The organism is Streptomyces rubrogriseus (assembly GCF_027947575.1).
GTDB classification, from domain to species: Bacteria; Actinomycetota; Actinomycetes; order Streptomycetales; family Streptomycetaceae; genus Streptomyces; species Streptomyces rubrogriseus.
In genome coordinates, this window is record NZ_CP116256.1 from 8,180,967 (window position 1) to 8,238,637 (window position 57,671).

Consider the following 57,671-nt stretch of genomic DNA (forward strand, 5'->3'; position numbering starts at 1 on the left):
CATTCCCTCAGATACCCAACAGCGTGCCCGACACCCTTGCCTTCCCTCACTCGTGTTCCACGCCGAAGCAGTACTGACGAGAAGATCAGGATCAAGTGTGCCGAGTAGTCAACGTTCCACCCATGAGCAACCGTGCAGGACATTTGCCTGCAGTCGGCTATGTGCTCCTTAGAAAGGAGGTGATCCAGCCGCACCTTCCGGTACGGCTACCTTGTTACGACTTCGTCCCAATCGCCAGTCCCACCTTCGACAGCTCCCTCCCACAAGGGGTTGGGCCACCGGCTTCGGGTGTTACCGACTTTCGTGACGTGACGGGCGGTGTGTACAAGGCCCGGGAACGTATTCACCGCAGCAATGCTGATCTGCGATTACTAGCGACTCCGACTTCATGGGGTCGAGTTGCAGACCCCAATCCGAACTGAGACCGGCTTTTTGAGATTCGCTCCACCTTGCGGTATCGCAGCTCATTGTACCGGCCATTGTAGCACGTGTGCAGCCCAAGACATAAGGGGCATGATGACTTGACGTCGTCCCCACCTTCCTCCGAGTTGACCCCGGCGGTCTCCCGTGAGTCCCCAACACCCCGAAGGGCTTGCTGGCAACACGGGACAAGGGTTGCGCTCGTTGCGGGACTTAACCCAACATCTCACGACACGAGCTGACGACAGCCATGCACCACCTGTACACCGACCACAAGGGGGGCACCATCTCTGATGCTTTCCGGTGTATGTCAAGCCTTGGTAAGGTTCTTCGCGTTGCGTCGAATTAAGCCACATGCTCCGCCGCTTGTGCGGGCCCCCGTCAATTCCTTTGAGTTTTAGCCTTGCGGCCGTACTCCCCAGGCGGGGCACTTAATGCGTTAGCTGCGGCACGGACAACGTGGAATGTTGCCCACACCTAGTGCCCACCGTTTACGGCGTGGACTACCAGGGTATCTAATCCTGTTCGCTCCCCACGCTTTCGCTCCTCAGCGTCAGTATCGGCCCAGAGATCCGCCTTCGCCACCGGTGTTCCTCCTGATATCTGCGCATTTCACCGCTACACCAGGAATTCCGATCTCCCCTACCGAACTCTAGCCTGCCCGTATCGACTGCAGACCCGGGGTTAAGCCCCGGGCTTTCACAACCGACGTGACAAGCCGCCTACGAGCTCTTTACGCCCAATAATTCCGGACAACGCTTGCGCCCTACGTATTACCGCGGCTGCTGGCACGTAGTTAGCCGGCGCTTCTTCTGCAGGTACCGTCACTTTCGCTTCTTCCCTGCTGAAAGAGGTTTACAACCCGAAGGCCGTCATCCCTCACGCGGCGTCGCTGCATCAGGCTTTCGCCCATTGTGCAATATTCCCCACTGCTGCCTCCCGTAGGAGTCTGGGCCGTGTCTCAGTCCCAGTGTGGCCGGTCGCCCTCTCAGGCCGGCTACCCGTCGTCGCCTTGGTGAGCCATTACCTCACCAACAAGCTGATAGGCCGCGGGCTCATCCTGCACCGCCGGAGCTTTCGAACCTCGCAGATGCCTGCGAGGGTCAGTATCCGGTATTAGACCCCGTTTCCAGGGCTTGTCCCAGAGTGCAGGGCAGATTGCCCACGTGTTACTCACCCGTTCGCCACTAATCCCCACCGAAGTGGTTCATCGTTCGACTTGCATGTGTTAAGCACGCCGCCAGCGTTCGTCCTGAGCCAGGATCAAACTCTCCGTGAATGTTTACCCGTAATCGGGTGACACCACGAGAGCGGAACAGTCGGAGGAATAATCCGACCGTTCACAGCGTCCTCGCTGTTGTGTTACTTCAAAGGAACCTCAACCCGATCAGGAATCCGATCAGGTCGGGGTATCAACATATCTGGCGTTGACTTTTGGCACGCTGTTGAGTTCTCAAGGAACGGACGCTTCCTTTGTACTCACCCTCTCGGGCTTTCCTCCGGGCGCTTCCCTTCGGTCTTGCGTTTCCGACTCTATCAGATCTTTCCGATCCGATTTCCTCGGTGCTTTCCAGGTTCCCGCTCTCGCGTTTCCCTTTCCGGCGGTTCCGACTCTATCAGATCCTTTCGGCCCTGATTCCCCGTCAGAGGGGGTTGTCTTCCCGGCTGTTGGGCCGTTCCGACGTCTCAAACCTTAGCGGACCCTCTCGGCGATTCCCAATCGGGGTCGATCGGGGCGACGAGAGCCCTGCGGAATTGAATTCGGGCGCGCCGAAGTTATTCCCACTTGGGGGTCGTGCTGGTGGTTTGATTGCCGCTGCTGCGGCGGGAGGTGCTGCCGCAGAACCGTTACGGTCCCGTGGCAACCCGAAGAACCTTACGGATCCCGCAGGGGACTGTCAAGCATCGCTGTCAAGATCTTTAATCGAGGTCGCTGAGCCGACCGCCGGCGTCCGGCTGTGCGTGCTCCACCCTGCGCAGGAGGCGGGTCAGCACGTCACCGAGCGCGGTGCGGTCGTCGGCGGAGAGGTCCTGGAGCAGGTCCTCCTCGAAGACCGTGGCGAGGCGCATGGCCGCCAGCCACTTCTCGCGCCCCTCCGCCGTGATCGCGACGATCACGCGCACCCGGTTGTTCTCGTCGCGCTCCCGGGTGACCAGGCCCTCCGTCACCATGCGGTCGATCCGGTGCGTCATCGCGGCGGGCGTGAGGCCGAGGCGCTTGGCGAGGTCGCCGGGGCCGAGCCGGTAGGGGGCGCCGGAGAGCACGAGGGCCTTCAGCACCTCCCAGTCCGTGTTGCCGATGCCCAGCTCGGCGGTCTGGCGGCCGTACGCGACGTTCATACGGCGGTTGAGGCGGGAGAGCGCCGAGACGATCTTCTCGACCTGGGGGTCGAGGTCCTGGAACTCGCGCTGGTAGGCGGCGATCTGCTCTTCGAGTGTCGGCTCGCCGGCGCCGGAGGTGTCGCCCATGGCCGCAGTATGGCACGCGGCTCCTTTGCTTTGAAGTCCTTCGGTATGTACTCTTTACCTTCGAACTTTAGCTTCTAAGTCTTCAGCTCTAACGGCTGAAGCGGACGATCAGAGAGATCAAGAGAGGGTGAACGTGACCAGGGCAATGGGCGCGGCGATGCGCCGGATCCACGTGGGCAACGCACTCAGCGCGTTCGGACTCGGCTTCACGGTCCCCTACCTGTACGTCTATGTGGCGCAGGTACGGGGACTGGGTTCTGTCACGGCGGGCCTCGTGCTCGCCGTCTTCGCCGTGGCCGCGCTGATCGTGCTGCCGTTCGCCGGGCGGGCCATCGTCCGCCGTGGTCCGCTGCCGGTGCTGCTGGTCGCCCTGGTCACCGCCGCGCTCGGCGCGCTGAGCCTCGGGCTGTCGGCCTCGGCCGGCACCGTGCTGCTGTCCGCCGCCGCGCTGGGGGCCGGGCAGGCCGTGATGCAGCCCGCGCTCGCGACGATGATCGTGGACTGCTCGACGACGGAGACCCGGTCGCGTGCCTTCGCGATGCAGTTCTTCCTGCAGAACCTGGGGCTCGGCGTCGGCGGACTCATCGGCGGTCACCTGGTCGACACCACGAGCCCGTCGTCCTTCACGCTGCTGTTCGCCATCGAGGCGGCGATGTTCCTGGTGCTGGTGGCCGTCATGGCGACGGTGCGGGTCCCGCGCGCGCCGCGGATCGAGGGGGCGCCGGGACAGGCCGGCGGCGGAAGCTGGAAGCAGCTCCTGGGCAACCGCGCCATGGTGCAGCTGTGCGTCCTGGGCTTCGTGCTGTTCTTCGCCTGCTACGGGCAGTTCGAGTCGGGGCTGAGCGCGTACGGCGTCGAGGCGGCCGGGATCTCCACGTCCGCGCTGGGGACCGCGCTGGCGGCGAACACGCTGATGATCGTGATCGCGCAGTTCGCGGTGCTGAAGTTCGTGGAGCGGCGCAAGCGGTCCCGGGTCATCGCGTCCGTGGGGCTGATCTGGGCCGTGGCGTGGGCCGTGGCCGGGTACGCCGGGCTGGGGCACGGCAGCCAGACGATGGCCACGGCCGCCTTCATCTCGACGTACGCGCTGTTCGGGCTGGGTGAGGCGATGCTGTCGCCGACGCTGGCGCCGCTGGTGGCGGACCTGGCGCCGACCGGTCTCGCCGGGCAGTACAACTCCGCCTTCGCCCTGGTGAAGCAGCTCGCGCTGGCGATCGGTCCGGCGGTCGGCGGGCCGCTCGGGGCGTCGCTGCACGCGCCGTACATCGTGGCGTTCCTGTTGTTCTCGCTGGGCATCACGGTGCTGGCGGTGCGGCTGGGGCGGCAGCTCACCGATGTACAGAACCAGCCGTCGCTGGCCAGGAGCCGGGTGGTCACGCAGGGCGGGGCGCCGGCCGACGCCGTGGTGGCCGCGGAGGCGTGAGCGGGCCGGGCCGGTAGCGGCGGGGCCGGGGTTCGTACCCGCTCCGCCGTCGGCTCAGGGCTTCTGCAGGACGAACTCGCACCAGACCGCCTTGCCGCCGCCCGGGGTGCGTCTGGACCCCCAGTTGGAGGCGATCGTCGCGACGATGGCGATGCCCCGGCCGGACTCGTCCCCCGGCTCCGCGCGGCGGCGTCGGGGCAGGTGGTCGTCGCCGTCGGTCACCTCGATGATCAGGCGGCGGTCGGTACGGCGCAGCCGCAGCCGCATCGGCGGGGTGCCGTGCTGGAGGGAGTTGGCGACCAGTTCGCTGGTGGCCAGGACGCCGAGGTCGTGCAGCTCGGCGGGGAAGCGCCAGCTGGTGAGGACGCCGGAGGCGAAGGCACGCGCGCGCGGGGCCGCTTCCACGCCGCCGAGCAGTTCCAGGGCGGCGTTGCGGAACAGCTCCGCCTCGGCGCCCTTGCGGGCGGGGTGCTGGAGGACCAGGACGGCGACGTCGTCGTCGTGGTCCGGGGTGACGCCCGCCGAGCGGACCAGCCGGTCGCAGACCACCTGGGGCGTGCCGGTGGCGCCGGACAGGGCGCGCTCCAGGGCGGCGATGCCCTCGTCGAGGTCCTCGTCACGGCGTTCGACCAGGCCGTCGGTGTAGAGGACGGCCGTGGAGCCGGGGGGCAGGGCGATCGAGCCGGACGCGTGGATCCAGCCACCGGTGCCGAGCGGCGGGCCGGTGGGTTCGTCGGCGCGCTGGACGGTGCCGTCCTCGTCGCGGACCAGGATGGGGAGGTGGCCGGCGGACGCGTAGACCAGCCGGCCCTCGTTCGGGTCGTGGATGGCGTAGACGCAGGTGGCGATCTGGTTGGCGTCGATCTCTGCGGCGAGGCCGTCCAGGAGCTGGAGCACCTCGTGCGGGGGCAGGTCGAGGCGGGCGTAGGCCCTCACCGCCGTGCGGAGCTGACCCATGACGGCCGCCGCGCGGACGCCTCGGCCCATGACGTCGCCGATGACCAGGGCGGTGCGGCCGCCGCCGAGGGTGATCACGTCGTACCAGTCGCCGCCGACCGCGGCCTCGGTGCCGCCGGGGTGGTAGGTGGCGGCCACGCGCAGGTCGTCGGGCTCCTCCAGCTCCTGCGGGAGGAGGGAGCGCTGGAGGGTGACGGCGGTCTCGCGCTGGCTGCGTTCGCTCGCGCGCAGGCGGCCGGCGGCTTCGGCGTGGTCGGTGACGTCGGTCGCGAAGACGAGCACTCCGCGGCCGTCGCCGTTGTGTCCGGCGGTGACCGGGGTGCAGGTGAAGGTGTAGGAGCGGCCGTCCGGGGCCTTGCGGGACTTGAGGGTGCGGGGCCTGCCGCTGCGCTGGACCTGGTCCAGGAGCGGGAAGAGGCCCGGCTCGTCCAGCTCGGGGAGGGCTTCGCGGGCGCGGGCGCCGAGGTCGCGGATGCCGAAGGCGGCGACGTAGGCGTCGTTGACGTAGGCGAGGCGGTGTTCGGGGCCGTGCAGGAGGGCGACGAGGGCCGGGACGCGGCCGAGGACGTCGCGGACGGGCAGTTCGTCGACGCTGGGGACGTCGGCGGCGAGCGGGGCCTCGTCGGCCAGCTGTTCGGCGCGGGCGGCGGGTACGGAGCCGTCCGCCCGCCGGTCCGGGGAGAGGGCCGTGTCGGTCCGCGCGGCGGCGCGGCGCTGTGTTCCGGGGAGTCGGGCGCTCCAGCGCGTGAAGTTCACGAATCCTTGCCTCGTGTAGTTGTCGGCGGCCGGGGACCGGGGCGGGCCGGGGCGGCCCGGGCCCCGGGGGCCGCGCTGGGGCGAGCGGCGGCGCGCCCGCGGTGGTGGACCAGTCTGGCAGGGTGCCCGCCTGGCCGACATCCGTCAGACGCCCCAGTGGCCGGGGGAGTTCCTGGGTCCGGTCAGGACGACCCCTTCGGGTTGTGCGGGGGCTCCTGAGAAGGCTTTCCACCGGCCGCGAGTTCGAACTCCGCCCGCGGATGTTCGAGTGAGCCCAGGGAGACGATCTCCCGTTTGAAGAGCCCGGCGATCACCCATTCGGCCAGTACGCGCGCCTTCCGGTTGACGGTGGGGACGCGGCTGAGGTGGTAGGCGCGGTGCATGAACCACGCGGGGTAGCCCTTGAGCTTGCGTCCGTAGACGTGTGCGACGCCCTTGTGGAAGCCGAGGGAGGCGACGGAGCCCGCGTACCGGTGCGCGTACGTGTCGAGGGGCTCGCCGCGCAGGGCGTGGGTGACGTTGTCGCCGAGGACCCTGGCCTGGCGGACGGCGTGCTGGGCGTTGGGGGCGCAGGTCCGGCCGGGTTCCGCCGCGGTGACGTCGGGGACGGCGGCGGCGTCACCGGCCGCCCACGCGTGCGGGGCGCCGTCGACCGACAGGTGGGCGGTGCAGGCGAGCCGGCCGCGGTCGTCGAGGGGCAGGTCGGTGGCGGCGAGGACGGGGTGCGGCTTGACGCCGGCCGTCCAGACGACCGTACGGGTGGGGAAGCGGGAGCCGTCGCTGAGGACGGCGACGCGGTCGGCGCAGGACTCGAGGCGGGTGTCCAGGCGTACGTCGATGTTGCGGCGGCGCAGTTCGGTGACCGTGTAGCGGCCCAGTTCCTCGCCGACCTCGGGCAGGACGCGGCCCGAGGCCTCGACGAGGATCCACTTCATGTCCTCGGGGGTGACGTTGTGGTAGTACCGCGCGGCGTAGCGGGCCATGTCCTCCAGCTCGCCGAGGGCCTCCACGCCCGCGTAGCCGCCGCCGACGAAGACGAAGGTGAGGGCGGCGTCGCGGATGGCGGGGTCGCGGGTGGAGGAGGCGATGTCCATCTGTTCGAGGACGTGGTTGCGCAGGCCGATGGCCTCCTCGACGGTCTTGAAACCGACGCCGTGGTCGGCGAGTCCGGGGACGGGCAGGGTGCGCGAGACGGAGCCGGGGGCGAGGACGAGTTCGTCGTAGGTCAGCCGGCGGGCGCCCGTCTTGGCCTCGTCGGTGGCGAGGGTGGTGACGGTGGCGGTGCGGGTCGTGTGGTCGATGGACCGGGCCTCGCCGACGACGACGTCGCACTGGCCGAGGACGCGGCGCAGGGGCACGACGACGTGCCGGGGGGAGATGGAACCGGCCGCCGCCTCGGGGAGGAACGGCTGATAGGTCATGTAGGCGTCGGGCGTGACGACCGTGATCTCGGCCTCGCCCCGCCGCAGTTCGCCCTTGAGATTCCGTTGCAGCCGCAGGGCCGTGTACATCCCGACGTAGCCACCGCCGACAACGAGAATGCGCGCACGTTCCTTCACCATCCCATGACGCACCCGGCGCTTGCGTTTGTCCACAGGCTCGTCAATTTGTGTGACCGGAGATCGTCGGGGCGCCCAGCCGCGGGAATCGACGTCGCACGGCGTGATCACGCAGGTCAGCGTGGGTGAGTGGGGGCTCGGAGGGCGGCACATTCGGGGCGGGTGCGAGCCGTGCTCCGATCGGGGGGCGCTCCGTGCGGAACGTGCCCCTTCTGAATTGACTCCCGCTCAACTATGTTCTTTCCCACGGTGTGCAGGGGGATGTGCTCATGGGGTCCGCGACGGGCGGGCCGCGCAACCGGGCCCGTTCCACGCACTCCGGCTTTCGATGGCGGGGAGTGTCTCCGGGGGGAGACGTCATTACCGGGGGATTGTCTATGCATGTTCAGGATTCTCATTGGTCGTCCGCGTCGGCCGTCGCGCCCGGCGGTGCGATGAGTACGGCGGCGGGCGGCGCACGCGGGGACGCGGCACGGAGCGCGCCCTTGCGCGTGGACGCCCAGCGCAATCTGGAGCACGTGCTGCGCGCCGCGCGGGAGGTGTTCGGCGAGCTGGGGTACGGCGCGCCGATGGAGGACGTGGCGCGGCGCGCGCGGGTCGGTGTCGGCACGGTGTACCGGCGCTTTCCGAGCAAGGACGTGCTGGTGCGCCGGATAGCCGAGGAGGAGACGGCACGGCTGACCGACCAGGCCCGCACGGCGCTCGGACAGGAGGACGAGCCGTGGTCGGCCCTGTCCCGCTTCCTGCGGACGTCGGTTGCCTCGGGCGCCGGCCGGCTGCTGCCGCCGCAGGTGCTGCGGGTCGGGGTGTCGGACGACGCCGGGGCCGACGGTGGCGTGGGCGGTTCCGGTGGAGCGGCCGCCGGTGATCCGCGGGTGCCGCAGCAGCGGATACAGCCGGGCACCGGCGAGCTGCGGCTGGTGTCCGAGGAGTCCGCCGCGGCCAGGGCGTCGGCCGCCGCCGTCGGAGGTACCGTCTCGGACGCCGCGGGCCCTGTCGCCACCTCTGCCACAGGACCTGCGGCAGGAGCTGTGGCAGGTTCCCTCGCGGGTTCTGTCGCGGGTTCCGTGGTCGGCGACGACGGTGCCGCGGCGCTGCTGGAGGTCGTGGGCCGGCTCGTGGAGCGGGCGCGCACGGCGGGTGAGCTGCGGCCCGACGTGTCGGTGTCGGACGTGCTGCTGGTCATAGCCACGGCGGCGCCCTCGCTGCCGGACCCGGCCCAGCAGGCGGCGGCCTCGACCCGGCTGCTGGACATCCTGCTGGAGGGGCTGCGGTCGCGGCCGGTGTGAGACGCGGCGACGCCGTCGGGGCCCGTATCTCCTTCCCCGAACGGCTGAGCGTTATCACCGCGGCGCGTGAAGTCCGCACAGACGAGTGACGACCGGCACAGGGGGGTCCTGAACAAAAGCCAATATGGCACGCTGACCCGGTGTTCGGACTGGCTGGGCAGGTTGGCGGGGGCTTTCCGCGATGAGTGTTGACGGGCGGGACGGTTCACTCGGTGACGGCGAGAGCGGTCCCGGTGACGTCGGGACCGGCGCGGGCCGGGGCGGCCGCACCGGGGACGGTGACGCCCGGGCGGGCGGCTCGCCGCAGGTGCCGGGCCAGGGCGGTCCGCCCCGTGCCGGGCGGGACGCCGCGCCCGTGGCGGACGGCGGCCGGGGCCTGGCCCGGGACGGCGGCCGCGAGGGTACCGGCGAGGACGAGCGCCCCGCGGGGACCGGCGTTCCGGCCCAGCGCGAGCTGCACGAGGACAGCGTCCTGCCGCCGCCGCGCGACCTGTACGACGACGGCATCCTGCCGCCGCCGCGCGAGCTTCCGGCGTCCGACGCCGAGCTGATCGGGCGGATGCGCTCGGGCGACGACACGGCCTACGAGGAGCTGTACCGGCGCCACGCGGACGCGGTACGCCGGTATGCGCGCACCTGCTGCCGGGACGCCCACACCGCGGACGACCTCACCGCCGAGGTGTTCGCCCGCATGCTCCAGGCGGTGCGCGGCGGTTCGGGGCCCGAGCACGCCGTACGCGCCTACCTGCTCACCGCGGTCCGGCGGGTCGCCGCCGGCTGGACCCGGTCGGCCGGGCGGGAGCAACTCGTCGAGGACTTCGCGGTGTTCGCCGCGCAGGCCGCGCACACCGCGAAGGTGCCGGACGACGACACCCTGGAGCTGGGCGCCGACGTCCGCGCCATGCACGAGGCCGAGCAGTCGATGGCCATGCGGGCGTTCCGGTCGCTGCCGGAGCGGTGGCAGGCCGTGCTGTGGCACACCGAGGTCGAGGACGAGTCGCCGAGCGAGGTGGCCATGCTCTTCGGGCTGGACGCCAACGGCACCCGTGTCCTGGCCAGCCGCGCCCGCGAGGGGCTCAAGCAGGCCTACCTCCAGGCCCACGTCAGCGATGCCCTCGCCACCGACGAGGAGTGCGCCCGCTACGCCGACCAGCTCGGCACGTACGCCCGCGGCAGGCTGCGCGTCCGGGCCGAACGCGGGCTGCGCAAGCACCTGGAGGAGTGCGCGAGGTGCCGGCTGGCGGCGACCCAGATCAAGGAGGTCGCGAGCGGCATTCCCGCCGTGGTGCCCGTCGCGGTCATCGGCTGGTTCGGTGTCGCCGGGTACGCGAAGGCCGCGGGGCTCATCGCCGGGGGCGCGGGCGCGGGTGCGGCGGGAGCCGCGGGCGCGGCGGCCGCGGCGAGCGGCGGTACGTCCGGCGGAGCGGGCGCCGGGGCCGGTGCGGCGGCCTCCGAGGGGCTGGGCGCGCCGGTGAAGGCGGGGATCGCGGCCGGTGTGGTCGCGGTGGCCGCAGCCGCGGCGCTGGCCCTGGCCCTCATCGGCGACGACACCCCGGACAAGGAGCCGCCGAAGGCCGCCCCGCCCGCCTCCTCACCGGTGGCGCAGCCCGCCCCGGACACCCCCACGCCCTCGACCCGACCGCCCCGGCCACCCGAACCGGTGGCGGCCCCAAGCCCACCCCCACCCCCACCCCGACACCGAAGCCCACCCCGAAACCGACCCCCACCCCCACCCCGACTCCCCCGCCGAAGCCGAAGCCGGAGCCGACCCCCACCCCGACACCTCCCCCGTCCCCTCCGTCCTCACCGCCACCCGTCCCGACCGTCTACCAGTGGAGCGAGCTGGCGTACGACGTGAGCGGCGACGGCACCGGTCCCGAGATGCGGCTGGCCGGAAGCAGCTGGGTGTGGCAGCGCTCCGACCTGTCGGTCGACGACGTGTCGTACGCACACGGCGTCACCGTCAACGGACGCTCCTCGGTCACCATCGACCTCAACCGCGAGTGCTCGGCCTACGACGCGCTGGCCGGCGTCGACGACCTGACGATGAAGCTGGGCAAGGTCCACTTCTCGGTGTACGCGGACGACGTCCGGCTGTGGAACTCGGGGATGGTCAAAGGCGGGGACCCCGCGGTACCGGTCCACGTGGACATCACCGGACGCGAGACGCTGCGGCTGGTGACCGAGCCGCACAGCCACTTCGACTCGTTGGCGCTCGCGGACTGGGCCCAGTCCCGCTTCACCTGCGCGTAGGAGCCTGCGGAACCGGCCGCCGCACCGCCGTCTCCAGCTCGCCGACGACGTCCCCGGGCGTGAGGCCGGCGCCCGCGGCCACTTCGGCGGCGTACCGCTTCGGGCCGAGGACACCGCGGGCGGCGGCCTCGGCCCGCTCGGCGTGTGCCCGGTCCGGCATGGGGCGCGGGCGGTCGCCGCGCCAGTGTCCGGCCGCGCCCAGCAGCCGCACCGCACGGGCCTGGTCGCCGAGGTCGCTCAGCAGTCCGGCCGCGCTGTCCACCAGCGTCGCGAGGACCAGCTCGGCGCACCGCTCCTCGACGGCCGTCCGCAGGGTGCCCGTCAGCACCGGCAAGGCGGCGCCCGGGCCCGACTCGCCCGCCGTCACGAGCGCGTCCACCAGCCCCAGCATCGCGAGGAACTGCGGCGGCGGCGTGCCGCGCAGGCACTCCTCGCGGCCCGCCTCCCACAGGACGCGGGCCCGCGCGAACTCCTCGTCGACCACCGCGAGCCCGGCCCGCAGCATCAGGACGAAGGCCTTGGAGTCCACCACGCCGTACCGGTCGGCCGCGGCTCCGGCCTCGTCGAGTACCCCGAGCGCCGTGCCGTGGTCCCCCTCGCGGTAGGCGATCTCGGCGAGCCGGGCGATGAGGAACGGCGCCTCCGCGAAGGCCCCCACCTCCTCGGCGAGCCGCAGTGCCTCCGCGTACTCGGCCCTGGCCTCCTCGTAGCGGCCGCGCACCATGGCGGCCTCGCCGAAGGCGCTGCACACCTGGGCCTCCACGAGGCGGTCGCCGACCCGACGGCTGAGCACACGCATCTCCGCCAGGTCGGCGTCGATGCCCGCCGGCGTGCCCGAGATGTCGACCACCGCATGCGTACGGAACATGAGACTGGCGGCGATCTCCCACTCGCCGCCGTAGGCACGGCAGTTGGCGACGGAGGCGTCCATGGAGGCCTGGACGTCGCCGGAGTCGCTGACGAAGAACTCGGTCAGCGGCCAGATGAGACCGGGCACCCGGGCCGCTTCGGGGCCGCCCGCCGCGAAGTGGTCCCGCACCCGCCGGACGTAGCGCCGCATGCGCTCGTCCAGCAGCCCCTCCCTCGGCGCGGTCTCGAAGGTGAGGAGGATGTGCATCATCCGCACCTGCATGCGCGACGCGTGCAGCGGATGCGTCGGACCGCCCCCGCTGCCGTCCAGGAGCGCGCCGACGTGGTCGGCGGCAGCGGTACGCCGTGCGAGGACGTCCGCCCCCGGCGCCCGCCCGCCGCCCTCCACGTCCAGGGCGGTTCCGAGGCGCAGCACCCGGTCCAGCCACCTGACGCCTTCGTGCCGGTAGTTGCGCAGCCACCAGAACCAGCCCATGGCGAGCGCGAGGGCCGCGGCCTCCGGCTCGTCGCCCGCGGTGAGGGAGCGGTCGAGGGCCGCGCGGATGTTGTCGTGCTCGGTCTCCAGGCGGGAGATGTACGGCAGTTGCCCGGCCGAGCGCAGCTGCGGGTCGGCTTCCCGGGCCAGGGCGCGCGCCCACGCGCGGTGGGCGCGTTCGGCGGCGTCGCGCAGCCCGGGCGTCTCAGCGGCGCGTTCCCCGGCGTACTCGTGAATGGTCTCCAGCAGGCGGTAGCGCATGGCGGAGCCGTCGGCGCCCGGGCCGGCGACGACGAGGGACTTGTCGACGAGGGCCCCGAGGAGGTCCGCGGCGGGCCCGGTGCCCACGGCCTCCGCGGCCGCCAGGTCCCAGCCGCCCGCGAAGACCGACAGTTCGCGCAGCAACGTGCGTTCCGCCTCGTCGAGGAGGTCCCAGGACCAGTCGACGACCGCGCGCAGCGTCTGCTGGCGGGGCAGGACGGTACGGCTGCCCGAGGTGAGCAGGCGGAAGCGGTCGTCGAGCCGGTCGGCGATCTCCCGCGGGGTGAGCAGCCGCAGCCGGGCGGCCGCCAGCTCGATGGCCAGCGGCAGTCCGTCGAGGCGTCGGCAGATCTCGGCGACCGCCTCCTCGTCGCGCAGGACCGTGTCCGCGTCGGGGCGCACGGCGCCGGCGCGCGCGGTGAACAGGCGCTGCGCCTGCTCCTGGGTGAGCGGCTCGACCGGTCGCACCGACTCGCCGGGCACGCCCAGGGGTTCCCGGCTGGTGGCGAGGACGGTGAGGCCCGGACACCGGGTCAGCAGGGTCTCGACGAGCCGGGCCGCCGCGCCGATGACGTGTTCGCAGTTGTCGAGGACCAGGAGTTGGCTGCGCGGGGCGCAGTACTCGACGAGCAGGGCGACGGGGTCGTCCTGCACGGCCGGCCGGTCGCCGGTCAGCAGCACGGTCTCGCGCAGCCCGAGGGCGTTGACGACCGCGCCGGGCACCGCCTCCGGCCGGTCGAGCGGGGCCAGCTCGACGAGCCATGCCTGCTCGAGCCCGGCGGCGGCCTCCTCGGCGAGGCGGGTCTTTCCGGATCCGCCGGGTCCGGTGAGGGTGACGAGGCGGGCCCCGGGCAGTTCGGAACGGAGGGCGTCGAGTTCGAGTTCCCGCCCCACGAAGGTGGTCAGCCGAGGCCTGATGTTGCCCTTGCGGCCGCCGGAGGGGGCCCGCTCGGCTGCCGGGGTGGGCCGCCGAGCGCCGCCGGTGCCGAGCAGTTCGGCGTGCAGGGCGCGCAGCCCGGGGCCGGGTTCGGTGCCGAGGCCCTCGGCGAGGGTGCGGCGGGCGCTCTCGTAGGCGGCCAGGGCGTCGGCGTCGCGACCGGAGGCGCGCAGGGCGGCGATGAGGAGGGCGTGCAGCGGTTCGTCGTAGGGGTGCGCGGTGGTCAGTTCGCGCAGCCGCGGTACGGCGTCGTGGGCGTCACCGAGCCGCAGACCGGCCTCGATACGGGCGCGGGTCGCCTCCAGGCGCAGGGCGTCGGGTCCGGCGGCGTGCCCGGGGAGGTCGGCCAGGGCGGGGCCGCGCCAGAGGGCGAGCGCCTCGTCCAGCTGCCGGGCGGCGGTCGCGGCGTCGCCGTGCGCGAGGGCGGTGGTGCCTCCCCGTACGAGGCTCTCGAAGACGAACAGGTCCACGTCGTCGCGGGTCGTCGCGAGCCGGTACCCGCCGGGGGCGGAGGCGACGGCCTCTTTGCCGACGGTACGGCGGAGGCGGCCGACCAGGGCCTGGAGGGCGGCGGGGGCGTCCAGCGGGGGGTCGTCCTCGGCCCAGACCTCGTCGATCAGCGTGGCGGGGGTGACGACGTCGCCGGGGCGCAGGGCGAGGGCGGTGAGCAGCGCGCGCAGGCGGGGACCGCCGGGGTTGACGACGGTGCCGTGGTCCTCCGTCTGGGTGACGCCCAGGATTCTGTACCGCACGGAGTCATTGTCCCCGCACCGGTGCGGTGCGGGCACCCGGCGCCGGCGCGATCAGTGGCCCTGGGTGATCCTGGCACCCGGCGTGGGTGCGGGCACGAGGAGAAGCGCGGCCCGGCGTTGCGGGAGGCCCCCCACTCTCTGCTTCGCTCGAGCGGGGGGCCTCCACCGCCCACCCGTGCCGCCTGGGGGCACCTCCCAGGCCGTTCAGGCACTGGGGGAGGCACGACTGCCCGCGGCTGCGGCGCCGCGGGCACCCGCCTCAGACCCGTCGCACGACCGCCCCGGCCCCGCCCAGCGCCCCCGCTGCGGCGCGATGCCCGCGGGTACCGCGCGTTGGCGGGCCGGGGTGCCGGTCCAGCAGGTGCCGCGGCGGGCCAGCAGGCGGCCGAGCCACAGCTCCAGCGAGACGAGGTCGGCCAGTCCGTCCAGCGGCAGCGGCTCACCCGCGGCCGCCGCCCGCACCGCCTTGCGCACGACCCGCGCCTCCACGAGCCCCGCCTCCGCGAGCAGCGGCCGGTCGAAGAGCCCCAGCAGGGAGTCCGCGGCGACCCGCAGCCCCGTCCGCGCCGTGGAGGCCGCCAGCGCCTGCGTGGGCGCCCCCCACCCGCTCGGCAGCTCGCTCACCCCCGCCCCCTCCAGCACCGTCCGCAGAATCGCCGCCCGCGCCCCCGGCTGCACCCGCAGCGCCTCCGGCAGGGCCCGGCAGGCCCGGACGACCTGGTTGTCCAGGAACGGCGTGTGCAGCCGCTGGAAGCGGATCTCCGCGGCCTGCTCCAGCACCCGCACCTCCGCCGCCTGCCGAGCCAGCGCCGCCCGCGCGCGGAAGTCCCCCGGACGCTGCCCCGGCCCCACCCCCGACCGCTGCGAGGACGTCTGAAGGCGAACCGATACTTCAGCCAGCGCCTCTCCGGTCAGCCACCGCGCCGCCGGCCCCGCCCCGGCCCAGGTCAGCGCGGCCAGAGAGGCGTCCATCGCCCCGTCGCCCGGCGGATCGAACCGTCTGCGCAGCAACCGCTCGGCGAGCACCTCGAGCCCGCTCCGGTACGGCGTGCGCGCCAGCCGCCGCGCCGCCCCGTACACACGCGCGGGGACCAGGACCGACCCGTCGGCCTTGGCCAGTGCGGCGACCGGCCGGACCAGATGGCGCCGCTTGCGGTCCATGAGCAGGTCGGCGAGGCGCGCCGGATGCGCGTCCAGCACCTGCCGGGCCCCGTACCCGGTGAAGTGGTCCGCGCTGCCCGCCGCCAGCCGCGCCCGGTGCCGCGCCGCGGCGACCAGGGACGAGCCCGGTTCGTCGGTCAGCGGCCCGTCCAGCGCGGCGTACGGCAGCATGTCCTCGCCGCCGGTGACCACCACGTGGTGCAGCCGCGGGTTGGCCGCGAGCGCCCCCGCCCGCGCCAGCTCGGGCTCCTGTCCGCCGACGGCGAGGTCGTTGAAGGTGACGGCCAGCAGCCGCTCCCCCGCCCCGGTCCCGTGCCCGAGCACGGTCCCCGGCATCCCAGGCAGCCCGGCCGCCAGCAGTGCCAGCGTGCCCGAGGCCGGCCCGCCGGACAGGTCGGCCCCGATCCCCGGCACCGGCATCCCCCGCGCCGCCCGCCGCTCCGCGGGCCCCATGCCCGGGACGGGCCCGGGGTCGATGCCGTCCCCGGGGACGTGCCGCGGCGCGGCGAGCCGGGTGCGCACCGCGTCCACCAGGGCGTCCCGCACGCCGTCCACCGCACGGTCGGGGTCGGCCGAGGGCGCCGCGACGGCGAGCGAGGCCACCGGTTCGTACCCGGCGATCTCCCGCGCCCCGGCGCGCAGGATCAGCGCGTGCCCCGGCGGAACACGCTTCACGCCGTCGTACGGGGTGGAATCGTCCAGCGCGGCCGGCACGTCGGGCGTGGCGAGCAGCGCGGCGAGGTGGCCGAAGTCGAGGTTGGCCTCGACGAGGTCGGCCAGCGGCAGTGCGGCGGTCGCGTAGGCGGTGCCGGACGCCCAGGGGGTGTGGAAGACCGGCCGCGCGCCCGCGAGGTCGCCGCAGACGGTGATCCGCCGCCCCACCTGGACGACGGCCGTGTAGCTGCCGGGCCACGCCGTCAGATGCCGCAGCGCGCCCCCGCGCGCGGCGAACAGCGCGACCCGCAGCTGCTCGTCGCTCGCACCGCAGATGCCGAGCACGGCGATCCGGGTCTGCGCGTCGGCGGCGACGACGCGCACCTCGTCGGGACGCCAGTCGCCCACCGCCCAGAGGGGATCGGGGTCGCCCCACAACGGCTGGGCGCCCACGGGCTGCACGGTCTCTCCGTCGTAGCCGGTGGCACCGGCGGAGCCGGCCGCGCCGGCGATGCCCGCTGCTCCTGCTCCCACGGCGGCGCTGCTCCACCCCACCAACCACCGCATCGACGCCTCCACAGGCTGGGGACAACCAGTGCACGGTACGAACTGGTTCCCCATGCTGCCATGAAGGGCGCGCCACAGAGCGTCGGCGGAGCCGCGTGTGCTCCGCGAGTGCGCCCCGCGGAGACTCACGCGAGAACGCCGGGACATCGCCGCGGGACCGTCACCTCCCGTTCTCCCGCGGCGAAGACGACGCGAATGCGCCCCCGCGACGCGCCCTTTGGCTCCCCAACGCGCCCTCAACTCCCATGGTGAGGGCGGTTGTACCCCGAAATCACCAGCGGTGATTTTCAGCCAAATCGGCGTCACGCGGCCACACTCGAACACGCTCCGTACAAACTCCGCGCACCGTCCGTCAGTTCACCGGCGGCGCGCAGTCCGGGGGACGGGACTCGTCCCCCGGACCGGTCCGCCGCCCGCGGGGATGTAGGCGGCGGCGTCCCCCAGCCCACTGGATCCAGTACAGCGGGCCGACCCACGCACCGCCCATGGAATCGCTCCCGCCGTGGCCGGAGAAGAGCGCACGCACGGGCGCACGGCCACACATCAGGAGCACGCGGCAACGGACCGTACATACACCGCACTTGAGTACGGACCACAATCCCGCCATCCGGAACAATGCCTCTTAACGCCTGGGATGCGGCGAACTACGCTGGGTTTACGAATGCCGCGTGGTTATGCCAGCGCGGCAGCCGTCTGTGTCGAGGGGTGGCGCATGTCCAGGGAGCAACGCGGGCCGAACGAGAAGCTCGGCGCCGTTCTCGCCCTCGCGGGAATCAGCAACGCAGGACTCGCCCGGCGCGTCAACGACCTCGGCGCCCAACGCGGGTTGACACTTCGCTACGACAAGACGTCGGTGGCGCGCTGGGTGTCGAAGGGCATGGTGCCCCAGGGCGCCGCGCCGCACCTCATCGCGGCGGCCATAGGCCAGAAGCTCGGCCGCCCGGTGCCGCTCCACGAGATCGGTCTGGCGGACGCGGATCCCGCCCCCGAGGTGGGCCTCGCCTTCCCGCGGGACGTCGGCCAGGCGGTCAGGTCCGCCACCGAGCTGTACCGTCTCGACCTCGCCGGCCGCCGCACCGGCGGCGGCATCTGGCAGTCGCTCGCCGGTTCGTTCGCGGTGAGCGCTTACGCGACGCCCGCCTCCCGATGGCTGATAACCCCGGCCGACAGCTCGGTGGCGCGCGAGGTGAGCCCGGCGGAGGGCTCCGGCGCACCGCTCAAAGTCGGCCACAGTGATGTGCAGAAACTGCGCGAGGCCGCCGAGGACGCCCGGCGCTGGGACTCCAAGTACGGCGGCGGCGACTGGCGCTCCTCGATGGTCCCCGAGTGCTTACGCGTCGAGGCGGCTCCGCTCCTCCTCGGCTCCTACTCCGACGAGGTCGGCCGCGCCCTGTTCGGCGCCTCGGCCGAGCTGACCCGGCTGGCCGGCTGGATGGCCTTCGACACCGGCCAGCAGGAGGCGGCCCAGCGGTACTACATCCAGGCCCTGCGCCTGGCCCGCGCGGCGGCCGACGTCCCGCTCGGCGGTTACGTCCTCGCCTCCATGTCCCTCCAGGCGACCTACCGCGGTTTCGGCGACGAGGGCGTGGACCTCGCCCAGGCCGCCCTGGAGCGCAACCGCGGCCTGGCCACGGCCCGTACCATGAGCTTCTTCCGCCTGGTCGAGGCCCGCGCCCACGCGCGCGCGGGCGACGCGGTGGCGGCCGGCGCCGCCCTGAAGGCCGCCGAGAGCTGGCTGGAGCGCGCCCGTCCCGGCGACAGCGATCCGACGTGGCTGGGTTTCTACTCCTACGACCGGTTCGCCGCCGACGCGGCCGAGTGCTACCGCGACCTGAAGGCACCGCGTCAGGTCCGCCGCTTCACCGAGCAGGCCCTGTCGAAACCGACGGAGGAGTTCGTACGCTCGCACGGCCTCAGACTCGTCGTCTCGGCGGTGGCCGAGCTGGAGTCCGGCAACCTGGACGCGGCCTGCGAGCAGGGCGTGCGGGCGGTCGAGGTGGCCGGGCGCATCTCCTCGGCCCGTACCACCGAGTACGTGAAGGACCTCCTGCACCGCCTGGAGCCCTACGGCGACGAGCCGCGCGTGGTGGAACTGCGCGAGCGCGCCCGCCCGCTGCTGGTGACCCCGGCCTGATCGCCCGATCGCCCGCCCCCGGCGGGTTTGAGGGCGTTGTCAGTGGCGCAGTGCACTATCGAAGCGGGAGGTGGGCCGGGAAATGGAAGAAGTGCGGGCCGGGCTCGTTCGGAGCACCGTGTACGACTGCGACGTGCTGGTGATCGGCGGCGGGATCGTCGGCCTGTCCACGGCGTACGCGATCACGCGCGCGGCACCGGGCACCCGGGTCACGGTCCTGGAGAAGGAGCCGGGCCCCGCCCGCCACCAGACGGGCCGCAACAGCGGGGTCATCCACAGCGGTGTCTACTACCGCCCCGGCTCCCTCAAGGCGCGCTACGCGGTCCGGGGCGCCGCCGAGATGGTCAAGTTCTGCGCCGAGTACGGCATCGACCACGCGGTCACCGGCAAGCTGATCGTCGCCACCGACCGCGCCGAGCTGCCCCGCCTGCACGCCCTCGTCCAGCGCGGCCGGGAGAACGGCATACCGGTGCGCGAGCTGAGCGGCGCCCAGATCCAGGAGTACGAGCCCGAGGTGCGGGGCCTCGCCGCCATACACGTCGGCACCACCGGGATCTGCGACTACGGCGCCGTGGCCCGGCAGCTCGCGCGGGCGTCCGGGGCGGAGATCCGCTACGGCGCCGAGGTGCACCGCGTCGACCGGCGCCCCGGCCTGGGCGTCGCCGTCCGCACCCGTACCGGGGACGTGCTCCGGGCCCGGGCCCTGGTCAACTGCGGCGGGCTGCACTGCGACGAGATCGCCCGGCTGACCGGCGACGACCCGGGCATGCGGATCGTCCCGTTCCGGGGCGAGTACTACGAGCTGGCGCGGCCGGAGCTGGTGCGGGGGCTGGTGTATCCGGTGCCGGACCCGGCCTTCCCGTTCCTCGGCGTGCACCTGACCCGGGGCATCGACGGCGGCGTCCACGTCGGGCCGAACGCGGTACCGGCGCTGGCCCGGGAGGGATACGGCTGGGGCGTGGTGCGCCCCCGCGAGCTGGGCGCCACCCTGGCCTGGCCGGGTTCGTGGCACATAGCCCGGCGGCACTGGAGATACGGCGCGGGCGAGCTGCGCCGGTCGCTGTCCAGGAGCGCCTTCACGGCCGCGGTCCGCAGGCTGCTGCCGGCGGTGACGGAGGACGACCTGGTCGCGGCGCCCGCCGGGGTCCGGGCGCAGGCGGTGCTCGCGGACGGCACGCTGGTGGACGACTTCCTGATCAAGGAGGGCGCCCACGCGGTGCACGTCCTGAACGCGCCGTCGCCCGCGGCGACCGCGTCCCTGCCCATCGGCCGGGAGGTGGCCCGCAGAACGCTGGCGATGCTGGCGGACTAGGGCCCACCGGGCGCCCAGCGGGGCGGGCTAACCGCGCCCGGGAGCGCTGCTGCCCTCGTACGAGCCGAGGCCCTCGATCAGGGCGACGAGGGCCGGGTCCCCCGCGAAGCGCTCGGCGTGGATCTGCCGGATGCGGTCGCCGGTGGCCGGGTCCTCGTCGTCGGTCAGGTCGTGGGAGACCATGTGCCGCACCAGCGGCAGCCCGATCTCGTCGACCCGCCGGTGCAGCGGGGCGTGCATGTACGCCCGGTAGCCCTCGATGTCCTCGACGGCGAACATCGCTCCGTAGTCGAAGTCGCCGCCCACGTCGCGGCCGACCGTCCAGTACGTGACGGCATCGATCTCGCGCCCCATCCTGCGGAGCATCTCAAGGGCTTCCTCGACCTTGTCCCGGGGTGCGTCGGGTCGCATGGCAAGGCGGATCTGGTGGTGAATCACGGTGTCTCTCCCCACGGGCACGACTGTCGCTTCAGCCAATCGCTTACGTTATAGACTCTAACTACATCTACAGGCAGTCGCAACCACGTGCGCGGTCTAAAATCGACGCATTGTGTCTGACTCCCACCACACCCCCGAGGCCGCATCCGCCTCCCTGCGGCACGTCCGCGCCAAGGGCGAGCCCCGCTTCCCCGACGGGCCGAAGGCCGATCCCGCCGGGTCGCACTTCGAGCGGCGGATCCGCAGCTTCCAGCCCCGGCGGAGCCGGGTGACCGCCGGGCAGGCGGACGCGCTGCAACGGCTGTGGCCGGTATGGGGCCTGGACATCGACGGCCGGCGGGTCGTCGACCTCCCCGAACTCTTCGGCAACGCCCGCCCCGTCGTCCTGGAGGTCGGCTTCGGCATGGGCGAGGCCACCGCCCGGATGGCCGCCGCCGACCCGGACACCAACATCCTCGCCGCCGACGTCCACACCCCCGGCCAGGGCAACCTGCTCGGCCTCGCGGAGCGACGGGAGCTGTCCAACATCCGGGTGGCCAACGGCGACGCGATCATCCTGCTGCGCGAGATGCTCGCCCCCGACTCCCTCGCCGGGCTGCGCGTCTACTTCCCCGACCCGTGGCCGAAGAAGCGGCACCACAAGCGCCGGCTGATCCAGCCGGAGTTCCTGACCCTGGCCGCGACCCGGCTCGCTCCGGGGGCCGTGGTGCACTGCGCCACCGACTGGGAGCCGTACGCCGAGCAGATGCTCGACGTGCTGAGCGCGCACCCCGACTTCGAGAACACCGTGCCCGGCGGCGGATTCGCGCCACGCCCCGAGCACCGGCCGCTGACCCGTTTCGAGGGCCAGGGACTGGACAAGGGACATGTGGTGAACGACCTGCTCTTCCGTCGCGTACAGCACAAGGAGCCGCTCCCCAACGGTTAGGGTCCTGCCGTGGCCACCTGTCCCCCGTATCCGACCCATGTGCACCGGCATACGCACTGGTGGCAGCGGGCCTGGGTCCGTTACGGCGCGCTGATCACCCTGCTCGCGCTCTCCGGCCTGGTGATCCTGGCCCTGGTGCGCGAACAGACCGGCACACAGGGGTTCCTGGTGGGGCTGGGCCTGGCGGTGCTGCCGGTGCCGCTGCTCATAGCCGCCTTCCGCTGGCTGGACCGGGTGGACCCCGGCCCCTGGCGGAACCTGCTCTTCTGCTTCGCCTGGGGGGCCTGCGCGGCGGCGCTGATAGCGATCGTCGCCAACAGCTTCGCGACCCGCTGGATAGCCACCGCGACCGCCGACCCGGCGAGCGCGGACACCCTGGGCGCCACGGTCATAGCGCCGGTCGTCGAGGAGTCCGCCAAGGCCGCCGCCGTCCTCCTGGTCTTCCTCTTCCGCAGGCGGGACTTCACCGGCATCGTCGACGGCGTGGTCGTCGCCGGGGTCACCGCGACCGGCTTCGCCTTCACCGAGAACATCCTCTACCTGGGCACCGCCTTCGGCACCGACCAGCTCACCGGCGACAGCGGCATCGCCTCCGTCACCGCGGCGACCTTCTTCGTGCGGGTCGTGATGTCGCCGTTCGCGCACCCGCTGTTCACCGTGCTCACCGGCATCGGCTTCGGGATCGCCGCGCTCTCGACCGGCCGGCACCGGCTGCGCCGGGCGCTGCTCCCGCTGGCCGGGCTGCTGCTCGCGATGGGCATGCACGCCCTGTGGAACGGCTCGGCCGCGTTCGGCGAGTACGGCTTCTTCGCCGTGTACGCGGCGTTCATGGTGCCGTCCTTCGGCCTGCTGACCTGGCTGGTGATCTGGACCCGGCAGCGCGAACTGGGCACCGTACGGGCCGAGCTGCCCGCGTACGTCATGGCCGGATGGCTCACGCCCGCGGAGCCGTACGCGCTCGGCTCGATGCGGGCCCGCCGGATCGCCCGGCAGTACGCCCGCCGGCACGCCGGGAAGGAAGGGGCGCGGGCGGTGGCGCGGTACGAGGCCTGCGCGACCTCGGTGGCGTTCCTGCGGCGGCGGGGCCGCCGGGGCAGGGCGGGCGCCGACTTCGCCGTACGGGAGCGGGCGCTGCTGGACGCCCTGTGGCACCTGCGGGACCTCGCCCGCCCGGCCCTGGAGCACGCGGCCCGCGCCACCGCCCCGCCGCCCGTGCCGGTGCCGCCGTGGGCGTATCCGTACGGCGGGACGCACGGCGCGTACGGCACGCACGGCGCGTACGGCCTCCGTGCGGCATCCGGTCCCCACGCCCCGCAGGTCCCCTACGCCACACAGGCCCCGCACTATCCGTACGTGCCGCCGTACCAGCCGTACGCCCCGCCCGGCCCGCACTGGCCGTAGGTCCGCGACGCGACGGCCGGCCGCTCAGGCGGACGCCCGGGTGAGCCTCCCGATCTCGTCCTCCGTCAGGCTCAGCTCGGCCACGCCCAGCAGCGCCGGCAGCTGTTCCACCGTGCGCGCGGAGGCGATCGGCGCCGCCACCGTCGGCCGGGCGGCCAGCCAGGCGAGGGCGACCGTGGCGACGGGAGCCTCGTGGGCCGCGGCGATCTCGTCCAGGGCGGCCAGCACCCGGCGGCCCCGCTCGGTCTCCAGGTGCCTGGCGGCACCGCCCGCCCGCGGGCTGTCCACCTCCGTGCCGGGCCGGTACTTGCCGGTGAGGAAGCCGGCCGCGAGGGCGTAGTACGGCACGGCGGCGAGACCCGCCTGCTCGGCGAGGTCGCGCAGTTCGCCCTCGTACGTGTCGCGGGAGACCAGGTTGTAGTGCGGCTGGAGGGCGACGTACCGGGCCAGGCCCTCGCGGTCGGAGAACTCCAGGGACGCCGCGAGCCGTTCGGCGGAGATGTTGGAGGCGGCGATGTGCCGCACCTTGCCGGCCTTCACCAGTTCGTCGAGCGCGCCGACGATCTCCTCGACCGGCACCTCGGGCTTGTCGAAGTGGGTGTAGTACAGGTCGATGTGATCGGTGCCCAGGCGGCGCAGCGAGGCGTCGGCCGCGGCCTTGATGTTCGCGGCGGACAGGCCCGGGTACTCGGGGTGCTGGCTGACCTTGGTGGCGAGGACGACGTCATCCCGGTTGCCGCGGGCCGCGAACCACTCGCCGAGCACGGTCTCGGACTCGCCGCCGCTGTTGCCGTCGACCCAGGCGGAGTAGGAGTCGGCGGTGTCGACGAAGTTGCCGCCGGCCGCCGTGTAGGCGTCCAGGACGGCGAAGGACCGGTCCCGGTCGGCGGTCCAGCCGAAGACGTTGCCGCCGAGGGCGAGGGGGAAGACCTCGAGGTCGGAGGAGCCGAGCTTGCGCAGAGAAGTCATGTACGGACTCAACGACCGCACCGGAGCGGGCGATTCCGGCAGGCGCGCAAAATCCCCGCAAACCGGCAGCCCTGGCGTCGGGGGGTCGCCGTCAGGACCGCCGGGGATCAGCGGGGCGCGTCGAAGGCGGGGCGGATCAGGGGGTGAGCCCCTTGCTCTGCAGCCAGGCCATCGGGTCGATGCCGGTGCCGCCGTCGGTGTGGACCTCGAGGTGGAGGTGGGCGCCGGTGACGTTGCCGGTGGCGCCGACGCGGCCGATGACGTCACCGGTGGCGACCTTCTGGCCGACGCTGACGTTGATGGAGGACTGGTGCGCGTACCAGAGCTCGGTGCCGTCGTCGAGGGTGAGCACCGTCTTGTAGCCGTACGACCCGTCCCAGCCGGCCGACGTGATGGTGCCGCTGTGCACAGCCTTGAGCAGCGTGCCCGTGGGGGCGGCGAAGTCGAGGCCGGTGTGGTGACCGGAGGACCAGAGGGAGCCGGCCTGGTTGAACGTGGAGGAGATCGTGTACGAGGAGGTCGGCAGCGTGTACTGCTTGGCCAGCTTCGCGAGCCGTTCGGCCTCGGCCTTCTTCGCGGCCTCCTCCTCCGCCTTCTTCTTGGCGGCGGCGGCCTTCTCCTCGGCCTCCTTCTCCGCCTTGGCGGCGGCTTCCGCGGCCTTCTTCTCCGCCGCGGCGGCGGCCTCGGCGGCGGCCTTGGTCTCGACCTGCGCCTGCTGCTGCTCGGCCTGCGCCATGATCCGGGCCCGCAGCGACTCGCCGGCGCCGGTGGTGTCGGTGCCCTCCGCGCTGTCGGCGGCGACCGCCTGGGTGATGCCGCTGAGCGGGGTGGCGGAACCCTCGGGCTCCGGCTCCTCGTCACCGCCGGGCATGAGCGAGCCCACGTTCGGCAGGTCCGGCATGGAGATGGACACCGGGGGCTTGCCGGTCTGCGCGCTGGCCATGCCGCCCGCTCCGACGGCGGCTATGACACCGACGCCGAGGACGGTGGAGCTGCGGGCGAGTCCGCCGCGCTGCTTGGCCACGCGGTGCCGGCCGCGTACGGGGCGGATGGATTCCGCGGTGGGATTCCACTCCTCCCAGGGACCCTCTTCGGCGCGGTAGCCGTCGTAGCCGAAGGTGTCGGTGCCGTGCCCACTGGGCGCGGACGGGGCCTCGGGGGCAGGCCGGTTTGACGCCACGTGGGCGTACTCCTTTCCTTCCTTTCGCCTACCGGGTTAGCTGACGGGTTCGGAGCAGGAAGGTCTCCTACGGGTGTCTGCCGACCGTGTTCCCACGGCGGCATACGCCCGATTCACCCCAATGTGGTGGTTCCCCGGTTCCCTTGCGGGATTCGGCGCGTGCGCACGGAGCCGCCTTCTGTGACGGCTGGGACGACCGCGCTGCGTTATCGAACGTTAATAGACGCGAGGCTCCGATTCCAAGCCGTTCCTCTTGATCATTACCGAATACGGCCGGGACGTACGCCTCACGACCGGTGAAAACCGGGCGAGTTGACCAGGCCTCGGTATTCCCCTTCGCGGCACTTTCTTCTGACGTTGTATCAGTTGTTATGCGGAGGGAGGTCGCGCTGTCACGGCTCGTGACAATGATCATGGTCGGCGCGCCGGGGACGCCGGACGGCGAGCAGCGCCATGTCGTCCGCCATGCCGCCCCCGGAGTGCCGGCGCACGTCCTCGGCGAGGGTGTCGAGCAGGGTCGCCGGGTGCGGGAAGACGCGGCCGGCCAGCCGCGCCTGCGGATCGTAGAACTCGCCCTTCGCGTCCCGGGCTTCGGTCAGTCCGTCGGTGTAGAGCAGCAGCGTGGCGCCGCCGGGGAAGGCGACCTCCTGCGCCCGGTCGGGCCATACGCCCAGCTCGCCCATGCCGAGCGGCAGCGCCGACTCCTGGGCGGGCAGCGGGCCGAGGGTTCCGTCGCCGTGGAGGAGCAGGGGCGGCGGATGGCCGCGGTTGACGATGCGTACGGTGCCGTGGCCGTGCGGGAGTTCGGCGAGGACGGCGGTGGTGAAGCCCTCGAAGGCGTCCAGTCCGTCGCGCCGGGTGCCCTCGCGCGCCAGCGCCCGCTCCAGGCGCTGCGCCACCGCCTCCAGCGTCGCCTCCTGCTCGGCCGCCTCCCGGAAGGCGCCGATCACGACGGCGACGGCGGCCACCGCGCCCATGCCCTTGCCGCGCACGTCCCCGACGATCAGCCGGACGCCGCGGGCGCTGTCCTGCACGGCGTACAGGTCGCCGCCGATGAAGGCGTCGGCCTGCGCGGCCTCGTAGCAGACGGCGATCTCGAAGCCGGCGATCCGCTCGGCGGGTTCGGGCAGGACGGCGCGCTGGGCGGCCTCGGCGATCTCGCGGACGGAGACGAGGCGCTCGCTGCTGCGGCGGACCATGCCGTTCACGAGGACGGCGAGCACCGCGACCGTCGCGATGGTGATCAGCTCGGTGAGGGAGTCGACGTAGTGGATGACGCCCTTGCCGAGTTGCAGTCCGATGACCGCGACGACCACGGCGACGCCGGTGAGCGCCGTGCCGCGCCGCGAGTAGAGCGGGGCGGCGACCAGGGGCGCGGCCGTGTAGAGGGGCCCGGCGGTGAAGTACCTCGGGGTGAAGATGTCGTACAGGATGGCGACGACGATCAGCAGCACGGGGAGCGCGTGCACGAAGGTCCGCCCGTACCCGGTCCGCCGGCGTGGCGGTGGCCCGGAGGGCGGCACGGCCGGCGCCTCGTCGCCGAGGCCGAGACCCGGGTCGGGCACGGGGTCGCCGGGGAGCCGTCCGCCGGCCCTGGCGGCCGCTCCCTCGTCGTCCACGTCACCTGGCCGCACCACTCGTCTCCCGCCGCCCCGTACGTCCGCGCCGCTTGCCGTCCCGCACTCCAGGGTTCCGGGGGCGGGGACGGGCGGCGAGCGGTGAGGGGCCGACCGGATGACACGGGGCACCTGCGGAAACGCACCGAGGGCCGGAACCCTTTCGGATTCCGGCCCTCGGCCTTCAGTAGCGGGGACAGGATTTGAACCTGCGACCTCTGGGTTATGAGCCCAGCGAGCTACCGAGCTGCTCCACCCCGCGTCGTTGTGTTCACCACTGTACGTCATCCCGGGGGCGGAATGCACATCGGTATCTCGGCGCCCCGCTCTCCCTACCCCTCCAGGTGGCGGTTGGGTGCCTTCGCCCGCTGCGCGTACTCGGCCAGTACGACGACGGCGGCACCCGCGGCGGTGAGCACCCCGCTGCCGTCCGCCCCCGCCACGAAGGTGTCCGGCTCCCGCCAGGCGGTGACGACGCGGCGCACCCCGGCGTCGAGGATGAGCCGGGCGCAGGGCGCGGGCCGGGAGGCCCGGCGGGCACACGGCTCGAGGCTGCTGTAGACGGTGGCGCGGGCGAGCCGCGGGTCCTCCGGGTCCACCTTGGCGAGCGCGGCCTCCTCGGCGTGCACGACCGGATCACCGCCCTCCCGCGAGTACCCGCGCGCCAGCTCGCTCCCGTCGGCGGCGACCACGACCGCCCCCACGCTGAACGCGGTGTCCGACGGCGGACACAGCTCGGCCAGCTCGCAGGCGAGCGCCAGCCAGTGCCGGTCGGCGGCGGCGACGCGGTCACCGGTGCCGGGTGCGGTCGGCAGGTACCGCATCAGCACCACGTCCTCGATCCGCCGCGTCTCGACCAGCCGCAGCCGCCCGCCCTGGTAGGCGCCGGGCCCGAACAGCCGGGGCGCGGCCGGGTCCCCGACCAGGAGCGGCGCGAGGACGAGCTGAAGCTCGTCGGCGAGTTCCTGCTGGAGCAGCTGGGTGTGGACGGTCCCGCCCCCTTCGACCATGAGCCGCCGCACCCCCCGCCGGTCGTGCAGGTACTCCAGCGCGGCGTGCCAGTCGAGGTCCGGCCCCAGGGACACCACATCGGCACCGATCCCGAGCGCGCGGGCCCGCCGGGCACCGTCGTCCGTGGTCAGCAGCACCTTCTCCCCGCCCGTGTGCCAGAACCGCGCCGCCGGGTCCAGCTCGCCGCTGCCGCTGACGGCGACCTTGAGCGGGTACTCCGCCCGTCCGTCCGCGACCCGCGCCGCCCGCCGCTCGGCCGAGTTCACCAGCAGCCGCGGATTGTCGGCCCGGACCGTCCCGCCGCCGACCAGGATCGCGTCCACGGAGGCCCGCACCTCGTCGACCCGGTCGAAGTCGGCGGGGCTGGAGAGCAGGAGTCGTTCGGGCCCGGTGTCGTCCAGGTATCCGTCGAGGGAGACGGCGGCGGAGAGGAGGACGTGGGGAAGGGGCATGGGTGGCACTCCGGGAGGCAGACGGGCGGCGTGTTCCGGCGGGCACACACTAGGCGCCGCTCCCGTTCCTACGGTCCACCATGGTCCACGGACAGGCGCCGCCCCCTCGACTCCGCCACCCGCAGCGCGTCCGCGAGGCACTCGGCCAGACGGATCGCGGTGTAACGGACCTCCGCGTTCGGGGACACCGGGTCGTCCAGGACGCCGCGCGCCGAGCGGAGTACGTCCAGCCCCTCGGCGAGCTGCCGGACCTCCGTCTCGTCGGCGAGCCGGGACACGAATCCGCTGCCGTCGCCGGGAGCGAGGAAGCAGGGCTTGCCCTCGGCCGACAGCCAGGGCAGCAGCCGTAGCGCGGTGTGCGGTGTCATCACGCGGCCGCCTTCCGCGCGCCGACGACGTGCTGGTCCAGGTCGATGCCGAAGTCGGCGGCGAGCACAAGGGCGAGGCGGCGGTGCCGCTGTCGGTCCAGTTCCTGCTCGTGGGCGGCGAGGTAGGGGCGGACGAGGCGGGAGGCGGCGCCGTCGAGGGGGAGGTGACGGCAGTACGGGGAGTGGTGGAGCGGGAGGAGGACGGGAGCGGTGGGGCGAGGGGTGCTCCGGGCTCGGTGGCGTGGGGCCCCCGCGCGGTGCGTTCCGGTGCCGGGGCCGAGGAGAAGGGTCAGCCAATGGGCGATGCGGTGGATAAGGTCGTGCATGTCGACGCTCCTGGTAAGCGTTGGCCGTGCCCCGGGGCCCTGCCAGGCCGCCGGGGTCTCTCATGGATGACTGTGCACCCGGACGCATTAGGTAGCAATAGGAAGCATACGGATGCACCCATACGTGGTAGAGCGCTAGTCGTCGCTTTAACGTGCAGGCATGGCTGACGAGCGCGACTGGAGACCCGACCTGGCAAGTCACGTCTACGTGTACGTGCAGGTCGTGCACCACATCGCCGAAGAGATTCGGACGGGACGACTGCCCGTGGGCGCACGTCTCCCTGCGGAACGTGATCTCGCGGAGCAGTACGGCGTGGCCGTGAATACCGTCCGTCGGGCTGTACGCGAGCTGCGCGAACAAGGACTCGTCATCACCGTGCCCATCAAGGGAACCTTCGTGCGCGCGGAGAAGCCCTCCGGCTGACTCCCCGCCTTGACTCTCCAGTGGCTGGAGACCGCAGGGTGGGCTCATGAACGGCGCGACGCCCCCGCACTCGATCGGTGAACTGTCGGCCCGTACCGGCGTGTCCGTACGGACGATCCGGTTCTACTCGGACACCGGACTGCTGCCTCCCACCGACCGCACCCCGGCCGGCTACCGCCGTTACGGCGAGGCGGCGCTGGACCGGCTCCACCTCATCTGCGTCCTGCGGGAGCTGGACGTCGATCTGAGCACGGTCCGCCGCGTCCTGGACGGTGACCTGACCGTCGCCGAGGTCGCCGCCGCGCACGCCGACGCCACCGCCCTGCAGATCCGCGCGCTGCGGCTGCGGCACAGCGTGCTGCGGCTCGTCGCCCGGCGCGACGCCACCCCGGAGGAGACAGTTCTCATGCACCGGATCGCCCGCCTCACCTCCGACGAACGACGGCGCGTGATCGCCGACTTCATCGCCGCGCTGGAGGCCGGCACACCCCACGCCCGCGACGCCGCCGCCGCCCTGCGCACCGCCCTGCCCGAACTCCCCGACGAACCCTCCGACGCCCAGCTCGCCGCGTGGGTGGAGCTGGCCGAACTCGTCGCCGACGACGGCTTCCGCGGGCGCATGGCCCGTGCGGCCCTCCCGCCCGCCGACGAGGACGTGTTGCCGGGGCTGGCCCCCGAGGCGGTGGCGGAACTCATCCCCTTCGTCCGGCAGACCGTCGCCGGGGCCAGAGCGGCGGGCATCGACTCGGAGGGGGACGAGGCCGCCCCGGTCGTCGACGCCGTGGTGGCGCGCATCGCCGCCGTACTCGACCGTCCGGACGGCCCGGAGCTGCGGGAGTGGCTGGCCGGGCGGTTCGCGGCGGGGCACGACCCGCTGGTCGAGCGGTACTGGCGCCTGGTCTGGACCCTCAACGACTGGCAGGTCGTCCCCGGTCACCTGCCCTTCCAGCCCTGGATGGTCCAGGCCCTTCGCCGGCCCGGCCGGTTCAGCCCTAGTCGCCGTTGACCCACGCGAGCAGGCGGGCGCGCTTCTTGTAGGAGCAGGGGGCGTATTCGGCACCGGCCGTGTCGTACGTCTGCGGGCCGCCCAGGAGGTCGTACCCGTAGTCGCTGGGGCCGTACTCGCCGTCCCGGTAGCCGTCCAGGTCGTCGGCCCAGTCGAGGAGGCCGAAGTCCAGCAGGCCGAAGTCGATGTCGAGGTTGTCGAAGTACCGGCCGGGGTCGGCCGGTTCCACCGGCGCGGGGCGGCCGTCCGCCCCGGCGGCGAGCCGGTCCTCGACGCAGCCGTCGGACCGCACCGGCTGGCCCAGCCACCACCCGGCCAGGAACACGGCGTACAGCGTGGTGACGACGCCGAGGCGGCGCAATGTCATCCAGGCGGGCATCCGGCTCTACTCCCAGCCGCCGTCGAACCAGGCTCGGAGACGGGGGCGTTCGCCCATGTCGTTGGTGCAGGCGACGGCGTAGGAGGTGAACGTCAGGGACATGACTTCACGGGTCTGCACCGTGTAAGCGTCTGCTAGCGAGCTGTGACCCGGATACGCCGACGGCGGCGGAATCGGGCTGTACGCGGGCGCGGGGGTGGGAGACGGTCCGGGGCGGTACCGCTCGGCGGCCCGGTCGAGGGCGGCCCGGTCGACGTGGCACTCGGGGGTCACGGGCTGCCCCAGGTACCAGCCCGCGACGAACACGCCGTAGACCACGGCGGCGGCGCCGAGACGGCGCGGGGTGACTCGGCGGGGCCGCAGGTCAACCAGGCTGCCACCGGGGGGAGTTGTGCTCATGCCGGGGGACTTTACCCGTCGGTCCGACGGCCCCGGTCACGCTCTCTTCGTCCGGGGGACGGAGAAGGCGCCCGCGGCGGCCGCCAGCACCGCTGCCGCCGCCGCCCGTTCCGGGAGTCGCGGGTCGGGATCGGCGCGCAGGAGTACCAACTGGTGGTAGAGCGGCGCCGTGGCGGCGACGAGCAGGCCGCGGGCGTCCAGGTCCGTTGCGGCTCGCGCGCCTCGTGCGCCTCGTTCGGGGAGTTCACCCCGCTCGACGGCGCGCTCCACGAGGATCTCGCACTGTGCGTACCGGTCCGCCCACAGTCTCGTCTGGGCCCGCGCGGCCTGCTCGGAGTGGAACGACGCCGCCATCAGCGCGACGGCGAAGGACGGCCGTACGACGAGGGACTCCTGGATCTCCCGGTTGAGCGCGGTCAGATCGCCGCGCAGGGAGCCGGTGTCCGGCGGCTGCCAGTCCATCTCGCCGGCGGCGTCGATGACGTCGACGAGCAGCCCGCCCACGTCGCGCCAACGCCGGTAGACCGTGGTGCGGTGCACTCCCGCGCGGGCGGCGACCCCCTCCACGGTGAGCCCCTCGTGCCCGGCCTCGGCGAGTTCGGCGCGCACCGCGTCGAGGACCTGGGCGCGGACGCGGGCGGTACGGCCGCCCGGACGGCGCTCGGGCGCCCCGGCTGCCGGCTCCGTCGAATCTGTCGCGTCTGTCGAGTCTGTCGAATCCGTCGAATCCGTCATCGGCCGTCCGTTATCCGTTTGATCGATACGACTGGTCGTGCCACCCTCCTAACGCTACACCTGTCGCACTAGTGGTCCGCCGAGAGGATCCGCCTTGCCGATGCCTGCCGCCCCCGCCGACCCCACCGTGCTCCACCCGATGCCCGAACAGCCCCGGGTCGTACTGCTCAAGCCCCTGGTGAAGTCCCCGCTGATCGAGGTCGGCGACTTCTCCTACTACGACGACCCGGACGACGCGACCGCCTTCGAAACCCGCAACGTGCTCTACCACTACGGGCCGGAGAAGCTGGTGATCGGGAAGTTCTGTGCCCTGGGGACCGGCACGCGCTTCATCATGAACGGCGCCAACCACCGCATGGACGGCCCGTCCACCTTCCCCTTCCCCACCATGGGCGGCTCCTGGGCCGACCACTTCGACCTGCTCACCGGCCTGCCGAACCCGGGGGACACCGTGGTGGGCAACGACGTCTGGTTCGGCAACGGCGCCACCGTGATGCCCGGAGTCCGCATCGGCCACGGCGCGATCATCGCCACCGGGGCGGTGGTGACGAGCGACGTGCCCGACTACGGCATCGTCGGCGGCAACCCGGCCCGTCTGATCCGAACGCGCCACCAGGAGCGGGACATCGCCCGACTGCTCGCGGTGGCGTGGTGGGACTGGCCCGTGGAGCAGATCACCGAACACGTCCGGACGATCATGTCGGGCACCGTCACGGAGCTGGAAGAGGCCGCCACACGGACGAACAGGACCCCAGCTCAGTCCTGCGGTGAGCCGGGGTCCGACGAGTAGGCCCTGTGGGACTCGAACCCACAACCAATGGATTAAAAGTCCACTGCTCTGCCAATTGAGCTAAGGGCCCAGGCGGTGTGTCGCGCGGTGCTGCGTGATGTTGCCACACCGAGCATAGCCCGCCGCGGCCGGGACGCCGATCGGGTATCGGCGTCCCGGCCGCGTCGGAGCGGCGGGGGCGGGGGCGGCTAGGGGTCCACCGGCTCGGGCGCGCTCGCCTGGGCGGCGGCGCGGGTGCGGGTGCGTTCGTGGTCGGGGTTGAGGAACCAGTGCCGGGCCGAGGCCAGCCACCAGGTGGCGGCGAAGCCCAGCACGACCAGGACGGCGATCGGCGCGTAGTTGAAGGTCTCCCAGGTGACCGGGGAGACCTGGGGCAGCATGAACAGCACCGTGATGACGCCGACCCACGTCACCGCCACCACGCCGATCACCTGCGACCAGCGGCCCAGGTGCCAGGGCCCGCGTTCGAAGGCGGCGCCCTTGCGGACGCGGAGCAGCGTCGGGATGACGTACGCGATGTAGAGGCCGATGACCGCGATGGACGTCACGGCGGCGTACGCGGTGACGTTGATCAGGTAGGGGAGGCCCAGGACCAGGGCGGCGAGGGCGGCCAGCCAGACCGCCGCGACCGGGGTGCGGGTGCGCGGGTTCACCGAGTGCCAGATGTGGGACCAGGGCAGCGCGCCGTCCCGGGAGAAGGCGTAGATCATGCGGCTGTTGGCCGTCACCGACGCCATCCCGCAGAAGAGTTGGGCCCCGATCACGACGAGGAGGAGGAGCTTGCCCGCCGTCGCGCCGAGGGCGTCGAGCAGGATCTGCGCGGGCGGGGCGCCGGTCGGGGACGTCAGGGCGCCGTCGTAGGACTGGATGGCGAAGGTGAAGCCGAGGAGGAGGACGAAACCGGCGATCCAGGAGGTCCAGATGGAGCGGACGATGCCCTTGGGGCCCGCCGTGGACGCGTCGTGCGTCTCCTCGGTCATGTGGGCGGAGGCGTCGTAGCCGGTGAAGGTGTACTGGGCCATCAGGAGGCCGATGAGGACGACGTACGCCCCGCTGCTCCAGCCCGTGTTGTTCACGAACTCGCCGAAGACGAAGGACGCCGACTGGTGGTGGTCGGGCGCGAAGGTCAGCGCGCCGACGATGACCGCGACGCCCAGGACGTGCCACCACACGCTCACGCTGTTCAGCAGGCCGACGATGCGGACGCCGAAGGTGTTCAGCAGGCCGTGCAGGATCAGGATCGCGGCGAAGAGCAGGATCGTGCGCCCCGGCGTCACCTCGAAGTCGAACTGCAGGTTCAGGTAGGCGCCCAGGAAGGACGCGGCGCCGAAGTCGATGCCGGCGGTGACCGCGACCTGTCCCAGCACGTTGAACCAGCCCGTGAACCAGGCCCAGGCCGCCGCCGTGCGCGGAGGTGCCAGACGGTGCGCCCAGAAGTACAGGCCCGCCGAGGTGGGGTACGCCGAGCAGATCTCGGCCATCGCCAGTCCGACGAAGAGCGTCATCAGGCCGACCGCGACCCAGCCCCAGGTGATGACGGCGGGGCCGCCCGTGTTCATGCCGAAGAGGTAGAGGGTCAGGCAGCCCGACAGGACCGAGATGATCGTGAAGGAGACCGCGTAGTTGGAGAACGCCGACATGCGGCGGGCCAGAACCTGGGTGTAGCCGAGCTGGGCCAGCCGTTCCTCGTCCGACAGCCCACTCGCCTTGGCGTCATCTGTCATGCCCCCAGCAATTCCCTCGCGGCGAGCGTGACATGCGTCACTCCGTGGACTTCGTGGCCGAAACCGGACCGCAACGCGAAGCGCCGTGGCCTCCACCCGGCGGGGTGGAGGCCACGGCGCTTCTCAGACGTTCAGGCGTCAGCCGTTGCGCTTCCAGCGCGGCTTGTCGTCACGGCGACCGAAGGACGAACCGCGGTGGTCACCGCGGTGGTCGTCGCGGCGGCCGTACGGACGGTCGTGACCGCCGGAGCGGAAGCCGGGGCGGTCGCCCTGACGGTCGCGGTTGAACGGGCGGTCGCTGCCACGGTGCCCGCCGCGCTCGCCGCGGTCGTCACGACGCTCGAAGGAACGGCCACCACGGTCGCCCCGGTCGTCACGGCGGAAACCGCCACGGTCGTCACGACGCTCGAACGAGCGGCCACCACGGTCACCCCGGTCGTCACGACGCTCGAAGGAACGGCCACCACGGTCGTCCCGACGGTCGTCACGCCGGTCGAACGAACGCCCGCCACGGTCGCCGCGGTCGTCACGGCGCTCGAAGGAACGGCCACCACGGTCGCCCCGGTCGTCGCGGCGGAAACCGCCACGGTCGTCCCGACGCTCGAACGAGCGGCCACCACGGTCACCCCGGTCGTCACGACGCTCGAAGGAACGGCCACCACGGTCGTCCCGTCGGTCGTCACGCCGGTCGAACGAACGCCCACCGCGGTCACCGCGGTCGTCACGACGGGAGTCGCGGCGGTCGTACGAGCGCTCGCGGTCGTTGCCGCCGCGCTCCGCCTTCTCCACGTCCCGGGCGCCGGACTGCTCGGGCAGCGAGACCTCCGGCTCGGCCACGGTCGCGGCCACCTCGGCCAGGACCGTCTCCGGGTCCTCGCCGCGCTCCCGCGCGACCCTGGCGACCAGGCGGTCCGCCTCCTCGCGCAGCTCGTTGGCACGGCGCTGGGCCCGCTCCAGCTCCTTGGTGAGCTGGCCGACCTCGCGCTCGGCCTGCTGCGCCGCGTTGCCCGCCGACTCGGCCTGGACCTCGGTCATCGACCGGGCGCCGGTGATCTCGGCGACCTCGGGGTCGAAGGCGGCGCCGCCCTGGATGATGTGGCGCGTGGCGTCGACGCCCGCGTCCTCCATCAGCCGGAAGATCTGGCGGCGCTGGTGCGGCAGGGACAGGGACACGACCGTGCCGGTACGGCCCGCGCGCGCCGTACGGCCGGCACGGTGCAGGTAGTCCTTGTGGTCGCCGGCCGGGTCCACGTTCAGGACCAGGTCGATGCCGTCGACGTGGATGCCGCGGGCGGCGACGTCGGTGGCGACCAGGACGTTGACGTAGCCGTCCTTGAAGTCGGCCAGCGTGCGGGTGCGCGCGCCCTGGGTCATGCCGCCGTGCAGCGCGTCCGCCTTGGCACCGGCGTCGCGCAGCTGCTCGGCGACCCGGTCGGCGCCCAGCTGGGTGCGGACGAAGATGATGGTGCGGCCCTTGCGGGAGGCGATGGCCGCGGTGACCGGCGCCTTGTCCTTGGGCTTCACGACCAGGATGTGGTGCGACATGGTCGTCACCGCGCCCTGGGCGGCGTCCACCTCGTGGAGGGCCGGGTCCTTCAGGTACCGGTCGACGAGGGTCTTGATCTCGTTCTCCATGGTGGCGGAGAACAGCATCCGCTGGCCGCCGGCCGGGACCTGGTCGAGCAGCTCGGTGACCTCGGGCAGGAAGCCCAGGTCGGACATCTGGTCGGCCTCGTCGAGAACCGCGATCTGCACGTTCTCCAGGGAGCAGGCGCCGCGGTTGATGATGTCGCGCAGGCGGCCCGGGGTGGCGACCAGGATGTCGACGCCGCGCTCGAGGGCGTAGATCTGGTTGCCCATGGAGGTGCCGCCGCAGACGACCTTCATCTTCAGGCCCATGACGTCGCCGTACGGCTGGAGCGCGTCGGCGACCTGCATGGCCAGCTCGCGGGTCGGGGTGAGGATGACCGCGCGGGGCTTGTGCTTCTCGGTGCGGCCGCCGGCCAGGGTGGCCAGGGTCGGCAGACCGAAGGAGAGGGTCTTGCCGGAGCCGGTGCGGCCCCGGCCGAGGATGTCCTTGCCCGCCAGCGCGTCCGGGATGGTCGCGGCCTGGATCGGGAAGGGGGTGGTCACGCCGTTCTGCGCGAGCTTGCGCACGACGCCCTCGGGCAGACCGAGGTCGGCGAACGTGGGCTCGGGAGCCTCGGCGGGCTCCGAGGACTCGGTGGTCGGGGAGGCGTCTACGGCCTCGACGGCCTCCGGCGCGCCCTCTACGCCTTCGGCGTTTCCGGGCACAACGACGTGGTCAGTACTGGTCATGGACATGCGAATGCGAAACCTTCCGGAGTCTCTCGTCGGCACGCGCCCGTCAACTCCGTGAATCGCGATTCGCAATACGACCGCCTCAATGCGGTCCACCACGGCAGGGGGAGAGAACGCGCCACACGGCGCGCTCTGCGGTGGCGCCGGGCAAATGGGATCAAACGATCTACCACCATACGCACCCTCCACCCCCGAAGGCAAACCGGCAGCACACGCCCGGCTCAGCCCCAGCTCAGCGGCTCGTGGATCGCCCGGCTGCCGGCCGCTGCCCGGCCGCCCGGCCGAGGCGCGCCCCGTCCACCCCGTCCGCTACGCCGGGGTCCCGGCCGCCGGTGCCGGCTCCCGCTGCTCCAGCTGGGTCCCGGGCGGTTCGTGCGCCGACGAGGACGGTTCGGCCACCGTAGGGTCCGGCGTCGGGGAGGCGGGCGGCTCCTCGGTCGGCGTCGGCTCCGGCTCGACCGTCCGGGTGGGCTCCGCGGGCGGCGTCCGGGTGGGCTCGGGTCCGTGGTTCCCGCCGTTCGGCGGCGGGGCCCCCGTCGGGTGCGCGGCGGGCGGCGCCGAGGCGGACCCCTCCTTCCCCTTGCCGCCCTCGCCGCCCTTCCCCTTGCCGTCGCCCCCGGCCCGGTCCCCGCCCGCGCCCTTCTTCCCCTTGCCGTGCCCCTCGTCCGCGGCCGCCGCGTCGTACCCGGCGTTCCCCCCGGAGACCGCGGGGCCGCCCTCCGGCACCTCGCCGCCCCGCTCCCCGGCGGACCGGGACGGCTTGGCGCCCCCTCCGGACCCGTCGTCGCCGACGCTCATGCAGCCGGCGGCGGCGACGACGGCCAGGGCGGTGGCGGCCATACGGACAGGTACGTACAAGGGGCGCACGGGCGGCCACCTCCGGGGGTCAAGGAGTCGACGTGCCCAACTCCCGTCACCCACAAGAGGACACGCGCCCGGCGAGGCGGACTTGACCCGAGCGCGTCACCCGTACCCGGGGCACCCCGTCCGCACCCGGGCGCGCGTCACCCGTACCCGAGGGAGTGCAGCCGCGCGTCGTCGATCCCGAAGTGGTGGGCGATCTCGTGAACGACCGTCACCTCGGTCTCGGCGACCACGTCTTCACGCGTCGCGCAGAACCGCAGCGTCGGCCCCCGGTAGATGGTGATCCGGTCCGGCAGCACGCCCGCGTACCACTCCCCGCGCTCCGTCAGCGGCGTCCCCTCGTACAGCCCGAGCAGCTCGGGATCGTCCGCCGGCGGTTCGTCCTCGACGAACACCGCGACGTTGTCCATCAGCCGCGTAAGCTCCGGCGGGATCCGGTCCAGGGCCTCGGCGACCAGTTCCTCGAACTCCTCGCGCGTCATCTCCAGCACAGGACCATTGTCGGGTACGACCGTGGAGTACGACCCGCATATCCGCCCCGGGCCACGGGCATACGGGACCAATGGCCCGCGTCCCCGCCGCAGCCCCGCACGCCCTGGCCGAGGTGATGAACCCCATCCGCAACATCCCGCGCATCCTCACCCGCCGCTACCGCGACCGGCGCGCACGCCGCGGCCGGCCCGCGTCCGCCACCCCCGAACTCGCCGCCCGCTCACACCCCTGGACCCGGGCCGCCGGTCTGGTCGCCGTCGTCCTGCTCGGTGCCTGGCTGGGGCTGCTGGTCGTCGGCAACGTCCGGGCCCCGGTCGGCCCCATGAACACGACGATGACCCTGCGCCCGTCGCTGGCCGGCGGTACGAAGATCAACGTCTCGCCGCTGGGCGCCCTCCAGCTCGACAGCCACGTCGCCCCGGTCCGCCTCGACGTCAACGTCGACCAGCTCGACCCCGCCCGCGCCCAGGCCCTCGTCGACCACCCCGAACGCCTCTCCGGGCTCCAGGACGAGGTCGCCCAGGACGTCGAGCACGGCACGCTCGACCTCGCCGTCCGCTCCTGCGTGGCCGTCGTCACCGGCGCCACGGCCCTCGGCCTCGTCGTCTACCGCCGCCCCCGGCGCGCGCTCGCCGCCGGGGGACTCGCGCTCACCCTGCTGGTCGCCTCCGGCGGCACCGCCTACGCGACCTGGAACCCCGACTCCGTCCTGGAGCCGAAGTTCTCCGGACTGCTCTCCTCCGCGCCCTCCCTGGTCGGCAACGCGCGCAGCATCGTGACCGAGTTCGACGTCTACCAGAAGGAGCTGGCCCGGCTGGTCACCAACGTGACCAAGCTCTACGACGTCACCTCGACGCTCCCCGCCTATCAGCCCGACCCGACCACGATCCGCGTCCTGCACGTGTCGGACATCCACCTGAACCCGGCGAGCTGGAAGATCATCGCCTCGCTGGTGGAGCAGTACAAGGTGAACGTGATCGTCGACTCGGGCGACACGATGGACCACGGCACGGCCGCGGAGAACGGCTTCCTGGACCCCATCGAGGACCTCGGCGCCCCTTACGTCTGGGTCCGCGGCAACCACGACTCCCGCGGCACCCAGGAGTACCTGAAGCACCTCAAGAACGTGCACGTCCTGGACGACGGCCACGCCCGGACCGTCGCGGGCCTGCGCTTCGCCGGCATGGGCGACCCGCAGTACACCCCCGACCGCTCCAAGGCGGACGGCGCCGAGGCCTCCCAGGAACTGGCCGGCGCCCGCCTCGCCTCCGCCCTGCGCGACCAGAGCGCGGCCGGCACCCCCGTGGACATCGCCGTCGCCCACGAACCGTCGGCCGCCCGCGAGGTCGACGGCGATGTGCCCCTCGTGCTCGCGGGGCACATCCACCACGAGGACATGGAGGTCATGAAGTACGGCACCCGGCTGCGCGTCGAGGGCTCCACCGGTGGCAGCGGCCTGCGCGCGGTCGAGGGCAAGTACCCCGACCCCATCCAGGCGTCCATCCTCTACTTCGACCGGGACACCCGGCGCCTCCAGGCCTGGGACGAGATCGAGCTGGGCGGCCTGGGCCTGACTACGGCCGAGGTCAGCCGCCATCTGCCGAAGGAGAACCAGCCGGGCGCGACGCCGTCCCCCTCCGCCACCAGCCCCTCTCCCTCCGCCACCAGCCCCTCTCCCTCCGGCACCGGCCCGTCCCCCTCCGGCACCGGCGCCTCCCCCACTGCCCCGGGCAGCCCCGCCCCCAGCACTCCGTAAACCGTTTTGGCGATACCTCTCGCCATCCCATATGCTTCTCACGTCCCCGACGCGCTGCGAAGCGCCCAGGCGGGCCGATAGCCCTCATCGTCTAGCGGCCTAGGACGCCGCCCTTTCAAGGCGGTAGCACGGGTTCGAATCCCGTTGGGGGCACGCAGTACATGTGCGACACTGTCGTACGAAGCTTGGTCCTGTGGAGCAGTTTGGAGTGCTCGCCACCCTGTCAAGGTGGAGGCCGCGGGTTCAAATCCCGTCAGGACCGCTGAGGTTTCACGTGAAACCTCGCGGCTGGGTAGCTCAGTTGGTACGAGCGATCGCCTGAAAAGCGATAGGTCGCCGGTTCGACCCCGGCCCCAGCCACAGCAAAGGCCCCGATCCCCGGATCGGGGCCTTGTTGTAGTTGCCTGCGTTGCCTGGGCCGACGCCGCGGCAAAAGCGTTCGCCAGGTTTTTCCCGAGGATGAGATCCTGGAACCCGTATGTCTACGCATCCTGCCCCCGCCCTCGGCACCCTCGCCCCCCGGCTGACCGAGCTGTCGCTGCGCGACGCGCACCGGCTCGGCCGCAGGCTGGAGGGTGCGCGGAAGATCCGCAAGCCGGAGGCCCGCGCCGCCGTCCTCGCCGAGATCGAGACGGAGGTGGCCAAGGCCGAGCAGCGCATCGGCGAGCGCCGGGCGCGCGTGCCGGCCGTCAGCTACCCCGAGCAGCTCCCGGTCAGCCAGAAGAAGGACGAGATCGCGGCGGCCATCCGTGATCACCAGGTCGTCATCGTCGCCGGTGAGACGGGGTCCGGGAAGACCACGCAGATCCCGAAGATCTGTGTCGAGCTGGGCCGTGGCGTCCGCGGCATGATCGGGCACACCCAGCCCCGCCGGATCGCCGCGCGCACCGTCGCCGAGCGGGTCGCGGACGAGCTGGACACCCCGCTCGGGGAGACCGTCGGCTGGAAGGTGCGGTTCACCGACCAGGTGAACCCGGAGTCCACCTTCATCAAGCTGATGACGGACGGCATCCTGCTCGCCGAGATCCAGACCGACCGCGAGCTGCGCGCCTACGACACGATCATCATCGACGAGGCCCACGAGCGGTCCCTCAACATCGACTTCCTGCTCGGCTATCTCGCCCAGCTGCTGCCCAAGCGGCCGGACCTGAAGGTCGTCATCACCTCGGCGACCATCGACCCGGAGCGCTTCTCGCGCCACTTCGGCGACGCCCCGATCGTCGAGGTCAGCGGACGCACCTATCCCGTGGAGGTGCGCTACCGGCCGCTCCTCGAGGAGGACGGCGACGACGCCGACCGCGACCAGATCACGGCGATCACCGACGCCGTCGAGGAGCTGATGGGCGAGGGCAAGGGCGACATCCTCGTCTTCCTCTCAGGCGAGCGCGAGATCCGGGACACGGCCGACGCGCTGGAGAAGAAGAAGTACAGATTCACGGAAGTACTGCCGTTGTACGCGCGGCTCTCGCACGCCGAGCAGCACCGCGTCTTCCAGCAGCACACCGGACGCCGGATCGTCCTCGCGACCAACGTCGCCGAGACCTCCCTCACCGTGCCGGGCATCAAGTACGTCATCGACCCCGGCTTCGCCCGCATCTCCCGCTACAGCCACCGCACCAAGGTCCAGCGGCTGCCCATCGAGCCCGTCTCGCAGGCCAGCGCCAACCAGCGCAAGGGCCGCTGCGGCCGTACGTCCGACGGCATCTGCATCCGGCTGTACTCCGAGGACGACTTCACCGCCCGCCCGGAGTTCACGGACGCGGAGATCCTCCGGACCAACCTCGCCTCCGTCATCCTCCAGATGACCGCGGCCGGCCTCGGCGACATCGAGAAGTTCCCCTTCATCGACCCGCCGGACCACCGCAACATCCGCGACGGCGTGCAGCTGCTCCAGGAGCTGGGCGCGCTCGACCCGGCGCAGAAGGACGTACGCAAGCGGCTCACCGACACCGGCCGCAAGCTCGCCCAGCTGCCCGTCGACCCGCGGCTCGCCCGGATGGTGCTGGAGGCGGACAAGAACGGCTGTGTCCGCGAGGTCATGGTCATAGCCGCCGCCCTGTCCATCCAGGACCCGCGCGAGCGCCCGGCGGAGAAGCAGGCCCAGGCCGACCAGCAGCACGCCCGGTTCAAGGACGAGAGCAGCGACTTCCTCGCCTTCCTCAACCTCTGGCGGTACGTGCGCGAGCAGCAGAAGGAACGCGGTTCGTCGTCCTTCCGCCGGATGTGCAAGCAGGAGTACCTGAACTTCCTGCGCATCCGCGAGTGGCAGGACATCTACACGCAGCTGCGCACCGTCGCCAGGCAGATGGGCATCCACCTCAACGACGAGGAGCACCCCGCACCCGACGACCGCGTCCACGTGTCCCTGCTGGCCGGGCTGCTCTCGCACGTCGGCATGAAGGACGTGAAGGACGCCGGAGGGGAGGGCGGGAGGAACACGGGGAAGAACGAGTACCTGGGCGCGCGCAACGCCAAGTTCGCGATCTTCCCGGGCTCCGCGCTCTTCAAGAAGCCCCCGCGGTTCGTGATGTCGGCGGAGCTGGTGGAGACCTCCCGGCTCTGGGCCCGCGTCAACGCGAAGATCGAGCCCGAGTGGGTGGAGCCGCTCGCCGGGCACCTCCTCAAGCGCACCTACAGCGAACCGCACTGGGAGAAGGACCAGGCGGCGGTGATGGCGTACGAGAAGGTCACGCTGTACGGCGTACCGATCGTGGCGCAGCGCAAGGTGAACTACGGGCGGATCGATCCGGAGATCAGCCGCGAGCTGTTCATCCGCAACGCCCTGGTGGAGGGCGACTGGCGCACCCACCACAAGTTCTTCGCCGACAACCGCAGGCTCCTGACCGAGGTCGAGGAGCTGGAGCACCGGGCGCGGCGCCGGGACATCCTGGTCGACGACGAGACGCTGTACGACTTCTACGACCAGCGGGTGCCCGAACACGTCGTCTCCGGTGCGCACTTCGACTCGTGGTGGAAGCACAAGCGGCACGAGCAGCCCGACTTCCTCGACTTCGAGCGCGAGATGCTCATCAACGAGAAGGCGGGGGCGGTCACCAAGGACGACTACCCGGACTCCTGGCGGCAGGGGCCGCTGAAGTTCCGGGTGACGTACCAGTTCGAGCCGGGCGCGGACGCCGACGGCGTGACCGTGCACGTGCCGCTCCAGGTGCTCAACCAGGTCACGGACGAGGGCTTCGACTGGCAGATCCCGGGCCTGCGCGAGCAGGTCGTCACGGAGCTGATCCGCTCCCTGCCCAAGCCGGTCCGCCGCAACTACGTACCCGCGCCGAACTACGCCCAGGCGTTCCTGGACCGTGCCGTGCCCCTTCAGGAGCCGCTGACGGTGACCATGGCGCGGGAGCTGAAGCGCATGGTGGGGGTGCCGTTCGACGCGGAGGACTTCGACTGGTCGAAGGTCCCCGACCACCTGAAGATCACGTTCCGGATCGTTGACGAGCGGCGCCGCAAGCTGGCCGAGGACAAGGACCTGGAGGCGCTGAAGCTCCGGCTGCGCCCGAAGGCCCGCAAGGCGTTGTCGCAGGCCGCGGCAGCCACCGCGGAGCGCAGCGGCGGCGAGTCCCTGGAACGCTCCGGGCTGACGGACTGGACGATCGGCACGCTGACCCGGGTCTTCGAGACCCGCCGGGCCGGTCAGCCGGTGAAGGCGTACCCGGCGCTGGTGGACGACGGGCCGAAGGCGGACACCGTCTCCGTCCGCCTCTTCGACACCGAGGCCGAGCAGGCGCAGGCGATGTGGAGGGGCACCCGGCGGCTCATCCTGCGCAACATCCCGGTCAACCCCGCGAAGTTCGCGTCCGAAAAGCTGACCAACCAGCAGAAGCTGGGCCTGTCCGCGAATCCGCACGGTTCGATCCAGGCCCTGTTCGACGACTGCGCCATGGCGGCGGCGGACCGGCTGATCGCGGACTTCGGCGGCCCGGCCTGGGACGAGGAGTCGTACCGCAAGCTCTACGACAAGGTCCGCGCGGAGATCGTCGACACCACCGTCCGTACGGTGGGCCAGGTGCAGCAGGTGCTGGCGGCCTGGCAGGCCTGCGAGCGCCGTCTGAAGGCGGTACGCAGCCCGGCGCTGCTGGCCAACCTCCAGGACGTGCGGGGGCAGCTGGACGCGCTGGTGAAGCCCGGCTTCGTGACGGAGGCGGGGATCGGGCGGCTGCCGGACCTGATGCGCTACCTGGTCGCCGCGGACCGCCGGCTGCAGCAGATGCCGACCGGTGTGCAGCGGGACACGTCCCGCATGGAGAAGGTCCACGAGATGCGGGACGAGTACGCGTGGCTCCTCGAGCAGATGCCGCAGGGGCGGCCGGTGCCCCGGCAGGTCCTGGACGTCCGCTGGATGATCGAGGAGCTGCGGGTCAGCTATTTCGCCCACGCGCTGGGCACGGCGTACCCCGTCTCCGACAAGCGGATCGTGAAGGCCATCGACGCCCTCGCGCCGTGACGAAGCCCGTACGGAGGGTGAGTTCGACCGGCGGCCCACCCTCCTGTACAGTCTCTTCTCGCAGCGCAACGCAGAAAAAGCGCCGCGAAACCTGGTCCTGTGGAGCAGTTTGGAGTGCTCGCCACCCTGTCAAGGTGGAGGCCGCGGGTTCAAATCCCGTCAGGACCGCAGCAAAGAAGCCCCGCACCGAGTAATCGGCGCGGGGCTTCGTCGTCCAGCACCCCACACAACCTGCCCGCCACCCTGTCAAGGTGGAGGCCGCGCCCGCGGCGCAGCCGCAATGGGACACAGCAAATCCCGTCAGGACCGCAGTGAAGAGGCCCCGCCCGAGTGATCGGCGCGGGGCTTCTTCGTGTCCCGTCGGAACCGCAGGGAACGCCCCGCACCGGGCAATCGATGTGGGGCTCCTTCGTTGCCGGGGACGGTCCGGGGCCGTCAAACGCCCTGAGTGGCCCTCAGGGCGCCTCTCGCGGCCTTGACGGCGTCACTTTCGCTCGGTACTCCAAAGACAGGGCACAACCCCCGTGTGGCCCCCGGAGGTGGCGTATGGCGACATCGGTCAGGCACGAGACGCGGGCCCTGCTCCGCGCGCATCTGTCGGCCGCGTCGTCGTACGGACACGTGACGCGCCACTGCCCCATCTGTCACCGGCTCCTGCGGCTCGCACTGGACTCGCCGACCCCACAGTCTCCGACAGGCCGTCAAGAGGGCGTCGACGACGGGAGCGCGTCCACGGCATGAAACCGCGCGGCCCCAACACCCTTGCTCCGCAGACCTCCTGGAGGCCACGCCTCCATTAGCGCACCGGCGCCGGATCCAACAACCGCCGCGGCATGTGACGGGTGTCACCGCATGAGTTTTTGGAACCGTGGCACTTACGACTCCCCTACAACTGATCAATTTAATATGTGCAATTGCACCACCTTCGCAGCGCCCGCACAGCGGATCCGACACCCCTCCCCAGACTCCGACAAGCCCGGACACAGGACAGGACACGAACCCGGACACCGACCCGGACACACACCCGGGCCCGGGCACAAAAAAAATCGCGCTGGACCCGGCGGAGTCCAGCGCGATCAACGACGCACCTCTGTTGGGGCAGGGACGGCGTCGCTTGGAGCTGTGGTTCCGGGCGCCGCGACAGGTTGGGGGACCCGCCGTTCTGCCCGGTTATTCAGTTGTTCAGGCCTCGCTGCGCTGCTGCGGAATGCCCGCGAGCAGAGCGCGGACCTCGGCTTCGCGGTAGCGGCGATGCCCGCCGAGCGTGCGGATCGACGTGAGCTTGCCGGCCTTCGCCCAGCGCGTGACCGTCTTCGGGTCGACGCGGAACATGGTGGCGACCTCAGCCGGGGTCAGCAGCGGCTCGGCATCAGGGGTGCGAGCGGTCATGAGCGGCCTCCTCGGGAGAACCGAACCTTCTCGGTTCATTCCTCTAAATTCTGCACCTTGACCCGCGTTGCCCGAAATGGCGGACGCGAGTCGAGTCGGTTATAGGACGAACGGCTTGTCCTCGGCACTACAACTACACCATCTGTCCAGCCGCGTCGGCCAAACCGATGGAATTGCCCTCCCAGGTGTTCATCAGCGACGGAAGCCGATGGACCATGCCATAGCGGACAGTCACGCCACTGTGACGATCAGTCACAGGGGCGCTCAGGAGTCACCAGACCCCCCAAAGCGTGCAATGCTGAGATTCCACCCACAGTGCATCACGGCAGGACGGAAGGAGCCCTCCCCGGGCTCCTTGTCCTATTTTGGCATGAGGAGGGGGAAGCGGCGCAAGAGTGATGTACGTGCGGTCCGTCACGCTTGACTCAAACGCCCGGATCGGGACCTACGTCCCTTGTCGGCGGGAGATCAGCCCACACGGGGCGGGTGTCGGAGCGGAAGACGAAACCCCACATCGGGCGGTACGTCAAACGTCAGTTCGCCGAGCGCCGGTCCCGGACCGCCCGCCAGCGCTCCACCAGCCGCCCGTACGCCGCCCCCGCGGCGACCCCGTCGCCGTGGCGCAGCGCCTCGATCCCCTCGGCCACGTCCGCCGCGGAGTGGTCGGCCTCCAACTCACCGGCCGGCAGGGCGTGCACCAGCCCGCCGTAGTCCAGCTCGACCAGGGAACGCGGGTGGAACTCCTCCAGCCAGCGCCCCACATCGACCAGGCCGTCGATGAGCGGCCCCTCGTCCACGGCCTCCCGCAGGGCCCGCAGCCCTCGGGCCACCCGTCGGCGGGCCTGCACCATGGGCGTGCGGTAGCGCAGCACCGGTGCGGCCGCCGCCTCGTCGCCGCCGCCCTCGTCGTACTCCCGCTCCGCGTCGGAGACCAGCACGAACCAGTTGATCGGCACCTGCCAGGTGGCCGTGCGGATCCAGGGCCGGGCGTCCGGGTTGCGCGCCAGCCAGCGCTCGTAGTCCTGCGCGCTCTGGCGGCGTACGACGGGTGGGATCAGGGCGTCCAGGACCGGCTCCGGGAAGTCCTCGGCCACCTCGCCCAGGGCCTGCCAGCCGCGCAGCCGGGTCCGCCAGGGGCAGACGCAGACCACCCCGTCCACCTCGGTCACGAAGGCGTCGGCGCTCTCGTGCACCGGCACCGCCACCGGCGGGGTGGGCAGCAGGTCGGCCAGCGAGCGGCGCAGCTCGTCCTGGTACGAGGGCCGGTCGGGGCGGCGGGCGTAGCGGGTCCAGTGGGCGCGCTCCTCTTCGGGGAAGGCCGCCAGCGGCTCGTACACGCGCAGGTACGCCGCGTACGGGACGATCACCGAGGACACCTTGGGCACGCCTGCTCCCTCCCCCGCGCGCCGACGCGAAAACCTGCGAGAACCTGCGGAAACCTAAGGAAACGGATCACAAACGCGCGGGAATCTCTGCAAATCGTCGCACGCCCGTACTCCGTGCGGAGGTGATCCTGAGCACTGTGCGGCGGGCCGGTACACCCAGGCTCTAATCTCGTGCCACAGTCCCCGCCACCTTCACGGGGCCTGCCACCCATCGCCGCACCTACACAGGAGTCACCACCGTGACCGACGTAAACGGCGCACCTGCTGATGTACTGCACACCCTGTTCCACTCGGATCAGGGGGGACATGAGCAAGTCGTGCTCTGCCAGGACCGTGCCAGCGGCCTCAAGGCCGTGATCGCCATCCACTCCACCGCCCTGGGCCCCGCGCTCGGCGGTACCCGCTTCTACCCGTACGCGAGCGAGGCGGAGGCCGTCGCCGACGCGCTGAACCTCGCCCGCGGGATGTCGTACAAGAACGCCATGGCCGGTCTGGACCACGGTGGCGGCAAGGCCGTGATCATCGGCGATCCGGAGCAGATCAAGAGCGAGGAACTGCTCCTCGCCTACGGCCGGTTCGTCGCCTCGCTGGGCGGCCGCTACGTCACCGCGTGCGACGTCGGCACCTACGTCGCCGACATGGACGTCGTGGCCCGCGAGTGCCGCTGGACGACCGGTCGCTCCCCGGAGAACGGCGGCGCGGGCGACTCCTCCGTGCTCACCTCCTTCGGCGTCTACCAGGGCATGCGGGCCGCCGCCCAGCACCTGTGGGGCGACCCGACGCTGCGCGACCGCACCGTCGGCATCGCGGGCGTCGGCAAGGTCGGCCACCACCTGGTCGAGCACCTGCTCGCCGAGGGCGCCCACGTCGTCGTCACGGACGTGCGCAAGGACGTGGTGCGCGGGATCACGGAGCGGCACCCGTCGGTGGTCGCCGTCGCCGACACCGACGCGCTGATCCGGGTGGAGAACCTGGACATCTACGCGCCCTGCGCGCTCGGCGGCGCGCTGAACGACGACACCGTGCCGGTGCTGACCGCCAAGGTGGTGTGCGGCGCGGCCAACAACCAGCTCGCCCACCCGGGCGTCGAGAAGGACCTCGCCGACCGCGGGATCCTCTACGCGCCGGACTACGTGGTGAACGCCGGCGGTGTCATCCAGGTCGCCGACGAGCTGCACGGGTTCGACTTCGACCGGTGCAAGGCGAAGGCCTCGAAGATCTACGACACCACGCTGGCCATATTCGCACGTGCGAAGGAGGACGGTATTCCGCCGGCCGCGGCGGCCGACCGGATCGCCGAGCAGCGGATGGCGGAGGCCCGTCCCCGGCCGTGATCCGACGGTCGCGGACGGTGGCCCGGCAGGATCTTCGCGGGGTTTGACCGGTACCCGTCGGGGGGCAGTTGGAGAGAACTCTCACTTATCCCGGCGGGTCGACCGTCGAAAGGTGGTTAAAATCGCCTTTGACCAGCGAGGACGGGGCGCCTCGAGGGTCCTGGGCAGGGCCACGTGGTGCGGGCGACGTACCGTATGGGCGTGGGCTCAGGTACCGTGGAAGCCCTACGGACCGGTCTCTCTGCGGAGAGCCCGTTCCGGACCATGAACGCGTGTCAAGACTCTGGGGCCGTCGAGCCCCGTCGTTGAGGGGGTCGAGCCATGGGGCGCGGCCGGGCCAAGGCCAAGCAGACGAAGGTCGCCCGCCAGCTGAAGTACAACAGCGGTGGGACTGATCTCTCCCGCCTGGCCGAGGAGCTGGGCGCATCGCCGTCGAATTCGCAACCGCCGAATGGCGAGCAATTCGAGGACGATGAGCAGGACGACGACGTGTACGCAAAGTACGCCGACCTCTATGAGGACGACGACGAGGACGAGGACGGCCAGTCCCCATCCCAACAGCGACGCGGCGCTTGACCTTGCACTGAACACCTTCCCGGTCGGTGACCTCTGTCACCGACCGGGTTCTGTGCTACCCGCGGGCATCCGCGGCACCTCAGGCGGCGTAGTCGCCCACCAGTGCCGCGCCGCTCTCGTGGTCTGCGCGGTCGGTGATCTCGCCGGCCACCCAGGCGTCCACACCGCGGTCGGCGAGGGCTGTCAGGGCCACGTCCGTCGACTCCTCGGGCACGATCGCGATCATGCCCACGCCCATGTTCAGGGTCTTCTCCAGCTCCAGGCGCTCCACCTTGCCGGTCCGGCCGACGAGGTCGAAGACCGCGCCCGGGGTCCAGGTGGACCGGTCGACCACAGCGTGCAGGCCGTCGGGGATCACGCGGGCCAGGTTGGCCGCGAGTCCACCGCCGGTGACGTGGCTGAAGGCGTGGACCTCGGCGGTGCGCATGAGGGCCAGGCAGTCCAGGGAGTAGATCTTGGTCGGCTCCAGCAGCTCCTCGCCGAGGGTGCGGCCGAGACCGTCCAGGTGGGCGTCGAGCGCCAGGCCGCCCTCGTTCAGCAGGACGTGGCGGACCAGCGAGTACCCGTTCGAGTGAAGCCCGGAGGACGCCATGGCGATCACCGCGTCACCCGTACGGATGCGATCCGGGCCGAGCAGCCGGTCGGCCTCCACGACGCCCGTACCGGCGCCGGCGACGTCGAAGTCGTCCGCGCCCAGCAGGCCGGGGTGTTCGGCCGTCTCGCCGCCCACCAGGGCGCATCCCGCCAGCACACAGCCCTCGGCGATGCCCTTGACGATCGCGGCGACGCGCTCGGGGTGGACCTTGCCGACGCAGATGTAGTCGGTCATGAACAGCGGCTCGGCACCGCACACCACGATGTCGTCCATGACCATCGCGACCAGGTCGTGGCCGATGGTGTCGTAGACGCCCAGCTGCCGGGCGATGTCGACCTTGGTGCCGACGCCGTCGGTGGCGGAGGCGAGCAGCGGGCGCTCGTAGTTCTTGAGGGCGGAGGCGTCGAAGAGGCCGGCGAAGCCGCCGAGGCCGCCGAGGACCTCGGGGCGCCGCGTCTTCTTGACCCATTCCTTCATGAGCTCGACGGCGCGGTCGCCCGCCTCGATGTCGACGCCGGCTGCTGCGTAGCTGGCACCAGTTGTGTCAGGCATGACGATGTGAACCTTCGTGTCGTACGGCAGGGAGGCCATGGAAACCATGTGGGAGCCGGGCGATCCGGGGAAACGGACGGCTACGGGCGACGGATGGCGTCGGCGGCGGCCGTACCGGCGGGCCCGGCGGCCAGCTCGGTCTCCAGGAGCTGCTTGCCGAGCAGCTCGGGGTCGGGAAGCTCCATCGGGTACTCGCCGTCGAAGCAGGCGCGGCACAGGTTCGGCTTGGCGATGGTGGTCGCCTCGATCATGCCGTCGATGGAGATGTACGCCAGGGAGTCGGCGCCCATCGAGGTGCCGATCTCCTCGACGCTCATGCCGTTGGCGATCAGCTCGGCGCGGGTGGCGAAGTCGATGCCGAAGAAGCAGGGCCACTTCACGGGCGGGGACGAGATCCGGATGTGGATCTCGGCGGCGCCCGCCTCGCGGAGCATGCGGACCAGGGCCCGCTGGGTGTTGCCGCGGACGATGGAGTCGTCGACGACGACCAGCCGCTTGCCCTTGATGACTTCCTTCAGGGGATTCAGCTTCAGACGGATGCCCAACTGGCGGATGGTCTGCGAGGGCTGGATGAAGGTCCGGCCGACGTAGGCGTTCTTCACCAGGCCGTTGCCGAAGGGGATGCCGGAGGCCTCGGCGTAGCCGATCGCGGCGGGGGTGCCGGATTCCGGGGTCGCTATGACCAGATCGGCCTCCGCGGGGGCCTCCTTCGCCAGCCTGCGGCCCATCTCGACGCGCGAGAGGTAGACGTTGCGGCCGGCGATGTCGGTGTCCGGGCGGGCCAGGTACACGTACTCGAAGACACAGCCCTTGGGCTTCGCTTCCGCGAATCGGGAGGTGCGCAGACCGTTCTCGTCGATGGCGACGAACTCGCCCGGCTCTATCTCCCGGACGAAGCTCGCGCCGCAGATGTCGAGGGCGGCGGACTCGGAGGCGACCACCCAGCCGCGCTCGAGGCGGCCGAGGACCAGCGGGCGGATGCCCTGCGGGTCTCGGGCCGCGTAGAGGGTGTGCTCGTCCATGAAGACGAGGGAGAAGGCACCGCGCACCTGGGGCAGCACCTGGCCGGCCGCCTCCTCGACGGTCAGCGGCTTGCCGTCCTCGTCGACCTGACCCGCGAGCAGGGCCGTGATCAGGTCCGTGTCGTTGGTCGCCGCGACGCGGGTGGAGCGGCCGTCCTGCTTGGGCAGCTCGGCGACCAGCTCCGCGAGCCGGGCGGTGTTGACGAGGTTGCCGTTGTGCCCGAGCGCGAGGGAACCCTGCGCGGTGGCACGGAACGTCGGCTGGGCGTTCTCCCACACGGAGGCACCGGTGGTCGAGTAGCGGGCGTGACCGACCGCGATGTGACCCTGGAGCGAACCGAGCGAGGTCTCGTCGAAGACCTGGGACACCAGGCCCATGTCCTTGAAGACGAGGATCTGGGAGCCGTTGCTGACCGCGATTCCCGCGGATTCCTGGCCCCGATGCTGGAGGGCGTACAGCCCGAAGTACGTGAGCTTTGCGACCTCTTCGCCCGGAGCCCAGACACCGAAGACGCCGCAAGCGTCCTGGGGGCCCTTCTCGCCGGGAAGCAGATCGTGATTGAGTCGACCGTCACCACGTGGCACGCCTTCGAGTGTAGGCGAGATCGACCACTGGTCCGAATTGGGGATGCGGGCCCACTCATGGATCACCGATCGGCGACGGCGCGGACCGTGACACCGTCTTCGCTGGTCAGCGTGAGGGTTTCATGATCGATCCGGTAGTCGACCTTGCCGTCGAAGAGGCCCAGCAGCCGCTTCTCGGCGGCCATGAGTGAGCCTTCGCACATCATTCGGGTGGTGGACGGGGTGCCGAGGGTGATACGCCCGTCGCTGACGGTGGCCCTGGCGTTGACGTGGTTGCAGGGGAGCCGCCCGGAGACGGTCTTCGCGTCCTGGTCGAAGGTGAGCCGGGCGCGGCCCTCGTCGCCCTTCCGGCCCGGGGCGTCCACGACCCACGTCGTGCCGTGGAGCGACGCGTCCTCGGACCTGCTGAGCCGGACCGTGTCGCCGTCGGCGGTGGTGAGGGTCAGGCGGTCGCCCTCGCTCCTGGTGGTGAGGGGGCCGGTGGTGAGGGCGCGGCCGAGGGACTTCTCGAAGTCGGCGGGCGTCTTGGCGCAGGCCTTCTCGGTGAACAGGGCGTCGCTGAGCCGGACCCGTTGGCCGTCGCCCCCGCCCTCGTCCTCGACGGCGGCACGGGCGCTGAAGCCGTTGCAGCCGGTGCTGCCCGCGGCCTCGCCGCCGTCGTCGATCCGTACGTGTGCCGCGTCCGGCGCCCGGTGGGTGGTGCCGTCGACCGTGACGCTGTCGATGCTCCACCGGACACCGGTGACGCGCGGTCCGTCCGCGCCGACGGAACCACTGCCGGTGCCGTCGGCCTTCTCGCTCCCGCAGGCCGCGGCGAGCGGGACGAGCGCGACGACGGCCGCCGCAGTGAGGGTCATGCTGCGCTGCTGCTTCTGCCTGTACATGCCGATTCGACGGAGACGAGGAAGGTCCGGTTCCGTCGTCCGTCCGGTTCTCCGCCTCTCCCCGGCCCGCGCTCAGCTCAGCAGCGGCAGCAGCGGCCCGAGATCGGCCCGCTCCCCACTCGCGCTCACCTTCGCCCCGTCCAGGGCGTCCCTCCAGGCCAGCCGTCCGGTGGCGAGCCGGATCCAGGTCAGCGGGTCGGTCTCGACGACGTTGGGCGGGGTGCCCCGGGTGTGCCGGAGACCCTCGACGCACTGCACGACCGCGTACGGCGGGATCCGTACCTCCGTCGAGCCGCCGGGAGCCTTCACCGCGAGCGCGTCGGCCAGCAGCCGGGTGGCGGCGGCCAGCGCCTGCCGGTCGTACGGGATGTCGAGGCCGGGGACCGCGGCGTTCAGGTCGTCGGTGTGCACGACCAGCTCGACGGTGCGGGTGACGACGTAGTCGGCCAGCGGCAGGGCGCCCGCGCTGGTGGGGAGCAGCCTGCTTCCGGGGTGGGTGTCGAGCCGCTCGGTGAAGCGCCGCTCGACCTCGGCGAGGTGGGCGTCGGGATCGGGGTGCTCGGCGGCGAGCCGCCGGGCCGTCCCGGCGATGGCGTCCGCGTCGGCGGCGATGGCGAACGGCCAGTCGAGCAGCCGGCCGTCCTGCCGCACCGGCTCGGGCTCCCCCAGCAGCCGGTCCACGGCGGTCAGCGCCATCCCGACGTGCGCGACCAGCTCCCGCACGCTCCACTCCCCGAGCCGGGTCGGCAGACCGAGCTGCTCGGGGGTGAGGCCGCGGACGGCCGCCCGTACGTGACCGAACTGGGCGAGGACGGCGGCACGGGTACGGGCGGGGTCGTAGGCGCGGGGGCGTTTCCTGGCGGGCGGCATGGCGGCGAGCCTAACCAGTCCCTTCTCCAGGGCTCGGCCCAGTCCGTCTTCCGGGACTCGCCCCAGTCCGTTCTCTAGGACTCGCCCCAGTCGGCCCGGAACGTGTCGTGGCCGGGGAAGACGACGTCCGCGCAGTGGCGGCGGGTGGTCACGTCGTCGACGTAGGCGCGGAAGACGTCCTCCATCCGCGAGGCCACCAGCTTGGCGTAACCGGGGTGGCCGAGGGTCATGGTGTGGACCTGGGGACGGCCGTCGCAGACGGAGGAGGCCCACCAGACCGGGTCCGTGGCGCCGCGGCCCGCCTTCCCGGGGACCGCCGGTTCCGGGGTCTCGCCGTCGTCGGTGCTGGCGAGCTGGAGGTTCTCGGCGACCGGGCCGGTGTAGGTGTGGAGGGAGACGAACCACTCGCCCGGCGTGTCCGGGGTGCTGAGCCAGTCGTGCGCGTCGGCCAGCTTCGCGTACACCCTGTCGGCGTGGCCGAGGGAGAGCACGAGACCGCAGCTCTCGTCCCACACCCGGCCGTCGGTGCGGCTCTCGATGACCTCGTCCGGGTAGGGCGACCGGCCGGCGAGGCCGGTCTTCCCGTACCAGGCGCAGGTTCCCTCCGCCCGCGCCGCCGGGACGGGCCCCGCGGTCAGGGCGGGCACGTGGTCCGGGGCGTCCGGCAGGCGGTCGGCGCAGCCGAGCCGGTCGGCGAGGTTGTTGGCGGTTTCCACGGCCGTGTCGGCGAGGACGTCGCGGTCGTGGCCGCTCACCTGGCTGCCGCGCCGCGGCATCAACTCGGCCCGCGCCCACAGGGCCCGCACGGACTTGTCCTCCGTCGTTCCTTCCTCGCACGGCAGTTGCACGGTGACCGAGGAGTCGGTGACGCGGCCGGCGATGTCGCCGCCCAGGGGCTGCGGCGGGTAGGTGGCCCGGCCGAGTATGTCGAGCGGGCCGTTCCTCGGCGCGTCCGCGATCCGAGGCTGGCCGGCCGGCAGGACGCCCATCGCGCCGGTGAAGAACCAGCGGGTACCGGTGTCGGTGCCGGCCCGTTCACCGGCCTCCGTGCTGAAGATCTCGCAGTCGTGCGGGATCCCCGTGTCCGGGTCGAAGCTGCCGTCGTCGAGCTTCCGGTGCGTGATGGTGCCGCCCGCTTCGGAGAGGTCCAGCACCCGGCCCGCCGGGACGAGTCCCCCGCAGGCCGCGTCGATCTGCCGGTGGTTGTTCCACACCAGCCAGATCTCCCGGCCGCTCCAGCCGATGGCCACCACGGCGGCCAGGCACAGCACGACGTTGACCGTCCTGCGCACCCCGTCCGGTATCCGCACCGCTCCCCCGTCCCCCGGCAGCCCCCGTGGGAGCCGCGATCACGGACGAACCTAACAGGTGCCTACTCGGGAGAGGCGGGGGCCGGTTCCGGTACGTCGAAGACCTCGCCGTTGCGCGGGACGCCGATGCCGGTCCAGGTGAAGGGGACGCCCCGCGCGGTGTCCGGGTCGGGTCCGTCCATCAGCTGGAAGTGGACGTGCGGCTCGGTGGAGTTGCCGGAGTTGCCGCACCGGGCGAGGACCTGGCCGGCCCGGACGCGGTCGCCCTCCCGGACGGCGAAGGAGCCTCGCTGGACGTGGGCGTACAGGGCGTACGTACCGTCGGCTGCTTCCAGCACCAGGTGATTGCCGACGATGCGGCGGACCCCCGCCAGTTCCCGCACCGAGCCCTCGACGAGCATCAGGTATAGCAGCGCGGGCAGCGAGGTGCGGCCCAGGTGGTCGCGCTGGCCGTCGTCGGCGCGTACGACCGTGCCGTCGGCCACCGCGAGGACCGGGGCGCCGAACGCCGGGAAGTCGCGGCTGCGCCGGGCGAGCGGCCACAGGGCTCGGAAGCCGGGGCGGGCGCCGGGCTCCGGCTCGGCGACGAGGTCGATGGCGAAGGTCTGGCCGTAGGCGTGGACGCCGTGGCTCGGGGTGCGGTCTGCCGGGCTGTTCAGCGCGGACCAGCGGCCGGTGACGGGCGGGGCGACCTCCACGGGCTCGGGGGACCTGCCGGGCGCGTCCGGGGCGCCGCCGTTCCAGCGGTTGACCACCGTGATGAGGACGTACGCGAGGACCAGCGGCAGGAAGACGCTCCACCACGGGAAGCCCGGGTCGAAGAGGACGCCGACGACCACCAGGGCCAGGAAGACGAGCTGGAGCACCCGGAAAGTGATCATGGCGAGCTTGCGTGCGGACATCGTTCGTTCCCCCTTGCTCGTGACGGTCCTGACCCTCCTGACGGTGCTGACCGTCTTGGCGGTCCCGTTCAGTTCCGTGCGGTCGACAGCGCCACCAGCAGCGGCACGACCCGTCCCGGCGGCACCTCGTGACGGCCCCGGCCGGTGGTGTGCAGCCAGCCGGCGCCGGTGAGCTGGCGCAGGTGGTGGTAGATCTGGCCGGTCGTGCCCATCCCGTCCAGCTCGGCCAGCTCGGCGGCGGTGCGCCGCCCCCCGAGCACCTCCCGCAGCAGCCGCAGCCGCACGGGGTGCCCAAGGGCCGCGAACACCTCGGCGGACTCGGCCCAGTCGACGTCCAGGAGGCCCTCGACCAGCGCGCCGTGCTGCCAGGCGTACTGCTCCCCGGTCGGCAGGCGGACGGAGCCGGTGAACAGGACACCTCCGGCCGTGGCCTTCAGCTCCGCCAACTGCTCCTTCAGACCTTCCAGGGCCCAGAGGTCGCCCTCCTTGGGCCCGGGGGCGGGCCGGTCAGCGGCCTCCAGGGCGGCGAGGCGCCGCTCGAGGTCGGCCACGCGTTGTTCCAGTTGCTCCACGAGTACGAGATTACGTAGCTACGTAATTTCGCGCAAGCGTCACTCGTACGTGTGTCTGGTCGTGAAAGGCGGCCCGGGAGGACCCCGGCCCTGGAAACACTGGTCCGCGCCTGGAAGGAGGTGCAACATGACGGTTATGGCCGAGCACACGTCTCAGATGTCGGTGGACGAGTTCGAAACGATCGCTTCCGCCGCTCCCGAGACCGTCACGTTGGAGTTCATTGACGGACGGATCGGGGTCAAGCCGGTGACAGACGGGGACCACAACAGCATCGTGTCCTGGCTGGCCAAACGCTGTATGCAGACGCGGCCCGACCTGGACCTGTACCAAGCACAAGGGCTACGCGTCGACGCCTACCGGCAGAGCAGGGCGCGACCGGACGCCGTGCTCGCGCCAGAGGCCCACTTCGCAGGGCACGGCGAATGGGCCGACCCGGACGGCGCCCTCATGGTCGTCGAAGTCACGTCGTACGACTCGGACACGGACCGGCGTGACCGGCACGAGAAGCCCGCCGCGTACGGGCAGGCGGGAATCCCCGTGTATCTCCTGATCGACCGGGACGCCTGCACGGTCACGGTGCACAGCCGTCCGGACCGGCGGGTCGGTGGCTATCGCGACATCCGCCTGACGGATTTCGGCGAGACTGCGGTCCTCCCCGACCCGGTCGGCATCGAACTCGACACGGAGATCCTCAAGAACTACGTGCGCTGAGACGACGAGGTCCCGCCCGGAACCCACCGGACGGGACCTCTGCTTCGCAGCGAGTGTGCGACTACGCCAGCAGCCCCGGGATCGTCCCCTCGTGGGCCTCGCGCAGGTCGGTCAGGGGGAGGGTGAACTCGCCCTGGACCTCGACCGCGTCGCCGTCGACCACGCCGATGCGGGTGACCGGCAGGCCGCGGGCGCCGCACATGTCGTTGAAGCGGACCTCCTCCGAGCGCGGGACGGCGACGACCGCGCGGCCCGCCGACTCCGAGAAGAGGAAGGTGAAGGCGTCGAGCCCGTCCGGTACGACCAGACGCGCGCCCTTGCCGCCCAGCAGCGCCGACTCGACGACCGCCTGGACCAGACCGCCGTCGGACAGGTCGTGCGCGGAGTCGATCATGCCGTCGCGGGAGGCGGAGATCAGGATCTCGCCGAGCAGGCGCTCGCGCTCCAGGTCGACCTTGGGCGGCAGGCCGCCGAGGTGGTCGTGGATCACCTGGGACCAGGCCGAGCCGCCGAACTCCTCACGCGTGTCGCCCAGCAGGTACAGCAGCTGGCCGTCCTCCTGGAAGGCGACCGGCGTGCGGCGGGCCACGTCGTCGATGACGCCGAGGACCGCGACCACCGGGGTGGGGTGGATGGCGGCCTCGCCGGTCTGGTTGTAGAGCGAGACGTTGCCGCCGGTCACCGGGGTGCCG

At 71.9% G+C, this 57,671-nt stretch carries 44 protein-coding genes, 6 tRNA genes, 1 rRNA gene, 1 pseudogene and 1 riboswitch (1 of these 53 only partly in view); of the genes and pseudogenes, 20 read left to right on the plus strand and 32 right to left on the minus strand.

Features of this window, described 5'->3' with window-relative positions; all coding sequences use genetic code 11:
- Positions 1-172 precede the first annotated feature (172 nt).
- Together Sru02f_RS36975 and Sru02f_RS36980 are read right to left on the minus strand one after the other, a co-directional pair.
- Positions 173-1,699, minus strand: a 16S ribosomal RNA gene (locus tag Sru02f_RS36975).
- 641 nt (positions 1,700-2,340) lie between these two features.
- The gene (locus Sru02f_RS36980) at positions 2,341-2,889 is read right to left on the minus strand and encodes a MarR family winged helix-turn-helix transcriptional regulator (RefSeq protein WP_109028999.1); all 549 of its coding nucleotides are present in this window, start codon (positions 2,887-2,889) and stop codon (positions 2,341-2,343) included.
- A gap of 145 nt (positions 2,890-3,034) precedes the next feature.
- On the opposite strand from Sru02f_RS36980, the gene Sru02f_RS36985 reads away from it, so the two are divergent.
- Entirely contained in the window at positions 3,035-4,312 is a 1,278-nt protein-coding gene (locus tag Sru02f_RS36985; protein WP_109029000.1) for an MDR family MFS transporter, read from the plus strand.
- 54 nt (positions 4,313-4,366) lie between these two features.
- Here Sru02f_RS36985 and Sru02f_RS36990 read toward each other — a convergent pair whose 3' ends face one another.
- Entirely contained in the window at positions 4,367-6,025 is a 1,659-nt protein-coding gene (locus Sru02f_RS36990) for an ATP-binding SpoIIE family protein phosphatase (RefSeq protein WP_109029001.1), read from the minus strand.
- Positions 6,026-6,207: 182 nt separating this feature from the next.
- A complete protein-coding gene (locus Sru02f_RS36995) occupies positions 6,208-7,587 on the minus strand; it encodes an NAD(P)/FAD-dependent oxidoreductase (RefSeq protein ID WP_109029002.1) in 1,380 nt (459 codons plus the stop codon).
- A gap of 374 nt (positions 7,588-7,961) precedes the next feature.
- Here Sru02f_RS36995 and Sru02f_RS37000 point away from each other — a divergent pair, with 374 nt between their 5' ends.
- Positions 7,962-8,873, plus strand: coding sequence for a TetR/AcrR family transcriptional regulator (locus Sru02f_RS37000; RefSeq protein WP_109029003.1), 912 nt, complete (start codon positions 7,962-7,964; stop codon positions 8,871-8,873).
- 181 nt (positions 8,874-9,054) lie between these two features.
- Positions 9,055-11,126 (plus strand): annotated as a pseudogene (locus Sru02f_RS37005) (sigma-70 family RNA polymerase sigma factor).
- On the opposite strand, the gene Sru02f_RS37010 reads toward Sru02f_RS37005, so the two are convergent.
- Positions 11,113-14,421, minus strand: coding sequence for a BTAD domain-containing putative transcriptional regulator (locus Sru02f_RS37010; RefSeq protein WP_174854970.1), 3,309 nt, complete (start codon positions 14,419-14,421; stop codon positions 11,113-11,115). The pseudogene Sru02f_RS37005 and the gene Sru02f_RS37010 overlap by 14 nt on opposite strands.
- Positions 14,422-14,625: 204 nt before the next feature.
- Positions 14,626-16,803 (minus strand): asparagine synthase-related protein, encoded by a 2,178-nt coding sequence (locus Sru02f_RS37015; protein ID WP_373103700.1) that lies wholly within the window; start codon positions 16,801-16,803, stop codon positions 14,626-14,628.
- A gap of 712 nt (positions 16,804-17,515) precedes the next feature.
- On the opposite strand from Sru02f_RS37015, the gene Sru02f_RS37020 reads away from it, so the two are divergent.
- The gene (locus Sru02f_RS37020; RefSeq protein ID WP_003974859.1) at positions 17,516-18,937 is read left to right on the plus strand and encodes an MFS transporter; all 1,422 of its coding nucleotides are present in this window, start codon (positions 17,516-17,518) and stop codon (positions 18,935-18,937) included.
- Positions 18,938-19,019: 82 nt separating this feature from the next.
- Positions 19,020-20,249, plus strand: a complete 1,230-nt coding sequence (gene lhgO, locus Sru02f_RS37025; RefSeq protein ID WP_164270615.1) for an L-2-hydroxyglutarate oxidase — start codon at positions 19,020-19,022, stop codon at positions 20,247-20,249.
- A gap of 27 nt (positions 20,250-20,276) precedes the next feature.
- Here the strand turns inward: lhgO and Sru02f_RS37030 are convergent, their stop codons facing one another.
- Positions 20,277-20,708, minus strand: a complete 432-nt coding sequence (locus tag Sru02f_RS37030; RefSeq protein WP_331478582.1) for a Dabb family protein — start codon at positions 20,706-20,708, stop codon at positions 20,277-20,279.
- Positions 20,709-20,799: 91 nt separating this feature from the next.
- Here Sru02f_RS37030 and trmB point away from each other — a divergent pair, with 91 nt between their 5' ends.
- Both trmB and Sru02f_RS37040 read left to right on the plus strand, forming a co-directional pair.
- Positions 20,800-21,615, plus strand: coding sequence for a tRNA (guanosine(46)-N7)-methyltransferase TrmB (trmB, locus tag Sru02f_RS37035; protein WP_109029009.1), 816 nt, complete (start codon positions 20,800-20,802; stop codon positions 21,613-21,615).
- A 9-nt stretch (positions 21,616-21,624) separates the two neighbouring features.
- Complete coding sequence (locus tag Sru02f_RS37040) at positions 21,625-23,016, plus strand: PrsW family intramembrane metalloprotease (protein ID WP_109029010.1); 1,392 nt, start codon at positions 21,625-21,627, stop codon at positions 23,014-23,016.
- A gap of 24 nt (positions 23,017-23,040) precedes the next feature.
- Here Sru02f_RS37040 and Sru02f_RS37045 read toward each other — a convergent pair whose 3' ends face one another.
- The 7 genes from Sru02f_RS37045 to Sru02f_RS37075 form a co-directional block, all read right to left on the minus strand.
- On the minus strand, positions 23,041-23,985 hold the full coding sequence (locus Sru02f_RS37045; protein WP_109029011.1) for an aldo/keto reductase: 945 nt from the start codon (positions 23,983-23,985) through the stop codon (positions 23,041-23,043).
- Positions 23,986-24,121: 136 nt separating this feature from the next.
- Positions 24,122-25,165 (minus strand): M23 family metallopeptidase, encoded by a 1,044-nt coding sequence (locus Sru02f_RS37050; protein WP_109029012.1) that lies wholly within the window; start codon positions 25,163-25,165, stop codon positions 24,122-24,124.
- A 10-nt stretch (positions 25,166-25,175) separates the two neighbouring features.
- Positions 25,176-25,333, minus strand: a riboswitch (cyclic di-AMP (ydaO/yuaA leader).
- 224 nt (positions 25,334-25,557) lie between these two features.
- The gene (locus Sru02f_RS37055) at positions 25,558-26,784 is read right to left on the minus strand and encodes a PP2C family protein-serine/threonine phosphatase (protein WP_167469253.1); all 1,227 of its coding nucleotides are present in this window, start codon (positions 26,782-26,784) and stop codon (positions 25,558-25,560) included.
- A 185-nt stretch (positions 26,785-26,969) separates the two neighbouring features.
- Positions 26,970-27,043: transfer RNA gene (locus Sru02f_RS37060), tRNA-Met, on the minus strand.
- Between the two features lie 70 nt (positions 27,044-27,113).
- Positions 27,114-28,244 carry a dihydrofolate reductase family protein gene (locus Sru02f_RS37065; RefSeq protein WP_109029014.1) on the minus strand — a complete coding sequence of 377 codons (1,131 nt, stop codon included), beginning with the start codon at positions 28,242-28,244 and terminating at the stop codon, positions 27,114-27,116.
- 68 nt (positions 28,245-28,312) lie between these two features.
- Positions 28,313-28,612, minus strand: coding sequence for a hypothetical protein (locus Sru02f_RS37070; RefSeq protein ID WP_109029015.1), 300 nt, complete (start codon positions 28,610-28,612; stop codon positions 28,313-28,315).
- Positions 28,612-28,938, minus strand: coding sequence for a hypothetical protein (locus Sru02f_RS37075; RefSeq protein ID WP_109029016.1), 327 nt, complete (start codon positions 28,936-28,938; stop codon positions 28,612-28,614). Before Sru02f_RS37075 ends, Sru02f_RS37070 begins: the two co-directional genes overlap by 1 nt.
- A 160-nt stretch (positions 28,939-29,098) precedes the next feature.
- Here Sru02f_RS37075 and Sru02f_RS37080 point away from each other — a divergent pair, with 160 nt between their 5' ends.
- Together Sru02f_RS37080 and Sru02f_RS37085 are read left to right on the plus strand one after the other, a co-directional pair.
- A complete protein-coding gene (locus Sru02f_RS37080; RefSeq protein WP_167469254.1) occupies positions 29,099-29,362 on the plus strand; it encodes a winged helix-turn-helix domain-containing protein in 264 nt (87 codons plus the stop codon).
- Between the two features lie 46 nt (positions 29,363-29,408).
- Positions 29,409-30,368 (plus strand): MerR family transcriptional regulator, encoded by a 960-nt coding sequence (locus Sru02f_RS37085; protein WP_109029017.1) that lies wholly within the window; start codon positions 29,409-29,411, stop codon positions 30,366-30,368.
- Here the strand turns inward: Sru02f_RS37085 and Sru02f_RS37090 are convergent.
- The 3 genes from Sru02f_RS37090 to Sru02f_RS37100 are packed head-to-tail and all read right to left on the minus strand — an operon-like array spanning position 30,355 to position 31,881.
- Positions 30,355-30,735 (minus strand): hypothetical protein, encoded by a 381-nt coding sequence (locus tag Sru02f_RS37090; protein WP_244941716.1) that lies wholly within the window; start codon positions 30,733-30,735, stop codon positions 30,355-30,357. The genes Sru02f_RS37085 and Sru02f_RS37090 overlap by 14 nt on opposite strands.
- Positions 30,736-30,753: 18 nt before the next feature.
- Positions 30,754-31,146, minus strand: coding sequence for a hypothetical protein (locus tag Sru02f_RS37095; RefSeq protein ID WP_109029019.1), 393 nt, complete (start codon positions 31,144-31,146; stop codon positions 30,754-30,756).
- Between the two features lie 36 nt (positions 31,147-31,182).
- Complete coding sequence (locus tag Sru02f_RS37100; protein WP_109029020.1) at positions 31,183-31,881, minus strand: TetR/AcrR family transcriptional regulator; 699 nt, start codon at positions 31,879-31,881, stop codon at positions 31,183-31,185.
- Between the two features lie 100 nt (positions 31,882-31,981).
- Between Sru02f_RS37100 and Sru02f_RS37105 the strand changes: the two genes are divergently transcribed.
- Complete coding sequence (locus Sru02f_RS37105) at positions 31,982-32,671, plus strand: CatB-related O-acetyltransferase (RefSeq protein WP_174854971.1); 690 nt, start codon at positions 31,982-31,984, stop codon at positions 32,669-32,671.
- Here the strand turns inward: Sru02f_RS37105 and Sru02f_RS37110 are convergent.
- From Sru02f_RS37110 to Sru02f_RS37130, 5 genes are all read right to left on the minus strand, one after another.
- Positions 32,669-32,741, minus strand: a tRNA-Lys gene (locus tag Sru02f_RS37110). The two genes, Sru02f_RS37105 and Sru02f_RS37110, sit on opposite strands and share 3 nt — an antisense overlap.
- Positions 32,742-32,859: 118 nt before the next feature.
- Positions 32,860-34,395, minus strand: a complete 1,536-nt coding sequence (locus Sru02f_RS37115) for an amino acid permease (protein WP_109029021.1) — start codon at positions 34,393-34,395, stop codon at positions 32,860-32,862.
- 138 nt (positions 34,396-34,533) lie between these two features.
- Complete coding sequence (locus Sru02f_RS37120) at positions 34,534-36,720, minus strand: DEAD/DEAH box helicase (protein WP_167469255.1); 2,187 nt, start codon at positions 36,718-36,720, stop codon at positions 34,534-34,536.
- Between the two features lie 306 nt (positions 36,721-37,026).
- Complete coding sequence (locus tag Sru02f_RS37125) at positions 37,027-37,584, minus strand: hypothetical protein (RefSeq protein WP_109029023.1); 558 nt, start codon at positions 37,582-37,584, stop codon at positions 37,027-37,029.
- A 137-nt stretch (positions 37,585-37,721) separates the two neighbouring features.
- The gene (locus tag Sru02f_RS37130) at positions 37,722-38,072 is read right to left on the minus strand and encodes a metallopeptidase family protein (RefSeq protein WP_011029427.1); all 351 of its coding nucleotides are present in this window, start codon (positions 38,070-38,072) and stop codon (positions 37,722-37,724) included.
- 71 nt (positions 38,073-38,143) lie between these two features.
- Between Sru02f_RS37130 and Sru02f_RS37135 the strand changes: the two genes are divergently transcribed.
- The 7 genes from Sru02f_RS37135 to Sru02f_RS37165 all read left to right on the plus strand — a co-directional run bounded on the left by Sru02f_RS37135 (position 38,144) and on the right by Sru02f_RS37165 (position 45,032).
- Positions 38,144-39,829, plus strand: a complete 1,686-nt coding sequence (locus Sru02f_RS37135; protein ID WP_167469256.1) for a metallophosphoesterase family protein — start codon at positions 38,144-38,146, stop codon at positions 39,827-39,829.
- 80 nt (positions 39,830-39,909) lie between these two features.
- Positions 39,910-39,982 (plus strand) — tRNA-Glu (locus Sru02f_RS37140).
- Positions 39,983-40,016: 34 nt separating this feature from the next.
- Positions 40,017-40,091 (plus strand) — tRNA-Asp (locus tag Sru02f_RS37145).
- A 24-nt stretch (positions 40,092-40,115) separates the two neighbouring features.
- Positions 40,116-40,189 (plus strand) — tRNA-Phe (locus Sru02f_RS37150).
- Positions 40,190-40,307: 118 nt separating this feature from the next.
- A complete protein-coding gene (gene hrpA / locus Sru02f_RS37155) occupies positions 40,308-44,291 on the plus strand; it encodes an ATP-dependent RNA helicase HrpA (protein ID WP_109029024.1) in 3,984 nt (1,327 codons plus the stop codon).
- A 93-nt stretch (positions 44,292-44,384) separates the two neighbouring features.
- Positions 44,385-44,459: transfer RNA gene (locus Sru02f_RS37160), tRNA-Asp, on the plus strand.
- Between the two features lie 378 nt (positions 44,460-44,837).
- A complete protein-coding gene (locus tag Sru02f_RS37165) occupies positions 44,838-45,032 on the plus strand; it encodes a DUF6274 family protein (protein ID WP_109029025.1) in 195 nt (64 codons plus the stop codon).
- Between the two features lie 441 nt (positions 45,033-45,473).
- Here Sru02f_RS37165 and bldC read toward each other — a convergent pair whose 3' ends face one another.
- Both bldC and Sru02f_RS37175 read right to left on the minus strand, forming a co-directional pair.
- Entirely contained in the window at positions 45,474-45,680 is a 207-nt protein-coding gene (gene bldC, locus Sru02f_RS37170; protein WP_003949541.1) for a developmental transcriptional regulator BldC, read from the minus strand.
- A 533-nt stretch (positions 45,681-46,213) separates the two neighbouring features.
- Positions 46,214-47,065: a hypothetical protein gene (locus tag Sru02f_RS37175; protein WP_109029026.1), complete on the minus strand. Its 852-nt coding sequence runs from the start codon at positions 47,063-47,065 to the stop codon at positions 46,214-46,216.
- A gap of 239 nt (positions 47,066-47,304) precedes the next feature.
- Here Sru02f_RS37175 and Sru02f_RS37180 point away from each other — a divergent pair, with 239 nt between their 5' ends.
- Both Sru02f_RS37180 and Sru02f_RS37185 read left to right on the plus strand, forming a co-directional pair.
- Positions 47,305-48,399 (plus strand): Leu/Phe/Val dehydrogenase, encoded by a 1,095-nt coding sequence (locus Sru02f_RS37180; protein ID WP_109029027.1) that lies wholly within the window; start codon positions 47,305-47,307, stop codon positions 48,397-48,399.
- Between the two features lie 321 nt (positions 48,400-48,720).
- Entirely contained in the window at positions 48,721-48,975 is a 255-nt protein-coding gene (locus Sru02f_RS37185) for a DUF3073 domain-containing protein (RefSeq protein WP_003974884.1), read from the plus strand.
- A gap of 79 nt (positions 48,976-49,054) precedes the next feature.
- Here Sru02f_RS37185 and purM read toward each other — a convergent pair whose 3' ends face one another.
- The 7 genes from purM to Sru02f_RS37220 form a co-directional block, all read right to left on the minus strand.
- Positions 49,055-50,122: a phosphoribosylformylglycinamidine cyclo-ligase gene (gene purM, locus Sru02f_RS37190; protein ID WP_109029497.1), complete on the minus strand. Its 1,068-nt coding sequence runs from the start codon at positions 50,120-50,122 to the stop codon at positions 49,055-49,057.
- Between the two features lie 80 nt (positions 50,123-50,202).
- Complete coding sequence (gene purF / locus Sru02f_RS37195; RefSeq protein WP_109029028.1) at positions 50,203-51,729, minus strand: amidophosphoribosyltransferase; 1,527 nt, start codon at positions 51,727-51,729, stop codon at positions 50,203-50,205.
- A 62-nt stretch (positions 51,730-51,791) separates the two neighbouring features.
- Positions 51,792-52,613 carry an META domain-containing protein gene (locus Sru02f_RS37200; RefSeq protein ID WP_109029029.1) on the minus strand — a complete coding sequence of 274 codons (822 nt, stop codon included), beginning with the start codon at positions 52,611-52,613 and terminating at the stop codon, positions 51,792-51,794.
- 72 nt (positions 52,614-52,685) lie between these two features.
- Entirely contained in the window at positions 52,686-53,483 is a 798-nt protein-coding gene (locus Sru02f_RS37205; protein ID WP_109029030.1) for a maleylpyruvate isomerase family mycothiol-dependent enzyme, read from the minus strand.
- 74 nt (positions 53,484-53,557) lie between these two features.
- Positions 53,558-54,793 (minus strand): hypothetical protein, encoded by a 1,236-nt coding sequence (locus tag Sru02f_RS37210; protein WP_109029031.1) that lies wholly within the window; start codon positions 54,791-54,793, stop codon positions 53,558-53,560.
- A gap of 62 nt (positions 54,794-54,855) precedes the next feature.
- A complete protein-coding gene (locus Sru02f_RS37215; protein WP_109029032.1) occupies positions 54,856-55,695 on the minus strand; it encodes a M23 family metallopeptidase in 840 nt (279 codons plus the stop codon).
- Positions 55,696-55,763: 68 nt separating this feature from the next.
- Positions 55,764-56,246: an ArsR/SmtB family transcription factor gene (locus tag Sru02f_RS37220; RefSeq protein ID WP_109029033.1), complete on the minus strand. Its 483-nt coding sequence runs from the start codon at positions 56,244-56,246 to the stop codon at positions 55,764-55,766.
- A gap of 148 nt (positions 56,247-56,394) precedes the next feature.
- On the opposite strand from Sru02f_RS37220, the gene Sru02f_RS37225 reads away from it, so the two are divergent.
- Entirely contained in the window at positions 56,395-56,979 is a 585-nt protein-coding gene (locus tag Sru02f_RS37225; RefSeq protein WP_109029034.1) for a Uma2 family endonuclease, read from the plus strand.
- A 61-nt stretch (positions 56,980-57,040) separates the two neighbouring features.
- On the opposite strand, the gene purL is transcribed toward Sru02f_RS37225, so the two are convergent.
- On the minus strand, positions 57,041-57,671 hold the final stretch of the coding sequence (gene purL / locus Sru02f_RS37230) for a phosphoribosylformylglycinamidine synthase subunit PurL (protein WP_109029035.1). It continues 1,628 nt past the right edge of the window; 631 of the gene's 2,259 nt are visible here — the last part of the coding sequence; its start codon lies off the right edge, out of view; it ends in the stop codon at positions 57,041-57,043.

What these genes read in the sequence shown, in the direction of transcription:
- Sru02f_RS37020 (WP_003974859.1), top strand. Translation starts at nt 17,516, where the DNA reads ATGTCCAGGGAGCAACGCGGGCCGAACGAGAAGCTCGGCGCCGTTCTC.
- purM (WP_109029497.1), bottom strand. Translation starts at nt 50,122, where the DNA reads ATGCCTGACACAACTGGTGCCAGCTACGCAGCAGCCGGCGTCGACATC.
- Sru02f_RS37120 (WP_167469255.1), bottom strand. Translation starts at nt 36,720, where the DNA reads ATGTCCATGACCAGTACTGACCACGTCGTTGTGCCCGGAAACGCCGAA.
- Sru02f_RS37225 (WP_109029034.1), top strand. Translation starts at nt 56,395, where the DNA reads ATGACGGTTATGGCCGAGCACACGTCTCAGATGTCGGTGGACGAGTTC.
- Sru02f_RS37070 (WP_109029015.1), bottom strand. Translation starts at nt 28,612, where the DNA reads ATGACACCGCACACCGCGCTACGGCTGCTGCCCTGGCTGTCGGCCGAG.
- Sru02f_RS37045 (WP_109029011.1), bottom strand. Translation starts at nt 23,985, where the DNA reads ATGACTTCTCTGCGCAAGCTCGGCTCCTCCGACCTCGAGGTCTTCCCC.
- Sru02f_RS37200 (WP_109029029.1), bottom strand. Translation starts at nt 52,613, where the DNA reads ATGTACAGGCAGAAGCAGCAGCGCAGCATGACCCTCACTGCGGCGGCC.
- lhgO (WP_164270615.1), top strand. Translation starts at nt 19,020, where the DNA reads ATGGAAGAAGTGCGGGCCGGGCTCGTTCGGAGCACCGTGTACGACTGC.
- Sru02f_RS36995 (WP_109029002.1), bottom strand. Translation starts at nt 7,587, where the DNA reads ATGGTGAAGGAACGTGCGCGCATTCTCGTTGTCGGCGGTGGCTACGTC.
- Sru02f_RS37205 (WP_109029030.1), bottom strand. Translation starts at nt 53,483, where the DNA reads ATGCCGCCCGCCAGGAAACGCCCCCGCGCCTACGACCCCGCCCGTACC.
- Sru02f_RS37085 (WP_109029017.1), top strand. Translation starts at nt 29,409, where the DNA reads ATGAACGGCGCGACGCCCCCGCACTCGATCGGTGAACTGTCGGCCCGT.
- hrpA (WP_109029024.1), top strand. Translation starts at nt 40,308, where the DNA reads ATGTCTACGCATCCTGCCCCCGCCCTCGGCACCCTCGCCCCCCGGCTG.
- Sru02f_RS36980 (WP_109028999.1), bottom strand. Translation starts at nt 2,889, where the DNA reads ATGGGCGACACCTCCGGCGCCGGCGAGCCGACACTCGAAGAGCAGATC.
- Sru02f_RS37015 (WP_373103700.1), bottom strand. Translation starts at nt 16,803, where the DNA reads ATGCGGTGGTTGGTGGGGTGGAGCAGCGCCGCCGTGGGAGCAGGAGCA.
- bldC (WP_003949541.1), bottom strand. Translation starts at nt 45,680, where the DNA reads ATGACCGCTCGCACCCCTGATGCCGAGCCGCTGCTGACCCCGGCTGAG.
- Sru02f_RS37100 (WP_109029020.1), bottom strand. Translation starts at nt 31,881, where the DNA reads ATGACGGATTCGACGGATTCGACAGACTCGACAGACGCGACAGATTCG.
- Sru02f_RS36985 (WP_109029000.1), top strand. Translation starts at nt 3,035, where the DNA reads ATGGGCGCGGCGATGCGCCGGATCCACGTGGGCAACGCACTCAGCGCG.
- Sru02f_RS37080 (WP_167469254.1), top strand. Translation starts at nt 29,099, where the DNA reads ATGGCTGACGAGCGCGACTGGAGACCCGACCTGGCAAGTCACGTCTAC.
- Sru02f_RS37095 (WP_109029019.1), bottom strand. Translation starts at nt 31,146, where the DNA reads ATGAGCACAACTCCCCCCGGTGGCAGCCTGGTTGACCTGCGGCCCCGC.
- Sru02f_RS37115 (WP_109029021.1), bottom strand. Translation starts at nt 34,395, where the DNA reads ATGACAGATGACGCCAAGGCGAGTGGGCTGTCGGACGAGGAACGGCTG.
- Sru02f_RS37105 (WP_174854971.1), top strand. Translation starts at nt 31,982, where the DNA reads ATGCCTGCCGCCCCCGCCGACCCCACCGTGCTCCACCCGATGCCCGAA.
- Sru02f_RS37075 (WP_109029016.1), bottom strand. Translation starts at nt 28,938, where the DNA reads ATGCACGACCTTATCCACCGCATCGCCCATTGGCTGACCCTTCTCCTC.
- Sru02f_RS37000 (WP_109029003.1), top strand. Translation starts at nt 7,962, where the DNA reads ATGCATGTTCAGGATTCTCATTGGTCGTCCGCGTCGGCCGTCGCGCCC.
- Sru02f_RS37090 (WP_244941716.1), bottom strand. Translation starts at nt 30,735, where the DNA reads ATGACATTGCGCCGCCTCGGCGTCGTCACCACGCTGTACGCCGTGTTC.
- Sru02f_RS37215 (WP_109029032.1), bottom strand. Translation starts at nt 55,695, where the DNA reads ATGTCCGCACGCAAGCTCGCCATGATCACTTTCCGGGTGCTCCAGCTC.
- Sru02f_RS37185 (WP_003974884.1), top strand. Translation starts at nt 48,721, where the DNA reads ATGGGGCGCGGCCGGGCCAAGGCCAAGCAGACGAAGGTCGCCCGCCAG.
- Sru02f_RS37065 (WP_109029014.1), bottom strand. Translation starts at nt 28,244, where the DNA reads ATGCCCCTTCCCCACGTCCTCCTCTCCGCCGCCGTCTCCCTCGACGGA.
- Sru02f_RS37135 (WP_167469256.1), top strand. Translation starts at nt 38,144, where the DNA reads ATGGCCCGCGTCCCCGCCGCAGCCCCGCACGCCCTGGCCGAGGTGATG.
- Sru02f_RS37165 (WP_109029025.1), top strand. Translation starts at nt 44,838, where the DNA reads ATGGCGACATCGGTCAGGCACGAGACGCGGGCCCTGCTCCGCGCGCAT.